Origin of the sequence: Pseudofrankia sp. EUN1h, assembly GCF_001854645.1 — a bacterium.
In the GTDB taxonomy this organism is placed as follows: Bacteria; Actinomycetota; Actinomycetes; order Frankiales; family Frankiaceae; genus Pseudofrankia; species Pseudofrankia saprophytica.
In genome coordinates, this window is record NZ_MBLN01000047.1 from 114,620 (window position 1) to 172,290 (window position 57,671).

Below are 57,671 nucleotides of genomic sequence, written 5' to 3' on the forward strand. Positions count from 1 at the left end.
GCAGGGCGTACGCGTCGATCACCCAGGACAGCTGGGTCTGGTTCGCGTGGGTGTCACGGGCGATCGAGGGAAGCGCCACGTTCAGCGACGCGACGGCGGCGACGACGGTGGCGAGGGCGAGCATGACGACCGGGAGCACGGCGCGATGCACGCCGCCCTGCCGGTCTGCCGGTGGCATGGGAGCCGCCGTGGGGATGGTCATCGTGGACCTCCAGCCGAGGGTGTGAACCCTGGCCAAGGTCACCCGCTCTCCGCATAATTTCAACCATGATGAATAAGGCTGAGGGGGGCACCCGTGGCCGGCGGGCCGGCAGCCCGGACACCCGCGGCCAGATCCTGGACGTCGCGCGCCGGCGCTTTCTGTCGGATGGCTACCGAGCTGTGACACTGCGCTCGATCGCCGCGGAGGCCGAGGTGGACGTCGCCCTGATCAGCTACTTCTTCGGCTCCAAGAAGGGCCTGTTCGGCGCGACGCTCGGCCTGCTCGCCAACCCGCCCGAGCTCCTGTCCGCCGCGCTGCCGGGCGACCGGGCGACGCTGCCGGAGCGGGTGCTGCGCTCCGCGGTCACCACCTGGGACGACTCCGACCGCGGCGACCAGCTCCGGCTCATGATCGCGGCGATCGTGCAGGAGCCCGAGCTGACCCGGCTGTTCCGGGAGGTGCTGGAACGGGAGATGGTGGGCCAGGTGGCCGAGTACGTCGGCGGCGCGGACGCCCCCTACCGTGCCGCGGCGTTCACCGCGCAGGTGGCCGGGACCATCTTCACCCGTTACGTGCTCGAGCTGGAACCCATCGCGAGCATGACGGCTGATGAATTGGTCCGGCACCTCGCCCCGGGCCTGCGCGCCGCCCTCTACGCCCCCACCGCGCGCCGCCGCTGACCGTGCGACCACGGCGTGCCGGTCGACGACGGTGCCCACTCGACGACGGTGCCCACTCGACCCCGCCGGCGCGGCACCGCCCGCGGCGGCGGTTCTGGCTGGCGGAGGGTTCCAGCTAGTTGCTGTAGACCCGGTCGGGCCGGACGAAGACGGCTGTGCGCCGCTGTTCGGCCATGACGCGGTCGTACTCGTCCCAGTCGTCGTGGGTGYCGCCCGCCGAGGTGAACACCTCGCGCAGCATCAGCCGCAGGCGTTCGGCGTCGACGTCCGGACTGGGATCGTCGGGTCCGATCAGCTCCGCGCGTCCCTCGACCGTCGCCCACTGCCAGCCGGACCGGACGGTGGCCGTCAGCTGGGGGCGAGCGCGCAGGTTCGCGAGCTTCACCTTGCCGTAGGTGACGAAACCGAGCACGGTCTCGCCGGTGAGCGGATGCGTCAGTACGCCCACGTTGACGACCGACGACTGGATCGTCTGATCGCCCCGCACGGTCGAGATGACCGCCAGCCCGTTCTCCGCGCGCCCGAGAGCGGCCAGATCGTCGATGGTGGTCATCCGGCCGGCACCCTCTGCCCGAGACTGGTACTACACGGCTACAACAGAGCTGCCGCAGCAGTCTGACTGTCTACCGCGCGGCCCTGGCCGACCCTACCGGTAGAGCGGCGCGCGGCGGTCGTCGTCCGGGAACGCCGGAGTGGTGGGCGCGGACGTAGGCGTAGGCGCGGGCTGCTGAGGAGGGTAATCCGTCCAGCCCTGCCCGGCGGGTGCCGGACGGTCGAAGAAATCGCGCCTGGGCTGGTCGTCGAAGGCGGCTCGCCCCGCCGCCGCGTCGCGGGCATCCACGTCCGGCGCCGCCTGGTGACGGCCGTGCGGGGCCKGGCTGTTCCGGTCGGCACGAGCCGGGGTGGGCGAACCTCGCCCGTTGCGCGGGCCGGCGACCAGCGGGGACCTGCCGGTCTCGGCGAAGCCCCCGAGCGCGGCGAAGATGATGAGCGCGAGCACCGAGAAGGCGATCAGCATGACGGGGAAGCTCAGCACGATCGGGTCGGCGCCACTCGTCTCCGACAGGCGGTCGGTCTCGGCGACCTGGGTGGCCGCCATAGCCGTGTAGTGCATCCCGCTGACCGCGGCGGCCATCACGAGGGACGCGACGACGACGTGCGCGGTGGTGCGCACCCGGAAGGCGAGCCACAGGGCGGCCAGGGCCGCCACCACGGCGATCGCGACGGAGACGCCGGCCAGCTTCTTGTCATAGGTGACGGTGCTGCCGGCCTGCATCGCGGCCATGCCCGTGTAGTGCATCGCCGCGACGCCGAGCCCCGCGATGACCCCGCCGACGATGAGGCGCACGGCGCTTCTCGGGTTGGTCCCGACGATGGCCAGCCCGATCGCCGAAACGGCGATGGCGATCAGCAGGGAAAGTGCGGTCAACGGAAGGTTGTAGGCAAGCTTCCGGTCACCGACGTGATAACCGAGCATTCCCATGAAATGCATCGACCAGATGGCGCCACCGCCGAGGGATACCGCGGACGCGGCGATCCAGCGGCGTCGGGCGCCGCCCTGGGTGCCCGGGATACGCCGCGCGCTTACCAATGCCGCGAACGAGCCGATCACGGCGAGGCCGATGGAGCTGGCGACAAAGATGAGGTCGCTGCTGGCGTGCTCATGCGCCACCTGGGCAGTGATCACATTTCCCCCCGCGGGTGTGAGACGCTGGCCGGGCTCGCGGGTACGGGGCGACCGGGCAATGAGGTCAAGCGTGACGACAAGGCGATCTGAGCAGCGGAGATCGGAACAGCATAGTGATCTATATGACTCATTGGAACGATACAGGCCATAGCGGTGCGGGCGCGAGATGGTGTGACGGCTGAACTGGGTCCGTTGAATGCTGCGGAACGTGGCCGGGCTGTTTGTCGGCGCGACCGATCGTGTCTCCGTTGGACGGTGGTGGTGTCACCGCCGTCGGTAAGCATCCGCCGGTATGCGGACGAGCACTCGAAGTGAGATGGCCGAGCACCTGAGGTGGTCAACCGGGTGTCATCGCAACGGCTGCACCGATGATCGCCCTAAGCGCCGTTTGGCTCACGTCCCGTTAGGCGGGCCCCATTGGTGCTATCGCGGTGGCTCGCGCGTCGTTCCAGCCCATGAGGGACAGGCGTTCCGCGTTGGCGAGCGGCCGCTCAGCGCCCGGGCGACCGCTGAGGCCGGGGGCCCTCAGCCGAGCTTGAGGTAGGTGTCCTTGAGGTAGGTGTCGAGGAAGGAGTTGCGGAGGACCCGGCCCGGGTCGCGGCGGGCCGCCAGCCGGACGAACTCCGCCAGTCGGGGGTACCCGGCCCGGACCCGCTCGGGATCCAGCGCGAAGACCTTCCCCCAGTGCGGCCGGGGGGCGAACGGAGCGAGGGCCCGCTCGACGGCGGCGACCGCGCGGGCGACGGCGGTCTCGTCCGGTAGCCAGGTGAAGTGCAGCGCCAGCGCGTCGCGGTGGTAGGCGGGGCTGAGCCAGAGACCGTCCGCGGCCACCGCGCGCAGTTCGCTGATCTGGAGCGCGCCACGGACGTCGCCGCTGACCTGGTAGACGGCGTCGATCGCCGCGGCGGCGTGTTCACGGGCGACGAAGTACTCGGACTGGAGCTCGTCGCCGGCGCTGGGGGTGAAGCCCAGGCGGAAGTGGGGCAGCCGCTCGAACCAGGGGCCGGGGACGCCGAGCTGCTGGGTGGTGTGCTCAGGGTCGACGCCGGGGATCGGGTGCAACGGGCGAGTGGCCGGCCGGGCGCCGCACACCTCGGCCGGCGCCGCCGTGCTCCCGTCGTCCCCGCCTCCCCCGTCGCCGTCGCCGTCGCCTGCGCCGAGGCGTCGCTTGAGCCACACCTGCGAGCCGGCGTTCGGGTCCCAGGCCGTGAAGACGCTGACGCTGTAGGCCGCGGCGAGGATCTCGTCGATGCCGGCCAGCAGGTCCTCGCGGGTCAGGCCCTCGTAGACGTGCTGGCTGACCTGGAAGGTCGGGACGATCTCGAGGGTCACCGCGACGACGACGCCGAGCGCGCCGAGGGCGACGACGTGGCCGTCGAAGTCCTCGTCGACGCCCCGCCGGACGGTCATGAGCTCACCCGACGGGGTGACCAGGTCGAGCGCGACGACCGAGGTGGCCAGGTTGCCGTTGCGCTCGCCCGAACCGTGCGTCGCCGTCGCGCACGCGCCGGCGACCGAGATGTGCGGCAGCGATCCGAGGTTGCGCAGCGCCCAGCCGGCCGCGTCGAGCTCCCGGCCCAGGTCGCCGTACCGGATGCCGGCGCTCACCGTGACCTCGCGGGCCGCCTGGTCGACGCGGACCAGCCGAGGCAGCCCGGCGGTCGAGATCAGCGTGCCGTCCGTGTCGGCGATCCGGTTGAACGAGTGCCGGGTGCCGAGCGGCCGCGCCCTGCCCCCGGCGGCCACGACGCGCGCGAGCTCGGCGACCGACGTCGGGGCGACGACGCGGGCCGCCGCGAACGTCACGTTCCCGGCCCAGTTCCGCGTGGGCGCGCTCCCGTCGTCCGCCATGCCTCCGTCCGCCATGCCGCCGTCCCTTCCGCGCCGCCGTCCTTCGACGCCGTCCCTTCGGCCCCAACCCGGCGACGAGTCTCGCACCCGGCCGTGCCTGACACCGCCCGGGGACGGGACCGGTCACTCCCGGACGGCGGCCAGGTCGGCAGGGTCGCGGCGCAGCAGCAGGGCCGCCGGGGCGATGCTGGCCACCAGGGCGACCGCGAGGCAGGCCGCGGCGATCGCGCTCAGCGTCGCCCAGGGAACGACGACCGGCACCGACGGCGCGAGCTGTGCCAGGCCGTACCGGGCGCCCCAGGCGGTGATCCCGGTGACCGCCGCGGCCAGCGCCGCGCCGATGGCGGTCACCAGCACGGCCTCCGTGGCGACGACGGCCAGCACCTGCCGGCGGGTCGCCCCGGCGAGGCGGACGGTGGCGAACTCACCCGCCCGGTCCCGGGTGGCCATGACCAGCGTGTTCGCGATCGCGAGCACGGTGTAGACGAGTGCCAGGCCGAGCAGCACCACCGACGCCATCCGGTTGGCCCTGGACTGCTCGGCGTTCGCCGCGGACAGGTACTCGTCGGTGCCGACCAGCTTTCCGGCGCCGGCGGTGGCCGTCGCCACCCCGGCGGCGACGGCGGCCCTGGCGGCCGTCGACCGCGTCGCCTCCGCCGAGAGCCGCAGGTAGACGACGGTGGCGATCGCCGGCTCGTGCCCGGTGCGCAGCGCCGCCGGCAGCAGGAGGGTCTCGTCGAGGTCGAGGCGCTTGCCGAGCACGGCGACCACCCGCGGCCGCACGGGCGTCGAGTCCGCGAGCCACAGCTCGGCGCGTTCGCCCAGCTTCCAGTGGCTGCCGGCCGGCACCGCGACCGTGTCGGTGCCGGTGAGGTCGGCGAGCCGGCCGGCGGTGACCGGGGTGTCGAGGACGGCCGCGAGATCCGCGCCGGTGGCGTACCGGGCGGCCCAGCGCTCGGGGTCGCCGTCGTCCCGGACATAGACGGAGGCGTCGGTCACGGGTACGGCGGCCCGCACGCCTGGGATCTCGCGCAGCGTCTGGACGGCGGCGTCGGGCAGGCCGGCGCCGACGGCCGGCACGACCAGCGCGTCGGCGGCGATCTGATCACGAGCGGCGCTGTCGGTCGCCGCCTCCAGCGTCCCGAAGCCGGTGAGCATCGAGCCGGCGATGCCGAGCGTCACCAGGATCGGCGCCGCCGTCGCCGCGGTGCGCCGCACGGCGCCGCGCGCGTTGTGGCGGGCGAGCAGCCCGACCGCGCCCGGCGAGGCGGCGAGCGGCGCGGTGAGCAGCCACGCCAGCGGCGGGATGACCAGTGGCGCGAACAGCGCGAACCCCATGACCAGCAGCATCCCCGCGACGATGATCAGTGCCACGCCCGCCGCCGACGGGTGCGCCATCAGCACCGCGATGAGCGGCACGCTGCCGGCGAGCGCGAGYAGCCCGAGGACGGTGCGTCCCACGGTCATCGGCCGGTGGTCCACCGCCGCCTCCCGCAGCGCCTCCGCCGGCCGGATCCGCCCGGCGCGCCACGCCGCCGCCCAGGCACCTACCAACGCGACCAGCAGACCCGTGCCGAAGGCGGGAGTCACCGCCCAGAAGACGAAATGAGCGGTGAAGCCGCTGGGTGCGAACCCGGTGCGGACCAGGACGCGCGCGAACGGCGGGGCGAGCAGCACGCCTAGCAGCACGCCCGAGAGCGAGGCCAGCAGGCCGACCGTGAGCGCCTCGCCGAGCACGAGCCGGAACACCTGGCGCGGGGTGGCCCCGGCGGCGCGCAGCAGGCCGAACTCGCGCCGGCGGGCCGCGACGGAGTAGGCGAAGGTACCGGCCACGACGAAGATCGACACGAAGCCGCCGAGGCCGGTGGTGGTGCCGAGCAGGGCGATCGCGACCTCGTGGCGCTCGGCGTCCGGGTCTGGCTCGGCGGACCGGCGGCCGTTGCCGGTGAGCACCCGGACCGAGCCGTCGTCGGCGCTGACCGAGCCGTCGCCCGCGCGCGCGTCGTGGACGACGGCCCGCGCGGCCGCCGCCAGCGCCGCGGCGTCGCGTGGCGGTGCCGGGGCGCCGGCCTGATCGCCGGCGGTGGCCGCGGTCGTGGCTGGCCGGACCGTCAGCGCCACCGCCGTGACCCGGCCGTCCGCGAGCTCGGTGGCGACGGTGTCGGTGGCGTAGAACGCGCCCGGCGCGTCGGTGCGCAGCACCCCGCTCACCGTGAAGGCGCGGGCGCCATGCGTGGTCACCACGGTGACCCGGTCGCCGGGGCGGTGGCCGGTCGGCGCGCTGAGAACGATGTCCCCGGCCGCCCGCGGCGCGCCGCCCGCGACCCAGGAGTAAGGGTGCAGCGCCGCCGCGGACCACGGGTGGACGGTGTCACCCGGCGCGCCGTCGGCCGCCGCGTAGCCGGCGACATCGACCACCACCGCCGCGTCACCGCCGAGGGCGGCCCGCAGGCGGTCGACGAGGCCGGCCGGCAGCGGGCGGGTGAGGATCGTCCTGGCCGTGGAGGTCTCCCGGTCCTCGCCGGAGCCGGTCGTGATGCTGACCGTGCCGGCGCCGGCGACGACGACGTCCGGCGTGGCATACCAGCGCGGGGCGCGGGCGGAGCCGCCGACGGTGCTGACCAGCGTCAGCGTCATCGCCGCCAGCAGCGCGACCCCGAGCGCCAGCGCGAGAAACGTTCCCAGCAGGCCGCCCTTGCGGGCACGGACGGTGTGCCAGACGAGCCCGGCCATGTCAGCTCTCCTCGCGGCCGTGGTCGCGGTCGCGGTCGCGGTCGCCGTGCTTACGGCCGTAGTGGTCGCGGCCGTCGGGCTCCAGGCCCGCGAGCCGGGCGGCGACGGTGGCCGGGTCGGGGTCGGCCAGCTCCCCGGCGGCTCGGCCGTCGACGAGGAACACGACCCGGTCGGCGTAGGAGGCGGCGACCGGGTCGTGGGTGACCATCACGATCGTCTGCCCGTCGACGTCGACCAGCGAGCGCAGCAGGGTCAGCACCTCGCGGCCGGTCCGGGTGTCCAGCGCGCCGGTCGGCTCGTCGGCGAACAGCACCGCCGGGCGGGTGACCAACGCCCGCGCGATGGCGACGCGCTGCTGCTGACCGCCGGAGAGCTCGGCCGGCCGGTGCCGGCCTCGCCCGGCGAGCCCGACGGCGGCGAGCACGTCGCGCACCTCGCGCCGCCGCGGCCGGCGGCCGGCCAGCCGCAGCGGCAGCGCCACGTTCAGTTCGGCGGACAGCGCCGGAACGAGGTTGAACGACTGGAAGACGAAGCCAACCCGCTGCCGGCGCAGCATCGTCAGCTCGTTCTCGCTCAGCCCGCGCAGGTCCACCCCGTCGAGGAACACCTCGCCGGCACTCGGCCGGTCCAGCCCCGCCGCGCACTGCAGCAGCGTCGACTTGCCCGAGCCGGACGGCCCCATCACCGCGACGAACGTGCCCCGGTGGATGTCCAGGGTCACCCCATCCAGGGCGGTCACGGCCGCCGCGCGTCGCCCATAGACCTTCCGGACGTCGCGCAGCGCCACCGCGCTGCTCGCTGCGACGGTGGAGCTCGCTGCGACGCTCGAGTTCTCGGTGACGTTCGGGGCCGTCGAGGCCTTGCCACCTGGGGTTTCTACCGGATGGTCAACGGTGTTCCGGCGCGCCGTCCGCTCGAGCTGTTCCATGAGATCAGCTCACCAGCGCTGCGACCCGCGCACACTGGTGCTGCGCCCCGATCCGGGGTGGGGCTAGCCGGATGCCGCCCGGAGGGGCGCGCCATCGTCGGCAGGCGTCGGCCATCGTCGGCAGGCGTCGGCCGGGCCCGGGGGAGCCCGGCGGGCCGTCAGAGGTGGTAGCCGCCGTCGACGTCGAGCATGACGCCGGTGATGTAGGCGGCCCGCGGGGACGCGAGGAAGCAGACGGCCTCGGCGACGTCGGCCGCCGCGCCGAAGCGGCGCATCGGGATGTTGCGGCGGGCGACGTCGAGCGCGCCGTCCGGGTAGGCGCCGGCGCTGATCAGCCGCTCGGCCATCCCGTCGGTCAGCATGCCGGGGCCGACGCAGTTCAGCCGCACCCCGAAGCGGCCCTCCTCGGCCGCGAGGGCACGCACCACCGACTCGACCGCCCCCTTCGGGCCGGCGGACAGACCGTCGCGGACCGGGTAGCGGCGGGTCGCCGCCGTGGTGACCGCGACGACGCTGCCGCGGGCGGCCCGCAGCGTCGACAGGGCCGGCTGGACGAGGTTGAAGAACGCCACGACCTCGCCCTCCACCTGGCGGCGGAAGACGGCCGGGCTCACCGTCGACAGGTGTTGCTGCGGGACGTGCGGGCCGGACGCGACCACCAGGGTGTGCACCGCGCCGAACCGGGCGGTGACGTCGGCGATGAACGCGGCCGTCTCCGCCTCTTCCTCGAGCCGGAGCTGGCGGGCCTCGCCGTGGCGCCCGGCGGCCTCGACCGCAGCCAGGCTCGCCGCCGCCGCGTCGGCGTTGCGGTGGTAGGTGAGGACGACGTCGCTGCCGCGCTCGGAGAGCAGCCGGCAGACCGCCGCGCCGATCCCGCCGCTGCCGCCGACGACCACCGCCACTCCCGGCAGGTCGGCGAAGTCTCCGCCGAGGCCCGCGGGCCGGCCCGCGTCGCTGTCGCCGCCCATCCGGCTACCGTGCCGCGACCAGCTTCGACAAGCAACGGGTTCTAGTCCGCGGCGACCCGGCGGCCGCGGCGAGAGCGGCCGCGCGGGTCGCCACGAGAGATCGGGTTACTACGAGAGATCGGTCGCTACGAGAGATCGGGTCGCTACGAGAGGTACAGCGCCATCGCCTCGATGAGGCCCGCCCGGGCGAGGCTGATGTCCGTGTAGGTGCCCAGGTCGTTGAGGTCGTGCAGCCCGCGGATCGCGGCGGGCACGAGCGAGCGTGCCTTGGCCAGGCGTTCCCGGGAGACGCTCAGGCCGTCGAAGATGCGATCCCAGGCCTGCGCCCAGCGGGTGTCCCAGGCGGCGAGCGCGGCCGCGGTGCGGGGGAAGTCCTCCTCCAGCACGGCGAGGTCCCGCGGCAGGTACAGGCGCAGGTTGTGCACGGCTCGCACGTTCGGCGAGTCCAGCGAAGTCCAGACCAGGTCGACCACGGCCTCCAGCCGTCTCGCCAACGGCAGCAGCGACGAGAGCTGCTCCGGGTTGGGGTGGAAGTCCGGGCTGGTCGAGACGTGCTCGATGACCGCCGCCCAGACGCCGTCCGCCTCACCGAACTGGTGCTGGATCGTCCCCCAGGTGACGCCGGCCTCCCGGGCGATCAGGTTCGCGCTGACCGCGTCCGGCCCGCCGCCGCTGAGCAGGTCGACCGCGACATCCAGGATGCGCCCCCGGGTGGCCAGCCCGCGCCGGTTGAGGCGGGTTCCCTTGGCGGAGAGCGCCGTCGGCGCGGCGACGGTGGACGTGCCCACCTGAGCCATCGGGCCCCCTACGTTCGAGTGGCCACACGTTACCCGCGTGCCACGCCGGATGACGGGCCTGCCGGCCGTCGCTCGGCTGACGATCCCGGCTCACGTTCGATGGCACTGGCCGCTCGGCCTGACTGGTCAGCGCGGCGGCTTTCGCGCGGGGAACACCGCGAGGATCTCGGTGCCCGCCGCCGACATCACCTTGTCGGTCCTGACCAGCTCGACCGCTTCCAGGAGGAACGAGCCAAAATGGTCCGCCCGGTGCGCGCGAGCGACCTTCCGGGCGGCGGCGACGTCGGTCGACCGAAACCGGACGACATTGCTGAGCGCCAGGACGGTCCTTCTCGGCGRCTGGATCCGGCCGGCTGGATCCAGCCGCCGCAGAATCGACGCGCGCAGCCGCGGAAACGCCCGTGCCGGGCGCGCGTACGCCTGGACGTAGACGGTGCCGCGGGCCACGGACAGCCCCCGCAGGTCGAGGATGACCGGCGGGGCGGCCGCGACGCAGTCCGCCAGCACCTGTTCGACCCGCGCGATCGGGACGTCCGCGTAACGGTCGAGGTTGATGAGCGTCACGTGCAGGTCGGCCGCCGGGTAGAGGTGGTGGCCGCCGGCCGCGGCGGCCGGTCGCGCCGCCTCGCGTACCCGGGCGCCCACGGTCTCGGGCACGCGGACGACGGTGGTCAGGAACGCCCTTGGTCCCTCCTGGCCGTGCCAGGAGACGGCCTGCCCGCGGCGCAGCCGCCACGACTCGGTGGCGCGCAGCGCGCCGAACCGGGCCCGCTGCGATATCTCACGCCCCATCCGGGTTGCCGGCGCTCCGCTCGCTGGCAGCCTGTCCGCCTGCGGCGTGCCCGCCCAGGGCGAAGCCGGAGGGACTCGGGTTGCCCTGGAGCGTCCAGCCGTTGCCGCTGCGGATCCAGCCGGCCGAGGCGGCGGTGCCGCCGTCGACGCTGAGGGTGGTGCCGGTGATGTAGCTGGCCCGGTCGGAGCAGAGGAAGACGGCGGCGTCGGCGACCTCGCTGGCGACGCCCTCCCGGCCGAGCGGGACGTAGCGCTCGATCCCGGGCAGGCGCTCGGGTGGGACGGGCGGCAGCTCGTCCGGGTCGACCGGGCCGCGCATGATGCCGCGCAGCCCGGCGGTCCCGGTCATGTCCGGGGCGATCGCGTTGATCCGGACGCCCTGGTCGGCGAGCTCGACGGCCATCGTCCGGGTGAAATTGATCATTCCGGCCTTGCAGGCGGCGTAGACGGCGTACATGGGCGCGGCGCGCATGCCCTCGATGCTGGTGACGTTGACGATCGAGCCGCCGCCGCGGCCGTTGCCACCGGCGCCGGCCGGGCCGCCCGAGGCGGCGACGGTCCGGGCGATCAGCGGGGCGGCGGTCGACGTCGCCGCCAGCATGCTGACGAGGTTGATGTCGATGTGGCGTCGCCAGCTGCGCTCGCTCTGGTCGAGGAAGCGAGCGCCCTTCACCCCGCCGGCGTTGTTCACGAGGATGTCGAGCCGGCCGAACTCGGCATGCGCGGCGGTGATCGCCTCGGTGAGCGCGTCGGTGTCCATCACGTTCGCCGGCAGGGGCAGCGCGGTCCCGCCGGCCTTCTCGATCAGCTCGGCGGTGGCGGTCGCCCGGGTCGGGTCGATCTCGATCAGCCCGATCCGCACCCCGGCCCTGGCGAGCCCGAGGGCGATCGCCTGCCCGAGGCCCGCCCCGGCGCCCGTGACCACCGCCGCCTTGCCGGCCAGCCCCAGCTCGAACCCGCCCGTCACCGTCACAGCACCACTCCTCAGCTCGCGGCCGTCGCCGTACCGCCCGCCCGCCCGTGATCCGACCGCGCGTCCTGGGCCCGCGTGTTCCGCCCGCGGCCGAGAACGCGGTTCCCACCCAGCGGGAGACTAGCTTCGGTCGGCCATCCGAGGCGCGGCGTTCGCCCGCCGCCGGCGGCTCGACGCCACATCGGTCGCCGTCGCAGTGGCCGGCCGGCGGCCGGAAGGCCTTGACGTCCTCGGCCTCAGCCGGCGTCTGGCGTCCCGTCCGCCGCCCGGCGCAGCTCGGCGATGTCGAGACGGCTCATCTTCAGCATCGCCTGGGTGGCCCGGTACGCGCGCTCCGGGTCCGGGTCGCCCAGCAGCTCGTACAGCGCGGTGGGAACGACCTGCCAGGACACGCCGAAGCGGTCCTTCAGCCAGCCGCACTGGCTTTCCTCGCCGCCCCCCGCGGTCAGCCCGTACCAGTAGTGGTCGACCTCCTCCTGCGACCCGCAGGAGATCATGAACGAGATCGCCTCGGTGAACGGGAACTGCGGCCCGCCGTTGAGGCCGAAGTACTCCTGCCCGTCCAGCGAGAAGGTCACCGTCATCACCGCGCCCTCGGTGCCGGGGGTGTCCGGCCCGTAGCGCGACACGTCGAGGATCTTCGAGTTGGGGAAGAGGGAGAGGTAGAACTCGGCGGCCTGCTCGGCCTGGCCGTCGAACCACAGGCACGGCGTCGTCTTCGGCATGCTGGTGACCTCCCAGGTCGTCGTCGGTGTGCTGACCCCGTCGACGGGCGCCGCCGACTTGCGGCGCCGTCCAAGGAGTGACCGCCGCCGGCCGCCGAACTCATCGCGGTCTTCCGGAACGGACGCCTTCCGGGACGGACCGATCAGCCGGTGGGTCCGGTGACGAGCGGGGGGATCTCCGCGACGCTGCCGAGCAGATGGGTGTGCCGGACCGCGCCGAGTGCTGCCACTCCGACCTGGCCGGTCAGCACGCCGACGACGACCCCGGCGCCCGCGTTCGTCCCGGCCAGCAGATCGCGGACGGTGTCGCCGGCGACCAGCACCCGGGCCACGGCGGTGACACCCGTCAGCTCCATCGCGCGAAAGATCATGTAGGGGGCGGGCCGCCCGGTCGGGACGTCGTCCGCGCACACCACCGCGTCGAGCAGGCCGCCGCCCCAGCCGAGCGAGGCGAGCAGCGGGCCGACGACCGACCGGTCGAAGCCGGTGGTCAGCGCGATCCGGATGCCACGGGCCCGCAGCGTGCCGAACGCCTCCACCACGCCCGGTATCGGCGCGGGCGGCCGGGTCCGGTACGCGGTCTCGAGCCGGTCGCGGAAGTCGAGGAAGACCCGCTCGACCTCCGCCGTGTCGATCTCCGCCGCGTCGACCGCCACGGGGGCCGCGCCGGCGCGGCCCGGAGCGGCGGCGAGCAGCGCGCGGATCGCGGCCCGCTTGTCGGCGCCCATCCAGCGCTCGATGTCGTCGTCCCCCGGGGTGGCGCCGGCGGCCTCGACGGCGTGGCGCAGCGCCTGGTAGACGGCGCCGTGCTCCTCGACGGTGGTGCCGGCGATGTCGAACACCGCCAGGTCGATGCGCGCGCGGTCCGGGGCGCCGCCCGCGACGACGCCTGGGGCGACGCCCGTGGCGGCGCCGAGGCCCGGTGCGGGCGGCACGAGGACGGACACGGTGGAGGCGGTGGAGTCGGACACGGCGGCGTCAGTGGAGGCGGTTGAGTCGGCGGCCACGGGTTCACCTTTCCAGGACGAGGACGGTGGGCGGACGGGTACAACATGAACAGGCAGCCAACTCCTCCTCCCACCGTTGACCAGCGATTTCTGCCACCGAAATGCTCGCCCCATGCGGTTTGCCGAGGAGCGGTTCGACGTGGTGGTGGTGGGCGCGGGGATCATCGGGCTGGCCCACGCCGCCGAGGGGGTGCGCCGGGGGCTGCGGGTCGCGGTCGTCGAGCGGGACGAGTTCGCGCGCGGCGCGTCCGTGCGCAACTTCGGCCACGGCTGTGTGAGTGGCCAGGCGGGCGCCGCGCTGGGCTACGCGAAGGTGGCGCGTGAGCGCTGGCTCGAGCTCGGCCGACTAGCCGGCTTCTTCGCCGAGCCCACCGGCTCGGTGGTCGTCGCCCGCCGCGAGGAGGAGCTCGCCGTGCTGGCCGAGTTCGCCGCGGCCGGGCCAGCCCCGGTCGAGCTTCTCGACGCGGACGGGGTGCKGGCGCGGGTGCGGGTGCCGTTGCGCGCGAAGACGCTGCTCGGCGGTGCCTGGCTGCCCTGGGACGTCCGGGTGAACCCGCGCGAGGCGGTCGGGGCCCTGGCCGACTGGCTCGCCGGCCAGGGCGTGACGTTCTTCTGGCGGACCGCCGCGACCGATGTCGAGGAGGGCCTGGTGCACACCAGCCGCGGTGATCTCGCCGCGTCCGCGATCGTGCTGGCCACCGGCCACGACCTCGACTGGCTGTTCCCGGACCTCGCCGAGGAGGCCGGCGTGCGCCGCTGCGCGCTGCGCGCTGCGGATGCTCCGCGTCACCGTTCCCGGTGGGGCCGGCGAGGCCGGGCATCCCCTGGGCGGCGAGACGGGCGGCGCGGGTGGCGAGGTGGGCAGCGGCGCGGGCGGCGGGCGCTTCGGCCCTGGCGTGCTGACCGGGTTGTCGCTGCTGCGGTACGCCGCCTTCGAGGGCTGTCCGTCGTTGCCGGCGCTGCGGGCCCGTTTCGACGCCGAGCGGCCCGACCTGCTTGCCGTCGACATGAACCTGATGTTCACCCAGCTCCCGGGCGGCGACCTGATCATCGGCGACACCCACGAGCGCGCCGTCACCCGTCACCCGTTCCAGGCCGAATGGATCGACGACCTGGTGCTGGCCGAGACCGCCGACCTGCTCGGCGTGCCGGTGGGCGAGCTCACGGTTCGCGAGCGCTGGCGCGGCTACTACGCGACCGCTCCCGACCGCGAGTTCCTGGTCGCGACCCCGTATCCCGGCGTGCGCGTCGTCGTCGTCACGACCGGCATCGGAATGACGACGTCCCACGGTCTCGCCGCCGAGGTCCTCGCCGACCTCGTTCCGTGAACCGTTACTGAACGTTTCTGCCCGACTCCATTACAGCCGCGCGCGTCGCATTGGCCACTCATTGGGTCGACATGGAGGCCTTACCCGGGTCGTCAGTGTTCGTCGAGTCTGGTTCGGACTCCGGTCACCGACGGCACCGAATAGCTTCCTCGTCTATTCATTGATCGGTACGCGAAGGCCCCTGAACCTTCCTAAGTTCGCCCGTCGCCGGCTTTTTGCTCAACTTCCGTCCACCCGCAGGTAATGCGTGCGCGTCACCGTTGCGCGGACAAGTTCGGCGGGCGGACACGCCGCCGCGCGGGGACAGGCGGTCGGTCTACCAGGCGAAACGCCTGGGGATGCCGCGTCCGTGCGCACGGCGGGAGGGGTGGCCGCCGCGCCGGAAAGGCACAGATCTTGCCCTGGGGGGCTCGTGAGACTAGTAGGAAACCGGTCCGCCGTGCGGCTGGTCGCGGCCGGGACGGTCGTGCTCGGCCTGCTCGCCGCCGCCTGTGGCGGTGGCGACAGTTCCTCACCAGCTCTCCGGCGGCCAGCAGCAGCGGATCGCGCTGGCCCGCGCGCTCGCGATCGAGCCGCGGGTGCTGCTGCTCGACGAGCCGCTGTCCGCGTTGGACGCGCAGGTCCGGGCGCAGCTGCGCGACGAGATCCGCTCGCTGCAGACCCGGTTGGGGATCACGACGCTGTTCGTCACGCATGACCAGGAGGAGGCGCTGTCGATGGCCGACCGGGTCGGCGTGATGCGCTCCGGTCAGCTCGAGCAGATCGCGGCGCCGGAGGTCGTCTACGCCTGGCCGCGGACGCCGTTCGTCGCCGAGTTCGTCGGCACCGTCAACCGACTGCCCGGTCGGCTCGCCACCGCCGGTGCCGACGGCACGGTCGAGGTGATCGGTCAGCGCCTCCCGGTCCTGGAGGTCGGCGAGGCCGGCGCGCCGGCGCGGGGCCTGGGCGCCAGTGTGGACGTGCTGGTGCGACCCGAGGCCGTCGTCGTCAAGGCCGCCACCGGTGCCGCGGAAGGCGCGGCCGGGACGGTGGTGGCGCGCTCGTTCCGCGGCGCGGTCACCCGCGTCCAGGTGGAGCTTCCCGGCATCGCCCGCGCCGTCGTCGGCGGCACCGGCGCCTCCGAGATCGCGGACGGCATGACGGCCAGCGACGCCGGCCTGGTCGTCGCGGACCTGGCCACGTTCGAGGTCGGCGACCTCGCCCCCGGAGCCTCCGTCCGGGTCACCCTCGCCGACCGCCCCGTCCTGGTCACCACTCCCGCCGCCTGACCCCGGTCAGGCGCGCCTGACCGGGGTCAGCCGGCGAGGGTGTCGAGGACCTGCTGGCCGTACTTGGCGAGCTTGTTCTCGCCCACGCCGTTGATGGTGGCCAGCTCCGTGAGGGTGGCGGGAGACCGGCTCGCGATCTCCCGCAGGGTGGCGTCGTGGAAGATGACGTAGGCGGGCACGCCCTGCTCCTTGGCGCTGGCGGCGCGCCAGGCGCGTAGCCGCTCGAAGACGGCGGTGGCCTCGGCCGACAGGTCGACGACCGCGGCGGCGCGCTTGGCCTTGCCCTCGGCCGACCCGCCGCCGCGGGAGCCGCCGGATGTCCTGGCGGGGCGTTCGGGGTCGCGGCGCATCGGGACCTTGCGCGCCCCGCGCAGCACCTCGGCGCTCGCGTCGGTGAGCACCAGGGTGCCGTGCTCGCCCTCGACGGTGAGCAGCCCCTGTGCCAGCAGCTGGCGGACGACGCCGCGCCACTGCGACTCGTTCAGCTCGGTGCCGATCCCGAAGACGGTCAGCGTCTGGTGCTCGTGCTGGGTCACCTTCGGGGTGGTGCGACCGAGCAGGATGTCGATGGCCTGGCCGGCGCCGAACTTCTGCCGGCGCTCCCTGGCCAGGCGCAGCACGGTCGAGAGCAGTTTCTGCGCGGCGACCGTCCCGTCCCAGGTCTCGGGCGGGGACAGGCAGGTGTCGCAGTTGCCGCAGGAGCCGGCGCGTTCCTGCCCGAAGTAGGCGAGCAGGCCGGCGCGGCGGCACTCGACCGCCTCGCACAGCGCCAGCATCGCGTCGAGGTGGGCGCTCTGGCGGCGGCGGTGCGCCACGTCGCCGTCCGACGAGTCGATCATCTTGCGGAGCTGGACGACGTCCTGCAGGCCGTAGGCGAGCCAGGCGGTGGATGGCAGGCCGTCGCGGCCGGCGCGGCCGGTCTCCTGGTAGTAGCCCTCGAGCGACTTCGGCAGGTCGAGGTGGGCGACGAAGCGTACGTCCGGCTTGTCGATGCCCATGCCGAACGCGATGGTGGCGACCATGACCAGGCCGTCCTCGCGCAGGAACCGCGACTGGTTCGTCGCCCGGACCCGCGAGTCCAGGCCCGCGTGGTACGGCAGCGCGGCGATTCCGTTCGTGACGAGGAAGTCGGCGGTCTGCTCGACGGACGACCGCGACAGGCAGTAGACGATGCCCGCGTCGCCGGCGTGCTCCGTGCGCAGCAGGTCGAGCAGCTGCCGCTTCGGCTCCTTCTTCGGCACGATCCGGTAGGAGATGTTCGGCCGGTCGAAGTCGGCGACGAAGTGCCGGGCGTTCTCCAGGCCGAGCCGGTCGGTGATCTCCTGGTGCGTCGCCGGGGTCGCCGTCGCGGTGAGCGCGACCCGCGGGATGTCCGGCCAGCGTTCCCGCAGCGCCGACAGTGCCAGGTAGTCGGGCCGGAAGTCGTGGCCCCACTGCGCGACACAGTGAGCCTCGTCGATCGCGAACAGTGCGATCTTGCCCCGGCCGAGCAGGTCCATCGTCGACGGCAGCCGCAGGCGCTCGGGCGCCAGGTAGAGCAGGTCCAGCTCCCCGGCGAGGAAGAGCGCCTCCACCGTCCTGCGCTGGTCGGGGTCCTGGGTGGAGTTGACGAAGTCGGCCCGCGCGCCGAGCGCCCGCAGCGCGTCGACCTGGTCCTGCATGAGCGCGATCAGCGGCGAGACCACGACCCCGGTGCCGGGCCGGACGAGCGCGGGGATCTGGTAGCAGAGACTCTTCCCACCGCCCGTCGGCATCAGCACGAGCGCGTCGCCTCCGTCGATGACGTGCTCGATGATCTCCTGCTGCCCGTCGCGGAACGACTCGTAGCCGAACACCCGCCGCAGCACCTGCTGGGCCGCGCCCACCGGACTCGCGGCGGCCGCCGAGGCCGGCGGGGGTGAGCTCGGCGCCTGGACGGAGGCGCCCGGGGTCTCGGTCACAGGCAAGGTCACCCGGCCACTGTAGGAGGCCGCTGCGACAAGGTCGCCCGCGCCGTCCCGGCTGTGGACAACCAGAGGGCTCCGGCCGCCGGCCTCGCCACGGCGATCCGAGCGTCAAATTGCAACTTACAAATTTCGGTGCGAAGTACGCTGCCGGTGCCTGGATCGGCCCACGGGGTAGGAAAAGGCTGTGGTGGGGGAGTTGGAGGCTTCGTCATGGCGACGAACGTGGTCGTCGCCCGTCGGCGGCTCGCGCAGGGCGTCCGGCGGTACCGGCAACGGTCTGGGCTGACGATCGAGGAGCTGGCCCGCGGGCTGGAGTGCTCCGCGGCGAAGGTCAGCCGGATGGAGACCGGCATCTCCGGCATTCGTATCCAGGACCTGGCGGCGATCGTGAGTCTGGTCGAGGTCGACGAGGCCGAGCGCCGGGATCTGGAGGAACTGGTCAGACAGGCCCGCGGCCGAGAGTGGTGGCAGGAGTACATGGACCTGTTCCCGGCCGGCTCCGCCACGTTCTTCGGGCTGGAGGACGGCGCCACCAGCATCCGGGTGCACAGCACCTCCGTCGTTCCCGGCCTGTTGCAGACCCCCGACTACGCCAGCGCGCTGTTCGGCGCGGTGAGGGGCGCGAGAGCCGAGGCGTGGGACCGCCGGGTCGCGCTGCGCCTGCGCCGCCAGCGCCTGCTCGACCGTGAGCGGCCGCCCCTGCTGACCGTGCTCCTGGACGAGGCTGTGCTCCACCGGGTGATCGGTGGCCCCGAGGTGATGGCCGGGCAGTGGGACCACATCCTTCGCCGCGTCGAGACGCCAGGCGTGGCGGTGCGGGTCATCCCGTTCACGGCGCCGGCGCACGGCGCCGAAGGCGTCGCCTTCACCGTGTTCGGCTTCGATGACCAGGACCTCGGGCCCGTCGCCTATGCCGAGCGGCTCGGCATGCCGCGGTTCATCGAGGAGCCCACCGAGGTGGAGATCTACGTCGCCGGCCTCGGCGGCGCCGAGCGGGTGGCGGCGGCCCCGGAGGCCTCGCGAGAGCTGATCGCCGCCTTCGCCGCCAGGTCGCGCTCCGCCGGGCCGGCGTGATCCGGGCAGCCCGGCCCCCGAGGGCGTGACCGCGCCGGGCACCAACGGGCAGCCGGGTATTCCAGCGGGCGGAATCGGCGCGCGGCGCTCGGGAACAATAGGGACGTGTCCGATCCGCTGCCCGAACCGCTGTACGTGCCGGCGCTGTGCCTGGTCGTCCTGGTCGGCATCGCCGGCAGCGGGAAGTCGGCCTTCGCGGCCCGGCACTTCCGGCCCGCCCAGGTCGTGTCGTCGGACGCCTGCCGGGCGATGGTCGCCGACGACGAGCGTGACCAGTCGGCGACCCAGGCCGCGTTCGAGGTGGCGCACCTGGTCATCCGGCACCGGCTGGCCAGGGGTCTGCTGACCGTCGTGGACGCCACCAACGTCGAGCCGGCGGCGCGCCGTCCGTTGCTGGAGCTCGCGGCGGAGTACGACGTCCCGGCCGTCGCGGTCGTGCTCGACCTGCCCGAACAGCTGTGCGTCCGCCGCGCGGGGGAGCGGGCCAGCCGGCCCGTCGCCGCCGGGGTGGTCAGGCGCCAGTACGCCCAGCTGCGCGCAGGCGTTCCCACGCTCGCCGGCGACGGGTTCGCGGCCGTCCACGTGCTGCGCTCGGCCGCCGAGGTGGACGCCGCCACTGTCGCCACCCGGCGGTCGGCGGTCGACCGGCGCGACGAGCACGGGCCGTTCGACGTCATCGGCGACGTGCACGGCTGCCGCGAGGAGCTCGAGGAGCTGCTCGACCGGCTCGGCTACGTCCTGCACCGGGACGAGGCGGGCCGGCCGGTCGGCGCGCGCCATCCGGCCGGTCGGCGCGTCGTCTTCGTCGGCGACCTCATCGACCGTGGGCCGGACCCGGCCGGCGTGCTGCGCCTCGCGATGGGCATGGCCGCGACCGGCGACGCGCTCGCCGTCGCGGGCAACCACGAGCACAAGCTGGTCAGGGCGTTGCGGGGAGCCGGTCCGGGCGGCCGGGTGAAGGTCGGCCGGAACCTCGCCCGTACCCTGGAGCTGCTGGTCGCGGAGCCGGAAGGGTTCCTCGCCGAGGCGTTCGCTTTCTGCGCCCGGCTCGCCGGGCACCTGGTGCTGGACGGCGGCGCCCTGGTCGTCGCCCACGCGGGGCTGAAGGAGGCCTACCACGGCCGCGACTCCGGCCGGGTGCTGGCGTTCGCGCTCTTCGGTGACACCACCGGGGAACGCGACGAGTACGGGTTGCCGGTCCGGTTACCGTGGGCGGAGGATTACCGCGGCCGGGCGATGGTGCTTTACGGTCACACCCCGGCGGACGAGCACGAATGGGTGAACAACACCCTGTGCCTGGACACCGGCTGCTGCTTCGGCGGCGCGCTCACCGCCGTGCGCTATCCAGAGCGGGAGCTGGTCAGCGTCCCCGCCAGGCGCGAGTACTTCCCCCCGGTGCGGCCCCTGCGGGACCCGGCGTGGCCGCGTCCCCAGCAGGAACCCTCCCAGCGGGAACCCAGAGCCTCCTGACCGCCTCCTCCCGCGCCTCCGGCCCGGTGGCCAAGCCCTCGGCCCGGTGGCCAAGCCCCAGCCCGGCGGCCGAGCCTCAGGATCGGGGCCCGGCCGCGTGAGCTGGTACTTCGCCTCGCGTCCCTAGCGCCCGCCGAATCGGTCGGATCGGTCGGCGCTGGATTGGTCCGTGCCGGGCCGGTCCGCGCGGGACATCCTCGTGTCGCCCCTGGGCTGGTCGTCCGGATAGAGGTCTGAGGCAGCCCCGTCCGACCGCGCCMGCGCCGTCGACGCGACCGGCTCGCGCCGTGCGTCCGGCCGGTGCGGGCCGCCGACCGGTATCCGGATCAGGTCCTCCAGCGACAGCCGCACACCCTCGAGCCGCGCCGCCTCCTGCGCGAGTCGGTACGCGGACTCCTCCGGCAGCGCCCGGAAGGCCGTCGACGTGCGGACCCGCGGCCCAGGCCGCAACGCCAGATGGATGGCCGCCGCGAGCAGCGCCCCGATGAGCGGCGCGACGATGAACAGCCACAGCTGGCCGAGTGCCCACCCGCCGGCGAACACCGCCGGGCCCAGGCTGCGCGCCGGGTTGATCGACGCGTTGTCGATCGGGATCGCGACCAGGTTGCCGACGGTCAGCACGAAGCCGATCGCGATGCCGGCGAAACCGACCGGGGCCTGGACGTGGGTCGCGCCGAGCACGGTGAACACGAGCAGGCCGGTGAGGACCAGCTCCGCCAGGAACGCCCCGCCGAGGCCGAAGCCGCTGGGCGAGTGCACGCCGTACCCGTTCGCGCCGAGGCCCTGCGCCCCGGCTGAGTAGCCGAACGGCCCGGAGTCGGCGATCAGCCAGACCGTCGCCGCGGCGAGGATCGCGCCCAGGCACTGCGCGACGATGTAGGCGCCGGCGAGCTTGGGCGTGATCTTGCGTGCCGCGCACAGGCCGACCGTCACCGCCGGGTTCACATGGCAGCCGGAGACCGGGCCGATCACATAGACCAGTACGAGCAGGGTCAGGCCGAAGGCGAGCGCGACCCCGAGCGCCCCCATGAAGCCGCCGGCGAGCACGGCCGTGCCGACGCCGCCGAGCACCAGGAAGAACGTGCCGATCCCCTCCGCGACGCAGGGCCTTAACCATGTTCGTGCGGCCTCGTCCGGTTTCGCCTGCCCGGCCGTCGTGGCTCTCGCGGCCGTCCGCGCGATCGCGCTCACATCGGTTCGCCTCCCTCGTCCTTCTGTATCCGGATTGCGACGCTGCGCTACCGGTTTGGATTCCTGGCCGAGGTACCCGGACGTGCGCGGACAACCCGTTCCCGCTGGTCGCCCGGCCCGGGCCGCGGACATCGGTGCCTCGGACAGGCGGACATCTGGAGCAGTCGGGCTGATTGCGCGGCGAGCCTCCGGCTCGGCTGGCCGGCCGCGGGACGCGTTTGACCGGGTGGCCCGGCCGTTGGATATCTATGCTCATAGGTGCCGGGTTGTTTTCCGCCGGTCCGGGAGCAGTGGGTCGGGGCGTTCCCCCGCGGCCGCCTGCCCCGGCGGCCGGCCCGAGCATGGAGTCGACCGTGACCAGCATCCCGCGCGTGCCAGGCAGTCCCGACCTTCCAGGCCCCTCAGGATCTCCATATATGTCTTCTGGTTCCGTGTTCAGCGATGACGCCCCCGGCGCCGGGCCCACCGGCGGCGCCAGCGGCGCCGAGTTCACCTCCCGCGCCGACGTCGCCACCGCCACGCCGGCCCGATACGCCAAACAGCTCGCCTCGCACCTCGGTCACCGCTGTGAGGTGCGCAACGAGAACGGCGGCACCCGGCTCGTGCTCGCGGGCGGCGGCAGCTGCCTGCTGACCAGCGGCGACGACGTGCTCACGCTGGCCGCCGAGGCGCCGACCAAGCCCGCCCTGGGCGAGGTCGAGTACGTCGTCGGGCGCCATCTGGAGCGGTTCGGCACCCGGGCCGAGCTCGCCGTGCGCTGGCACCGGGCACCCGGCTCGGAGGACTCGGCCGCAACCCGCGCCGTGGCCGCCGGGCACGCGATCCTCGGCCGGGCCCGCTCGGCCGCGACCACCGGCCTTGGCCGCCTGCGCCAGGGGGACCGAGCGTGACCGAGACCGTGACCACCGCCATGGCCACCGCTCCGGCGCCGGCCGGCGCGAGCCGGCCGGCGATCCTGACCGTCGACGACGACCCGAGCGTCTCCCGCGCGGTCGCCCGCGACCTGCGCCGCCGCTACGGCGAACAGTGCCGGATCGTGCGGGCGGAGTCGGGCCCGCAGGCACTCGACACCCTGCGCGAGATGAAGCTGCGCGGYGGCCACGTCGCCGTGCTGGTCGCCGACTACCGGATGCCCCAGCTCGACGGCATCCAGTTCCTCGAGCAGGCGATGGACCTGTACCCGGACGCGAAGCGGGTGCTGCTGACCGCCTACGCGGACACCAACGCGGCCATCGAGGCCATCAACGTCGTCGATCTCGACTACTACCTGCTCAAGCCGTGGAACCCGCCGGAGGAGAAGCTCTACCCGGTCATCGACGCGCTGCTGGACGCCTGGAACCGATCGGAGCGCCGGCCGGTGCTGGAGACCCGGGTCGTCGGCGACCGGTGGTCCTCCCGGTCGTACGAGGTCCGCGAGTTCCTCGCCCGCAACCAGGTGCCCTACCGGTGGTATCTCGCGGACGAGCCGGAGGGCCGCCGCCTGCTCGCCGCCGCCACCGCGGACACCCCCATCCCCGTGGCCGCCGACACCTACGCCTCCGCGGACACCGCCGCCCTCGCGGACACCGACCTGCCCGCGGTCGGGGGCGGGAGCCCGAACGGTGCGGCGGCGAACGGCCACACCGTCGCGCTGCCGGTGGTCGTGACGCCGGGTGGGACCGCGCTCGTCAACCCGACCGACGCCCAGATCGCCGCCGAGGTCGGGCTGAGCACCACCCCGTGCGAGGACTTCTACGACGTCATCATCATCGGCGGCGGGCCGGCCGGCCTCGGCTCGGCGGTGTACGCGGCGTCCGAGGGCCTCAAGACCGTGCTCATCGAACGCACGGCCACCGGCGGCCAGGCCGGGCAGAGCTCCCGGATCGAGAACTACCTGGGCTTCCCCGACGGTGTGTCCGGCGCGCAGCTCACCGACCGGGCGCGCCGCCAGGCCGTCAAGTTCCAGGCGGAGGTGATCACCGCCCGCGAGGTCGTCGGGCTGCGGACGGCGGGCAACACCCGCATGGTCCGCTTCGCCGACGGCGGGGAGCTCGGCGCGCACACCGTCGTCCTGGCCACCGGCGTCGCCTACCGCCAGCTGCCGGCGTCCGGGCTCGACCGGCTGACCGGCCGCGGGGTGTTCTACGGCTCCGCGCTCACCGAGGCCGCCGGCTGCGCCGGCGAGGACGTCTACGTCGTCGGCGCGGCCAACTCGGCCGGCCAGGCGGCGGTCTACCTCGCCCGGCACGCTCGGTCGGTGACGATGCTGGTGCGCGGCCGGTCGCTGCAGGCCTCGATGTCGCACTACCTGATCGAGCAGATCGCCAGGATCGCGAACATCACCGTGCGGACCTGTACGGAGGTGATCGGAGGCGAGGGTGACGAGCATCTGGGCACCCTCACCCTTCGCGACAGCTCGACGGGCGCGACCGAGACGGTCCCGGCCAGCCGGCTGTTCGTCTTCATCGGCGCCGAGCCGCGTACCGACTGGCTCGATGGCACCGTCGAGCGCGACGCGCACGGCTTCGTCATCACCGGTCCGGATCTGGTCGTCGACGGGCGGCGCCCGCGCGGCTGGACGCTCGACCGGGACCCATATCACCTGGAAACCAGCCTGCCGGGGGTGTTCGTGGCCGGAGACGCACGGTCGGAGTCAGTGAAACGAGTCGCCTCGGCGGTCGGCGAGGGCGCGATGGCCATCGCGCTCGTGCACAGGTACCTCGCATGAGCGCGGACCAGGCGTCCCAGGGCGCCACGGCCCAGACCGCGTCGCCTGCGGTCGGCGGGCTGCCGTGCAGCGTTGACGAGCTGCGGACGCTGTTCCTGTTCGAGAAGCTCACCGACGACCAACTCGCCTGGCTGTGCGAGCGGGGCCGGGTCATCGAGGCCGAGTCGGGAATGGTGATCGTCGAAGGCGAGCCGGCGGAGCTGTTCGTGATCCTGCTCGAGGGCGAGGTCTCCGTCATCAAGCGGGTCCAGGGCGTGGACGTCGAGATCAGCCGGACCGACCACCGGGGCGTCTACGGCGGTGCCTGGAACGCGTACCTGGGCGACCGGGTCCCGCAGACCTACCCGCAGTCGCTACGGGCGGTCCGGCCGGCGCGGTTCTTCGTGCTCGACGCCGACCAGTTCTCGTTCCTCATGCGTGACTGGTTCCCGATGGCCGTGCACCTGCTGGAGGGCCTGTTCTTCGGGCTGCGCAATCTCCAGGAGACCGTCGGGCAGCGTGAACGGCTGCTCGCCCTCGGCGCGCTGTCGGCGGGCCTGACGCACGAGCTCAACAACCCGGCGGCCGCCGCCGTACGGGCGACGGCGGGCCTGCGCGAGCGGGTCGCCGKCATGCGGCACAAGCTCAGCCTCATCGCCGACGGCCTGTACGACAAGGCGGTGCTGAGCACGCTCATCCGCCTGCAGGAGGAGGCGGCGGAACGGGTCGCCAAGGCGCCGACGCTCTCGCCGCTGGAGGCGAGTGACCGTGAGGACGAGCTGGGCGACTGGTTCGACGAGCACAGCATCGACTTCGGCTGGGACGTCGCGCCGGTGTTCGTGCAGGCGGGCCTCGACATCGGCTGGCTTGACCAGGTCGCCGAGCTGGTGGGCGGCGAGCACCTGTCGAGCGCGGTCCGCTGGCTGGGCTACACCGTCGAGACCGAGCTGCTCATGAACGAGATCGAGGACTCGACGACCCGGGTGTCCACGCTCGTGGGCGCGGCCAAGCAGTACTCCCAGCTCGACCGTGCCCCGTTCCAGACCGTTGACATCCACGACCTGCTCAAGAGCACGCTGGTCATGCTCGGGCGCAAGATCGGCGACGGCATCCAGGTCGTGAAGGACTTCGACCGCACCCTGGCGCCGATCGCGGTCTACGCCGCCGAGCTGAACCAGGTCTGGACGAACCTGATCGACAACGCCGTCTCGGCGATGGGCGGCACCGGCACGCTGACGCTGCGTACCTGGGGCGACGACGAGTCCATCACGGTCGAGATCGGCGACACCGGCCCCGGCATCCCGGCCGACGTTGTCGGCCGCATCTTCGAGCCCTTCTTCACCACCAAGCCCGTCGGCGAGGGCACCGGTCTTGGGCTGGACATCTCCTGGCGGATCGTCGTCAACAAGCACCACGGCGATCTGCGCGTCGTCAGCTCCGTGCCCGGCGACACCCGCTTCCAGGTCAGCCTCCCGCGCGCCCAGCCGACACCGCTCGGCCCGCCGGTCTGAGGGGGATGGCTGGGCGGGGTTGCCGCCCGAGACGGAGCGGGCAGATACCTGGACGTCGCCGGTGACGCCTGCCCGGCCGATCTCCACGCCATCTCCGGGAGGAAGATCATGCCCTTCATCACGACCAGCGACGGTGCCGAGATCTTCTACAAGGACTGGGGCGCGCCCTCGGCGCGGCCGGTGGTGTTCAGCCACGGCTGGCCGCTGAACGCGGACGCCTGGGACTCCCAGCTGAAGGCCGTCGCCGACGCCGGGTTCCGGGCGATCGCGCATGACCGGCGCGGGCACGGCCGGTCCACCCAGACCTGGACCGGCAACGACATGGACACCTACGCCGACGACCTGGCGCAGCTGGTGACGACGCTGGACCTGCACGACGCCGTCCACGTCGGCCACTCCACCGGCGGTGGCGAGGTCGCCCGCTACCTCGGCCGGCACGGGACCTTCCGGGTGGCGAAGGCGGTCCTGCTCGGGGCCGTCCCGCCGCTGATGCTGAAGACCGAGGCCAACCCGGAGGGCCTGCCCATCGACGCCTTCGACGGCATCCGGGCCGGCGTGCTCGCGGACCGGTCCCAGTTCTACCGAGACCTCGCCACGCCCTTCTACGGCTTCAACCGGCCGGGCGCGGCCGTGTCCCAGGGCGTCATCGACGCGTTCTGGTTGATGAGCATGCAGGCGGGTCTCAAGCCCGCCTACGACTGCGTCAAGCAGTTCTCCGAGACCGACTTCACCGACGACCTGGCGAAGTTCGACGTCCCGACCCTGGTCGCGCACGGCGACGACGACCAGATCGTCCCGATCGTCGCCTCGGCGTACCGGACCGCGAAGCTCGTCAAGGACGCGACGCTCAAGGTCTACCCGGGCGCGCCGCACGGCCTGTGCGGCGACCACAGCGCCGAGTTCTCCGAGGACCTGATCGCCTTCATCAAGGGGTGAGGCGTGGCTGGGGCCGTGATGCCGGGATGATTCCCGGTTCACGGCCCCAAGCCCTCTACCCCCAAGCCCTCTACCGCCTCGTCTCAGGGATCGCTGCCGCGCGCTCGGTTCAGGAGGCGCGGGTGAGGATGACGACCGGAATGTCCCGGTCGGTGCGCGTCTGGTAGTCGGCGTACGGCGGCCAGACCTCGACCATCGTCGGCCAGAGGCGGGCCTTCTCCTGCGGCGTCGCGGTGCGGGCGGTCGCCTTGAACGTGTCCGCCTTCACCTGCAGCTCGACCTCGGGGTTGTCGACCAGGTTTCGGTACCAGAGCGGATGCTCCTGCGCTCCGCCCTTCGACGCGACGACCAGGTAGTCGTCGCCGTCCTGCCCGTAGATCAGCGCGGTGCGCCGGGGCTGGCCGGAACGCCGGCCGATCGTCGTCAGCAGCAGCGTCGGCACGCCCTCGGCGAGGTCACCGTTCGGGCCGTACCAGAGGTGCCCCTCCTCGCCACCGCTTTCCAGATATGTGCGGGTGTGATCGGCAACCCACTTGTTCGGGCTGTCCGTCGGTGTCGTCGACTCGCTCATGGTCCCCATCCTCCACCGGTGCCGTCCGGGCGACGACGGCTCATCGCGCCGCGGTGAGGACGGCTCCTCGCGCCGCGGTGAGGACGGCTCGGCGTCAGCCGTGGGCGGCCTCGGCCAGCAGGGTGGCCACGGCGTCGATGTCGTCGTCGGGGATGAGGCCCACGGTGACGCGCAGGTGGGCGGCGCCGAGGGGAGCGGCCTCGAAGGGGGTACCGGGGGCGGCGCCGATGCCGCGGGAGGCGAGCGACACCAGCGCGACCTGCTCGTCCGCCACCTCCATCCACAGGTTGATGCCGTCGCCGGCCTGGGCGCGCACGCCGCGGCCGGCGAGCGCGGCCGTCATCCGCTCGCGGCGGTTCGCGTAGACCTCGCGGGCGTGGGCCAGCGTCTGTTCGGTGTCGTCGTCGTCGAGGAGCTCGGCGAGCACGGCCTGCAGCAGGCGGCTCGACCAGCCGGGCCCGAGCATCCGGCGGCTGACGACGCCGTTCACGACCGACTCGACCCCGCCGACCGCGGCCAGCCGCAGGTCGGGGCCGTGGCTCTTGGAGAAGCTGCGGATGTGGATGGTCGCCTCGGGCAGGTGGGTTCCGAGGCTGAGGGGCGCCGCGGCGGCGACGTCGCCGATGTGATCGTCCTCGATGACCGTCACCCCGTGCCCCTCGAGCAGCGCCGCGAGCGCCTCGGCGCGCCGGGGTGTCATGCTCACGCCGGCCGGGTTGTGCGCGCGCGGCTGCAGGTAGAGCGCCACCGGCTCGGCGCCGGCGGCCGCGGACAGGGCCGCGCGCAGCGCGCCGGGCTGGATGCCCTCCTCGTCGAGCGGCAGCGCCACCACCTCGGCGCCCACGGCCTCCAGCAGGTCGAGCAGCGGCGGGAAGCACGGGTTCTCGACCAGTACCCGGCTGCCGAAGCCGACCAGCACGCCGGTCACCCGGTCCAGCGCGTCGAGCGCGCCGTCGACGACGGTCAGCGCGGCGGGTGGGAACGGCCAGCGGACGCGCAGCGCCTTCTCGAGCGCGGGCAGCACCGGGTCGTCCAGGTAGCTGGCGGTCAGGTTGCCGCCGCTGGCCACCCGGGCGAGCATCGGCGCGAGGTCGGGCAGCAGCGCCACGTCCGGGGTGCCGGTGGAGTAGTCGTGCGGGAGCCGGCCGGGGCTGCGGGTGATCCGGCGGTAACGGCGCGGGTCGGCGCTCGCCGGGGGGCCGGCCAGCACGAACGTCCCCGCGCGGCCGCGCGGCGAGATGACGCCGGCGCGGGCGAGGGTGCGCCAGGCCTGGCTCACCGTGGTGGGGCTGATGCCGAGCTCGGTGGCGAGCTCGCGGACGGTGGGCAGCCGGGTACCGGCCGGCAGGGTGCCCGACATGACCAGCCGGCTGACGGTGCCCGCGATGCCGCGCGCGGAGCGGTCGTCGATCGCCGAGGTGATCGCGCCGATCATGCTGTCGCCCCTTGCTGGTAGCTGACCCTTGCTGGTAGCAGACCCCTGCCGGTAACAGCGCCTGTAACAATAAGAAACAAAGCGAGAATTGTCCGGACCAGAGTGTGACAGTAGTCTGCGGGCACCACAAACGCCCAGTGGTCGGTGGACTGGCGCGATGGCGAGTTCGGTGGTCCTGTCGGACGGGGCCGCGGCGCCCGTCGTGGCGGCGCCGGGACGACCGTCCGGCGGGCGGCGGGGCGCGGTGCGGGAGGGAGAGCGAAGGCGATGAGCAGGGTCATCCGTGCGGCGCTCGTCCAGGCGAAATGGACGGGCGACAAGGAATCCATGATCAAGGCGCACGAGGAGTACGCCCGGTCGGCGGCCGAGCAGGGCGCCAAGGTCATGTGCTTCCAGGAGCTGTTCTACGGCCCGTACTTCTGCCAGGTGCAGGACCCGGAGTACTACGCGTACGCGGAGTCGGTGCCCGGCCCGACCGTCGAGCGCTTCGCGGCACTGGCCGCCGAGCTCGGCATGGTGCTGGTGCTGCCGGTCTACGAGCAGGAGCAGCCGGGCGTCCTCTACAACACGGCCGCGGTGATCGACGCCGATGGGAAGTACCTCGGCAAGTACCGCAAGACCCACATTCCGCACGTGCAGGGCTTCTGGGAGAAGTTCTACTTCCGGCCGGGAAACCTGGGCTACCCGGTGTTCGACACCGCGGTCGGCCGGGTCGGCGTCTACATCTGCTACGACCGGCACTTCCCGGAGGGCTGGCGGGCGCTCGGGCTGAACGGCGCCGAGCTGGTGTTCAACCCGTCGGCGACCTCGCGAGGCCTGTCGAACTACCTGTGGAAGCTGGAGCAGCCGGCGGCCGCCGTCGCGAACGAGTACTTCATCGGCGCGATCAACCGGGTCGGCGTCGAGGACCTCGGCGACGACGACTTCTACGGCACGTCCTACTTCGTCGACCCGGAGGGCAAGTTCGTCGACGGGACGGGCGACTCGCACGAGCCGGAGCTGATGGTCCGTGACCTGGACATGGACCTGCTGACCGAGGTGCGCAACCGGTGGGCGTTCTACCGCGACCGCCGCCCTGACCAGTACGGCGACCTCACCGCCCCCTGACAACTCGTTCCCCGTCCCCGAGCGAAGCGATGTCACCAGGCCAGCCCGGACCCCGGCTTGGTGACGCTCCCGCGCAAGGTGACCGTGCTGGGCGCGGAGGCGCGCCTCTGCGGAGGCCCGGCCCCGAGCGACGGGGTCCCTGCGGAATCGGCGAAGCCGATTTCGGAGGTCGTGAAGTGGCCCTGCGGAGATGCAGCTTCGGTTTGGTGACGTTCAGCGGAACGCCACCGTGCGGCCCGGAGGCGTGCCTCCGCGGAGGCGTGCCCACGAGCGAAGCGAGGTGGGCGCGCCGCAGCGGAGGTCGCCGGAAGGCACGTGAGCGGAGGAGGACGCCGCGCGGAGGTCCCTTGGGAGCGAAGCGAGCAAGGGGCCGGAGCGCGGCGCCCGGACGGAGCGAACCAGCAAAGGAGCCTCGATGAAGACGCTGATCACCGGTGGGACCGTCGTCGGACCGCTCGGCGCCAGCCCGACCGACGTGCTGGTCGACGGCGAGACGATCGCCGCGCTCTACGCCCCGGGCATCGCCACGGCGAGCGGAGTCGCCGCGGACAAGGTCGTCGACGCCACCGGGAAGTACGTCGTCCCGGGCGGGGTGGACGTCCACACGCACATGAAGCTGCCCTTCGGCGGCACGTTCGCCTCGGACGACTTCGAATCGGGGACGAAGGCCGCCGCCTGGGGCGGCACCACCACGATCATCGACTTCGCCGTGCAGCGCACCGGGGAGGTCGTGCAGGACGGGCTCGCCGCCTGGCACGCGCTGGCGGACGGCAACTGCGCGATCGACTACGGCTTCCACATGATCATGGGTGGGGTCGACGACGAGGCGCTCAAGGCGATGGACTACCTCGTCGAACACGAGGGGATCACCAGCTTCAAGCTGTTCATGGCCTACCCGGGTGTCTTTTACAGCGACGACGGCCAGATCCTGCGGGCGATGCAGAAGGCGTCCGACAACGGCGCGCTGATCATGATGCACGCGGAGAACGGCATCGCGATCGACGTGCTGGCCGCCCAGGCCGTCGCCCGCGGCGATACCGACCCCGTGTTCCACGGCCTGACCCGGCCGTCGGCGCTGGAGGGCGAGGCCACCCACCGGGCGACCGTGCTCGCCCAGGTCGCCGGCAACACCCCGCTGTACTTCGTGCACCTGTCGGCATCCGAGGCGCTGGCGCACGTGTCGGCCGCCCGGACGGCCGGGCGCAACGTGTTCGCGGAGACCTGCCCGCAGTACCTCTACCTGACCCTGGAGGACCAGCTCGGCGCCCCCGGCTTCGAGGGGGCCAAGTGGGTCGCCTCCCCGCCGCTGCGCCCGCGGGACGAGCCGCACCGCGACGACCTGTGGCGCGGGCTGCGCACCGACGACCTCGCGATCGTCTCCACCGACCACTGCCCCTTCTGCTTCAAGGACCAGAAGGAGCTCGGCCGCGGCGACTTCACGAAGATCCCGAACGGGATCGGCACCGTGGAGCACCGGATGGACCTCGTCTACCAGGGCGTGGCCACCGGCAGGCTGTCGCTGGAGCGCTGGGTGGAGACCTGCTCGACGACGCCGGCCCGGATGTTCGGCCTCTACCCGAAGAAGGGCGTGATCGCGCCGGGATCGGACGCGGACATCGTCATCTACGACCCGAGCGCGACGACCACGATCGGCGTCGCGACCCACCACATGAACCTGGACCACTCGGCCTGGGAGGGTTTCGAGATCGCCGGCAAGGTCGACACCGTGTTCTCTCGGGGGACCACGGTCGTCGCGGGCGGTGCCTTCCATGGCCGCGCCGGCCACGGCCAGTACCTGCGCCGCGGCCTGACCCAGTACCTGCGTTGACCCGGCCCGCTCACCCATACTAAGTGAGCACTCAGTTCAACGGCCCGTGCGTGGCAGGCTGGGCGGGTCGAGACGGATGGACCGGAGAGGGACGCGATGCGGGAAATCGGGCACTGGATCGACGGCAAGGCGGTAGCGGGCACCTCGGGCCGGTTCGGGCCGGTGTGGAACCCGGCGACCGGCGAGCAGGCGGCGCAGGTCGCCCTGGCCAACCTGGACGAGATCAACGCGGCCGTCGCGAGCGCGAGGGCGGCGTTCCCCGCCTGGCGCCGGACCGGTCTCGGCCGGCGCGCGGAGGTGATGTTCCGCTTCCGCGAGCTGCTGTACACGAACCGCACGGAGCTCGCGAAGCTCATCACCGCCGAGCACGGCAAGACCGTCGACGACGCCCTGGGTGAGCTCGCCCGTGGCCTGGAGAACGTCGAGTTCGCCTGCGGCGCGCCGAGCCTGCTGCGCGGCGGCTTCTCCGAGCAGGTGTCGACGGGTGTCGACGTCCACGAGATCCGCCAGCCGCTGGGGGTCGTCGCGGGCATCACGCCGTTCAACTTCCCGGCGATGGTCCCGCTGTGGATGCTCTCCAACGCCCTGGTCTGCGGCAACGCGTTCATCCTCAAGCCCAGCGAGCGCGACCCGTCGACCTCGCTGCTGCTGGCCGACCTGCTGGCCCAGGCCGGCGTGCCCGAGGGCGTGTTCACCGTTCTGCAGGGCGACAAGCTCGCCGTCGACACCCTGCTCACCCACCCGGACGTCGAGGCCGTCAGCTTCGTCGGTTCGACGCCGATCGCGCGTTACGTCTACGAGACGGGTACGGCGGCCGGCAAGCGGGTGCAGGCGCTCGGCGGCGCGAAGAACCACATGATCGTGCTGCCGGACGCGGACATCGCCGCGGCGGCCGACGCGGCCGTCTCGGCGGGCTACGGGTCGGCCGGCGAGCGCTGCATGGCGGTCTCGGTCGTCGCCGCCGTCGGCGACGCGGCCGACCCGCTGGTCGAGGCGATCGCCGAGCGGGTACGCAAGATCAAGGTCGGCCCGGGCGCCGACCCGGACAGCGAGATGGGCCCGGTCATCACCCGGGAGGCCCGCGACAAGATCGCCGGCTACCTGGACACGGCCAAGGTCGACGGCGCGACCCTCGTGGTCGACGGTCGCGAGGACCCGGTGTACTCCGGCCCCGGCTTCTTCCTCGCCCCGAGCCTGGTCGACAACGTGTCGCCGACCAGCAAGGTCTACACCGACGAGATCTTCGGCCCGGTGCTCGCGGTCGTCCGGTGCGAGACCTACACCGAGGCGGTGAAGCTCGTCGAGGACAACCCGTACGGCAACGGCGTGGCGATCTTCACCCGGGACGGCGGCGCCGCCCGCCGCTTCACGTTCGATGTCCAGGCCGGCATGGTCGGCGTCAACGTGCCGATCCCGGTGCCGGTCGCCTACTACAGCTTCGGCGGCTGGAAGGCGTCGCTGTTCGGTGACCTGCACATGTACGGCCCGGACGGCATTCGCTTCTACACGAAGACCAAGGTCGTCACGACCCGTTGGCCGGATCCGGCGACCAGCTCGGTGGAGCTCGGCTTCCCGCGCACGCGGTAAGCCCGGTAGCACCAACCGTCCCGGCCGCCGCGCCCGACCAGCGCGGCGGCCGTGGGCGGGCGACGTACTCAGGCAACGATCGGGAGGCGAGCTCATGGATATCGGCGTCGTGCTGCAGACGAACCCGCCGGCCTCCCGGGTGGTGGAACTGGCCCGCCAGGCCGAGACGCTCGGCTTCTCGCACGTGTGGACGTTCGACTCCCACCTCCTGTGGGAGGAGCCGTTCGTCATCTACAGCCAGATCCTGGCCGCCACCCGCAAGGTGGTGGTCGGCCCGATGGTCACGAACCCGGCGACCAGGGACTGGACGGTCACCGCCTCGCTGTTCGCGACCCTCAACGAGATGTACGGCAACCGGACGATCTGCGGCATCGGCCGCGGCGACTCCGCCGTCCGCGTCCTGAACGGCAAGCCGACCACACTCGCGACCCTGCGCGACTGCATCGGGGTGGTCCGCGAGCTCGCGAACGGCCGCGAGGCMGAGGTGGGCGGCACCAGACTGCGCTTCCCCTGGGGCACGGAGAGCCGGCTCGACATCTGGGTCGCCGGCTACGGCCCGAAGGCGCTGGCGCTGGCGGGCGAGGTCGGCGACGGCTTCATCCTGCAGCTCGCCGACCCGGACATCACCGCCTGGACGATCGACGCCGTGCGTACCGCGGCGGCGGCCGCCGGCCGTGACCCGGCGTCGGTGAAGATCTGCGTGGCCGCCCCCGCCTACGTCGGCCCGGGTGACGACGCCTCGATGGCCCACCAGCGCGACCAGTGCCGCTGGTTCGGCGGCATGGTCGGCAACCACGTCGCGGACCTGGTCGCCCGCTACGGGGCCGGGTCTCCGGGCGGCGGTTCCGCCGTCCCGGCCGCGCTGACCGACTACATCAAGGGCCGCACCGACTACGACTACAACGAGCACGGCCGGGCGGGGAACACCCACACCACGTTCGTCCCGGACGAGATCGTCGACCGGTTCTGCCTGCTCGGCCCCGCCGAGGCGCACGTGCGCCGGCTGACGGAGCTCGCCGCGCTCGGCGTCGACCAGTTCGCGGTCTACCTCCAGCACGACGCCAAGATGGCGACGCTGGAGGCCTACGGCGAGCGGGTGATACCGGCGATCGCCGAGACGGTCCGCGCCAAGGAGCCGGCCGAGAGCACGTCGGGTGAGAGCACGTCGGGCGAGGCGCCGTGACCGTGACCACCGTCGACCAGTCGGCGTTCGAACGGCCAGCCCCGGCTGGCGGCGACGACGTCGGTTCCGCCGCCGGGCCAGGACCCGCGCCGGCCGGCGGCTGGGGGGACCGGCTGCGGCGGGTGGCGCTCGCCATAGCCGCCGTGGTGCTGGTCTGCGCGGTGTGGGAGCTCTACAAGCTGGTCGGCTCGCCGCACGGCGGCCGGCTGTTCGGGGTGCCGGTGCTGCCCCGCAACGACGACACCTCGATGCCGCACGTCTGGTCGGTGCTCGCCCAGCTCGGGCACAAGGAGGTCAACACCGCCGACAGCCAGACGGTCGGCGTCGCGGTGCTCAAGGGGATCTGGTTCACCCTGCGGGTGGCGCTCGTGGGCCTCGTCGCCGGCGTCGTCGTCGGGGTGCTGCTCGCCGTCGCGATGGCACGGGTAAAGATCGTCGAGCGCGGCCTGCTGCCGTACATCATCGCCAGCCAGACCGTGCCGCTGATCGCGCTGGCGCCGCTCGTCGCCGGCTGGAGCGGCAAGCTGAAGCTCGGCACGCTCGAATGGCAAGGCTGGATGACGGTCTCGCTGATCGCCGCCTACCTCGCGTTCTTCCCGGTCTCGGTCGGCATGCTGCGCGGCCTGCAGTCGCCGGGCGCGAACGCCGTCGAACTCATGCGCAGCTACGCCGCCTCCTGGTGGCAGACGCTGCTGCGGCTGCGGCTGCCCGCCGCCATCCCGTTCCTGCTGCCGGCGCTGCGGCTCGCCGGAGCCTCGGCGGTGATCGGCGCGATCGTCGCGGAGATCTCCACCGGCACGGCCGGCGGGGTCGGCCGCCTGATCATCGCCTACTCGCAGTCCGCCACCAGCGACGCGACGAAGCTTTACGACGCGGTGCTCGGCGCCGCCGTCACCGGCCTGCTCGTCGCCGGGCTGATCTCACTCGCCGAGCTGGCGCTGAGCACGCGCCGGGGCCGTCCCGCACAGCCAGGTGTGGGCCCAGGCGTGGGCCAGGGCACCTCGAAGACCCAGAAGACGCAGAAGACCCAGAAGGTGCGCACATGACCTCGACGCCGCCGCAGACCCCGGCCGCCGGCGCCGCCGCGCCGAACGTGCCGGACGTGCCGGACGCGCCGGACGCGCCCGCGGTACCGGCCGCGTCGGCCGCGTCGGCCGCGTCGGCCGCATCCACGGAACCGGCCCCCTTCGGGAAGTCGGCAGGCGGCTCCGCGTCGACGCCGGCCGTGGAGGTCGTCGGCGTCGACAAGGTGTTCCCCGTCGCCGGCGGCGGGGCGACCATCGCGCTCACCGGCATCGACCTGACCGTGGCGCCGGGTGAGTTCGTCTCGCTGATCGGCCCGTCCGGCTGCGGCAAGTCGACGCTGCTGCGCCTCATCGGCGACCTGGTCGAGGCGACCCGCGGGGAGGTACGGGTCTTCGGGGAGTCGGCCCGGGCCGCCCGCCAGTCCCAGCGTTACGGCATCGCGTTCCAGCAGGCCGGGCTGCTCGAGTGGCGCACCGTCGCCGGCAACATCGAGCTGCCGCTGCAGGTACACGGCGTCAAGAAGAAGGAGCGCCGCGAACGCGCTCGTGAGCTGCTCGAACTCGTCGGCCTCGGCGACTTCGCCGGTCACTGGCCGGCCCAGCTCTCCGGCGGCATGCAGCAGCGGGTCGCGATCGCCCGGGCACTGGCCGAGCGCCCGCCACTGCTGCTGCTCGACGAGCCGTTCGGCGCCCTCGACGAGATGACCCGGGAGCGGATGCAGGCGGAGCTCGCCCGGATCCGCCTGGAGACGTCGACGACCGTCATCCTGGTCACCCACTCGATCCCCGAGGCGGTGTTCCTCTCCGACCGGGTCGCCGTCATGTCGCCCCGGCCCGGCCGGATCACCCGGATCATCGACATCGACGTTCCCGGCCGAGTCCCCGCGCCGGGGGAGAGCGGAGGCGCGCCCGCACTGGAGGACGCCGTCGCGGAGGCCGAGGACGTCCGTGAGCAGGCGGCGTTCTTCCAGGCCGTCACGGCCGTGCGCGAGGCGCTGCGAGCCGGAGGCGACTCGTGACGGGCGGGCCGGGCCCAGGCCCGCGACCAGCCGGAAATGCCAACAGCACCAACAGCACCAGAGGCGCCGGCGGCGTCCGGGCGCGGGCGCGGCTGGCCGTCGTCCTCCCGCCGATCGTCGTCGGTGTCGTCGTCGTCGCGCTGTGGGAGGCCTACGTCCAGGCCTACGACATCAAGCCGTACCTGCTGCCCGCGCCGTCGGAGATCTGGGCGCAGTTCCGGCACAGCTTCCGCGTCATCGTCGACACGTCCAGGGCGACCGGCTCGAACGCGCTGGTCGGGCTGGTCGTCGGCCTGGTGACCGGCCTGGTCGCCGCGCTCGTCGCCGCCAGCTCGAGGATCGTCGACGGGCTGCTCGCGCCGATCGCGGCGGCGATGAACGCCATCCCGATCATCGCGCTCGCGCCGTTGTTCAACTCGATGTTCTCGACGACGTCGTCGGTGCCGCGGCGCCTCGTCGTCGCCATCGTGGTCTTCTTCCCGGTGTACGTGAACACGGTGCGCGGGCTGCGGCAGGTGCCCGAGGTGCAGCGGGAGCTGATGCGCTCGCTCGCCGTCGGCCGGTGGCGGTTCGCCCGCACGGTGCAGCTGCCGGGCGCGATCCCGTACATCTTCACCGGCTTCCGGGTGGCGTCGTCGCTGGCGGTGATCGCCGCCGTCGTCGCCGAGTACTTCGGCGGGCGGCAGAACGGGCTCGGCTCGCGGATCACCTCGGCCGCGGCGAACACGGCCTACCCGCGCGCGTGGGCGTTCGTCCTCGCCGCGTGCGTGCTCGGGATCGCGGTCTACCTCATCGCCGGCCTGCTCGAATGGCTCGCCACCCCGTGGCGGCGCGGGTCGGGGTCGACAGCCGGGACGTAAGCCAACCAACGCACGGGCCAACCAAAGTAGGTAGGCCAACCAACACATAGGCCAACCAGTACTGAGGCTAACCAGTACTGAGGCCTTACCAATACGTAGGCGGCAGGTGAGCGGCGAACCGGGCCGCCAGGCGGGCGGCGCGGCCCGTGGACATCCGGTTCGTCGGCGGGCGGCGTGGCCCGGTGGATCCGAGGCGAGGCGCGGGCGGTGCGGCCCGCTGACGAACATCACGGACTCCGGAGTCCGGACGACCAGACGAGAGGGGCCTGGGCGTCGTTCCCGGTTCCGCGACGGCCCAAGCAGGTGGAGGGGACATGAAACGACGTTTGGCCGGAGGGCTGGCGGCGGCACTCGCTGTCACGCTGGCACTGGCGGCGTGTAGCTCGAGTGACGACGATTCGACCACGCCGAGCGATGGCAGCAGCAGCGCCGCCGGGCTCACGCCGGTGAAGCTGCAGCTGCAGTGGTTCACCCAGGCGCAGTTCGCCGGCTACATCGCGGCGAAGGAGAAGGGCTACTTCAAGGACGCCGGCCTCGACGTCACCATTCTCGAGGGCGGCACCGACATCGTCCCGCAGACGGTGCTCGCCCAGGGCAAGGCCGACTTCGCGATCGCCTGGGTGCCGAAGGCGCTGGCGTCGCGCGAGCAGGGCGCGGCGATCACCGACATCGCGCAGATCTTCCAGCGGTCCGGCACGCTGCAGGTCAGCTTCAAGGACAAGAACATCACCACCCCGGCCGATCTCAAGGGCAAGAAGGTCGGCGACTGGGGCTTCGGCAACGAGTACGAGCTGTTCGCCGGGATGACCAAGGCCAATGTCGACCCGTCCAAGGACATCACGCTGGTCCAGCAGCAGTTCGACATGAAGGGTCTGCTGTCCGGCGACATCGACGCCGCCCAGGCGATGAGCTACAACGAGTACGCCCAGGTACTCGAGGCGACGAACCCGGCGACCGGCAAGCTCTACCAGCCGAGTGACTTCAACACCATGAACTGGAACGACGTCGGCACCGCGATGCTGCAGGATGCCATCTGGGCGAACACCGACAAACTGCAGAGCGACAAGGCCTACCAGGACACGTCGACGAAGTTCGTCGAGGCGTCGATCAAGGGCTGGATCTACTGCCGCGACAACCCGGAGGACTGCCGCGACCTGGTCGTCGCCGCCGGCTCGAAGCTCGGCAAGAGCCACCAGCTCTGGCAGGTCAACGAGATCAACAAGCTGATCTGGCCGTCGCCGAACGGCATCGGCCTCATCGACAAGGCGAAGTGGGACCAGACCGTCACCATCGCCAAGGGCACCAAGAACGCCGACGGTGACACCGTCCTGAAGGGCGACCCCGAGGGACTCGCCTACACGAACGACTACGTCACCAAGGCACTCGCCGACCTTAAGGGCGAGGGCGTCGACGTCACCGGCAGCGGCTTCAAGCCGGCGACCGTCACGCTGGAAGCCGGCGGCGTCTGAGACCGAGCAGCCAACCAGATCGACTAGCCAACTAGATCGACTAGCCGACCGAGTCGAGTAACCAGCCAACTAGGTCGAGTAACCAACTGATCCACCGGCTCGTCCCGCGGCGCGTACCCCACCCGCGCCGCGGGCGAGCCGGCCTGGTGTTTGCTCGCGTCCAGGCACCGCCTCGGTGTTTCCTGAGGAGCAGCCGGTCGGGAGCCGGCCGCGCGGGGGCGCGTGGCGGCGCGGACGGCGCGGGCGGCACGGCGGCGCGTGGCGGCACGGACGGCGGCGCGCGGAGGCACGGCGGCACGGCCGGCCGGGCTTGCCCGGCGGCGCGGGCGACACGGCGGCGCAGCAGCGCGGCAGCGTAGTGACAAGCCCTGGCGGCGAGGAGGCAGCGGGTTCCATGGGGACGAACAGCAAGACGTATGAGGACGACCGCAAGCACGTCTTTCACTCGTGGTCGGCACAGGCGGCCCTCACCCCACTGGTGGTCAACCGCGCCGAGGGCAGTTCGTTCTGGGACGAGTCCGGCAAGCGTTACCTGGACTTCTCCTCCCAGCTGGTGAACGCCAACATCGGCCACCAACACCCCAAGGTCATCGCGGCCATCGTCGAGCAGGCCCAGAAACTGACGACCATCGCCCCGTTCCACGCGAACGAGGCCCGCTCCGAGGCGGCCCGGCTCATCGCGTCGCATGCGCCCGGCGACCTTGACAAGGTCTTCTTCACCAACGGCGGCGCCGAGGCGACCGAGAACGCCGTCCGCATGGCCCGCCTCGTGACCGGCCGGCACAAGATCCTGACGACCTACCGGTCCTACCATGGCGCCACCGGCGGTTCGATCGTGCTGACCGGCGAACCACGCCGCTGGGCCAGCGAGCCGGGCATCCCCGGCGTCGTCCACTTCTTCGGCCCCTACCCGTACCGGTCGCCGTTCTACGCCGAGAGCGTCGAGCAGGAAGGCGAACGCGCCCTCGCGCACCTCGCGGACGTGATCGCCATGGAAGGCCCGTCGACGATCGCCGCCGTGCTGCTGGAGACGGTCGTCGGCACCAACGGCATCCTCGTCCCGCCGGACGGCTATCTGGCCGGCGTGCGCGAGCTGTGCGACCAGCACGGCATCTTGCTGATTCTCGACGAGGTCATGTCCGGCTTCGGCCGTTGCGGTGAATGGTTCGCCGTCGACCACTGGGGCGTCGTCCCCGACCTGATCTGTTTCGCCAAGGGTGTCAACTCCGGCTATATCCCGCTGGGCGGTGTGATCATGGGTCCGCGCGTCGCCGACGCGTTCGCGACCCGTTCCTACCCCGGCGGCCTCACCTACTCCGGCCACCCGCTGGCCTGCGCCGCCGCCGTCGGCTCGATCCGGGCGTTCGAGGAGGAAGACATCCTCGAGCACGCCCGGACGCTCGGAACGGACATCATCGGCCCGGAGCTCGCGAAACTCGCCGCGAACCATCCGAGCATCGGCGAGGTCCGGGGTCTCGGCGTCTTCTGGGCTATAGAGCTCGTCCGCGACCGGGAGACCCGGGAACCGCTCGTCCCGTTCAACGCCGCCGGCCCCGACGCCGCCCCCATGGGCGCCATCGCCGCGGCCTGCAAGGAACGCGGCCTCTGGCCGTTCACCCACTTCAACCGCGTCCATGTCGTCCCACCGTGCACGATCACGGTGGACGAGCTTCGTGAGGGCTTGGCGATCCTCGACGAGGCCCTGACCATCGCCGACGGTTACGTCACCGGCACCTGAACCGCGGCGCCGGCTGATTCCGCTAGCAGCCGTTGGTTCCTGCCCGTGGTTGCAGGCCTCGCTGGTGATCAGCGTTCCCGTATGACCCGCGGACACCCGGGATCGCCGGCCCATGGTCCGGTCGGGTCGCGTTGCAGGTGTAGCGGTGGGCTATGGAGCGCCGGCGAGATAAAGCCGACTTGGGTGTTCTTTCTGCCGGCTGCCGGGCTTTCTGTATGTGCTGACCTGCTATTTTGATCACATTCTTCTAGAGTCGAGCTGTCTCTAAATTGCATTGATCCGAGATCCTCCCGCTGTTGTCCTCTGCAATTTCCTGATGGCGGTCGTTGTTCTCGGCCATGTTTGACGAAATCGGCACCTCGGTTTATCGTCGAACCCGTGTTCGATACGTATGGTGACCAGATTCAGGACGACACTGTCCCGTCGTCCCAGGCCGCGCCGCCCGATGTGGCTGATGCTGGGCGGTCTCGTTCCGGTGCCCGGGCGCCGGCTTGTCTGGACACATCCGGCGACTCGGTCGTGGCCGGTGGCCCGGTCGCGGCGGCCGGTTCGGCGGCCGCCCTGGGTGGTGTCGACTCCGGCGGTCGAGGGGTGGCCGCTCGGGACGACCAGGTGAGCGGCGGGGCCGTCACGAAGCTGGTGGCGCGGTTCGCTGCCGTCGACGCGGTGTTCGACGAGACGTTGGCGGAGTTGGCGACCTGTTCGAAGGAGGAGGCGCTCGAGCTGGTCGTGTTGTTGATGGGGCGGCAGGCGGCGCGGTTGGCGGGGTTGACGGTGCGGGCGCAGGTCCGGTTGGCGCAGTTGCATCCGTCGGCTCCGACGGTCAACGACGTCGATGAGCCGGGTGATCCTTATTCGGAGTTTCTGGCGGATCGGGTCGCTCCGGAGTTGGCGGAGTCGCCCCGGGYTGTCTCCAACCGGCTCGCGCGGGCGTGGGATCTGGTCGAGAAGCTGCCCGCCGCGGTGGATGCGCTGGTGGTGGGGGAGTTGGACTGGCGGCGGTTGCTCGCGCTGTTCGAGGTGACCGAGTACCTGACCGAGGAGCGGCGTGCTGTGGCTGAGGCGCGGATGCTCGCGGGGCGGAGACTTGGCTCGCCGGCGTTGTGGCGGCGTAAGGCGCGGCGGCTCATGTTGCGGCTTGACCCGGCGGGGGCGGGGCGGCGGTGGCGGGAGGCGCACGCGGAGCGGGACGTGACGGTGGAGCCGTTGGAGGACGGGATGGCGCGGCTGTCGGCGACGCTGGCGGCCGAGGACGTCCGGGCGATCTGTGATCGGATCGATCGGCTCGCGAGGAGCGCCCGCGCCGGCGGTGATGGTCGGCCCGTCGCGGCTGTTCGTGCTGACGTGCTCGCGGCGTTGCTGCTGGGTAACCGGCGTGAGTATGTGACGACCGAGATCCAGGTGATCGCTTCGGTCGGCACGCTGGCGGGTCTGGATGATGATCCGGCGGAGTTGGTCGGTTATGGGCCGATCCCGGCCGGTGTCGGGCGGGCGCTGGCTGCGGATGCCCGCTGGCGCCGCGTGCTCACCGACCCGGTTACCGGCACTGTCCTGGACCTTGGGCATCGCCGGGTTCCGGCCCCGGACCTGGCTCGGCTCATTCGGTATCGCGATCAGCGCTGCACGTTCCCGGGCTGTGCGGTTCCCGCGGTGAGCGCCGACCTTGATCACACCGTGCCCTGGGCTCACGGCGGCCGCACCGCCTTCGACAACCTCGGCGCCGCGTGCCGCCATCATCACCGACTCAAGGGCGAAGGCGGGTGGAAGCTCGACCAGCCCCGACCGGGAGTGTTCGTCTGGACCAGTCCCGACGCCCGCGCCTATCGCAACGACACCAACACCAACGACGGCGAGGGTGTCCCCTCGGGCGAGGACCGGGACACTGGGTCCACAGTCACAATCCAAGCCGCAGCCATGGTCGGCGCCGAACCCGATCCCGAGTTGATGAGCCCGAGGCGCCACACCCCGGCCCATGAGCCTTGCCCCTTCTGACGTCCTGTCCAGACGATCATGATGGTCCGCCGGTGGCAGGGTGAGTGGCAGGCGAATGCCAGGTGGGCGGCAGGCTGGCCAACTGGCCATGACGGCGTCGCGCACCGGGACGCCTCTTGGGGGGCCGTCACGTCGCGGAAACCTCCGACCTGTTTCGCCTCGCGCCCGCTCGACCGACCACTTCGATCGCCCTGCCCACCTCTGTGAGCACCACCTGATCGCCGGTTACCGCCCGATCACCGAGTACCACCTGATCACCGAGTACCGCCCCGTCAGGTAGGGCCGACTCCGTCAGAAAAGGGCACCGCCTGCCCCAGACCGTGCTGGGGCAGGCGGTGTCGGTGGTCGTCGGGCCGGTAGTAGTTGCGCCGATGATCGTCGCTGGTCGCTGGTCGCTGGTCGCCGGTGCCGGTGCCGGTGTCGACCTCGACGCCGGCGGCCGGTTGACGGCGGCGGTTACCAGTGGCGACGGGTCAGTGCCGGCCAGAGGACTTGTCGAAGGAGGCTCGCGGGCCCGTCGACTGGCCGGGGATCGTGGAGTTGTTGGCCTGAGCCGTGGCCGCTTCCGGCACGATTCCTTCCAGCTCGTCGGCGGTGGGCTCGACGGACAGGTGGGGGAGTCGCCGGTCGAGGGCGCGGGGCAGCCACCAGTTGGCCTTGCCGAAGATGTGCATCAGGGCGGGGACCAGCACGGTGCGGATCACGAAGGCGTCGATGAGGACCGCCATCGCCAGGCCCAGGCCGAACAGCTTCAGGACGCGCTCGTCGCCGAGGACGAAGGACGCGAACACCAGGGTCATGATCGCGCCGGCGGCGGAGATGACGCGGCCGGTCTCGGCCTGGCCGAGGGAGACGGCGAGCCGGTTGTCGCGCCGTGCGCTCCACTCCTCGTGCATGCGGCTGACCAGGAACACCTCGTAGTCCATGGACAGGCCGAACAGCACTGCGAACAGGATCACCGGGATGAACGCCTCGACCGGGCCTCCGCTGATCCCGATCAGGCTTCCGAACCAGCCCCACTGGAAGATCGAGACGATCACGCCGAACGCGGCGCCGACCGCGAACAGGTTCATCACCGAGGCGGTCAGCGGGATCAGCAGGCTGCGGAACACCGCCACCAGCAGCAGGAACGCGAGTATCACGACGATCCCGATGAACAGCGGCAGCTTGCTCTGCAGAACGGTGGAGAAGTCGTCGCCGGTCGCCGTGGAGCCGCCGATGTAGACCTGGGTGTCCGAACCGGCGACGACCTTCGGTACGACGTCGTCGCGCAGCCGGTCGAGAAGCTTCGACGTCTCGGCGGCCTGCGGGCTGGTCGTCGGGAACAGGGTGATCGTCGCGGCGCTCCCGGTGGGGCTGTACTGCGGCTCGCTGACGGACGCGACGCCAGGAGTGTCAGCCAGGGTGTCGACGAGCCGCGCCACCGTCGTCTTGTCGGCCTCGCTTCCGGTGCGCGCCGCGATCAGGAACGGGCCGTTGAAACCGGGACCGAAGCCCTCGGCGAGCAGGTCGTAGCCACGCTTGGAGGTCTTCGTGTCCGCGCCGTTGCCCTGGTCGGACGAGCCGAGGCGCAGCGAGAAGAACGGGATCGCGATCACGACGATCAGCGCGGCGGCGAGGACGGCGAGCCTCCTCGGCTTCGCCTCGACGATCTTCGACCAGCGCCACCAGAAGCCGCTCGGCCGCTCCGGCTCCGGGCCGTGCTCGGCGATCCGGCGCCGTTCCCTGCGGCTGAGCACCTTCTGCCCGTAGAAGCCGAGCAGCGCGGGCAGCAACGTGACCGAGGTCGCCATGGTGAAGGCCACGCCGAGGGCTGCGGCGATCGCCACGCCGTACAGGAAGGTGACGCCGAGGGCGAACATGCCGAGCAGGGCGATGCACACCGTCACTCCGGCGAACAGGACCGCGCGGCCTGAGGTGTTGACCGCGTTGATCGCGGCCTCCTCGGGGCTCTTACCCGCCCGCAGCGCGATCCGGTGCCGGTTGACGATGAACAGTGCGTAGTCGATGCCGACCCCGAGCCCGATCAGCGTGGTCAGCGTCAGGCTGACCTCCGAGAAGGTCGAGACATGCGACAGCAGCGGGATGATGCTGCTGGCGATACCGAGCGCGACCAGCGCCGTGATCAACGGCAGCGTCATCGCCAGGAGTGAGCCGAACGCGAGGAACAGAATGATCGCCGCGGCGACGACGCCGACCAGCTCGCTGTAGCTCTGTCCGGGCTGTTCGGCGACCGAGACGATGTTGCCGGTCGCCTCCACCTGCAACGAGCCCTCGTCGGCGCCACGCGCCGTGTCGACGATCTTCTTGATGTCCGCGGCGGTCAGGTCCGTGACCTGGCCATCGACCGTGAGGGTCGCGAAGGCCGTTCGGCCGTCGGCGCTGAGCTGTGACGCGCCCTTGGGGTCGTAAGGACTGGTGACGCTGGCGACGTGCGGCAGTTTCGCCAGGGAGGCGAGCATCGACGTCGCGGGCGTACGCAGCGCCGGGTCGGTGAGCGTGCCCGACCGCGCGTGCAGCACGATCGACGCGGTCTCGCCGGATGCCGCCGGGAACTCGCTGGCCAGCAGGTCATAGGCGGCCTGGGAGTCGGTGCCTGGCAGGGAGAAGGCGTCCTTGTAGTCGTCGCCGACGGCGCGCGCGGCGCCGCCGAGACCGATGAAGGCCACGAGCCAGGCGATCAGGACGATCCAGCGGTGCCGGAAGCACCAGCGGGCGAGCGCTGCCACGGTTCTCCTCGAATCGACAGGTATCGCTGTGGATGCCGCTGGGTAATCGCCCATGTGCGTCCTGAGCGAGTTCACCAGTGCGCGGGCCCGCTTGGCGGGACCTTACCGATCGGTCGGTTACGCAGTAGCTTACCGGTCGTTCGGTAGGTCGCCGGGAGGCTAACATCACTATTTCGAGCAGGCGGGGAGGCGCCGAGGCGCGTGTGCCAGCGCGTCTCGGGCAACCCACACACGGGAGGGCGGACCTGTGTCTGGTGAAGGCCTCCGGGCGTGCGGAGCTTCGCCGTCCGGAGTTCCTGCTGGTTCCGGGGTTCCCGCCCGATCGGCGGAGCCGATCGGGAAGGTCGGGGAGGTCAGGGAGCCGATCCAGGGGGTCCGGAGCGCTCTCCGGCCGGTGCTGACCGGCCGCACCGCCCCTACGGACCGGGCTGACCCGACGGACCGCACCGCCCCCACGGATCGGCCTGCCTCGGCAGACCGGGCCGCCTCGATGGACCGGGCCGCGCCTACCAGCCCCGCGGACCGGCCGCCCGACGTCGCCAGCGGGCGAGCGACCGACACCCGAGGCAGGATTCTCGACGCCGCCGTCTCCCTGTTCGGTGAGCGTGGCTACGCCGGTACCTCCGTGCGGGACATCGCCGAACGCCTCGGACTCACCAAAGCCGCGCTGTACTACCACTTCCCGTCTAAAGAGACGATTCTCGATGCTCTACTCGATCCCTTCGTGACGGAACTCACCCGAATCGTGGAACTGATCAGGGGAGCGTCTCCGCCACAACCTGAGACGATCATCGAGCTGATGGCTGGCCTGCTCGCCGGTCCGGGCAGTGTTCTCTGCGCGTTCGTCAACGATCCGTCGGTGCTTCATCGCAAGATCGGTGAAGAGGACGTCTTCTCCTGTTCCGAAGAAGTTGTCCGTGCCTTGGCCGGACCGAACCCGACCCCTACCGCGTTGCTGCGCGCGCGCTGCGCGCTCGGCGCTGTGCAGAGCGGCATTCTGGGCGCCGCCTTCAGCCGGCTGCGCGCCACCGCCGGGGGGGTGGCCGGCACGGGAGCCGCCCGCGGCGCCGGGGTGCCAGKGGCTTCAACGATGCCAGGGGCTTTAGCGATGCCCGGGACGCCCGGGCTCCAGACCGAGGACGCGCTCGAGGCGTCGGTGGGCTGGCCGCCGCATTCGATCATCGCGGACGACGTACGGTCCGTGATCGTGGACGCCGCGCTGGCCGCGCTGGGTGGTGGCGGGCATCCCGCGGGCCCACCCGGCGCCGGCGCGACAGGGGCGGTCCGGGCGGGTCTCGGCGGTCCGGGTGACCCACCCGGCCACGGTCCGCGGTAGGCGTGGCAGGCGCCGCCCCGGCCCCGCCCCCTGCCCGCACCCGGCCTCGCGTCCCGGCCCAGCGTCCTGCCTACGTCCACGCGATGCGTCCTACCCGCGTCCACGCGATGCGTCCTACCCGCGTCCCAGCGACGCGCCCGCCCACGTCCCGCGCCGCCCCGGCCCCGCGCCCAGCGACGCGTCGGCTTTCGCTGGACTGTCAGGCGTCTCCGTGTCTGGACGGATCTTGGGTGTGATCGTCGGTCCGGCTGTCGGAGATCGTGGACGATCCACATTGACCGCGCACGGACACCCCTTTAGATCATGTTTGTCCGAGACGGTAGGGTTGAGTCTGTGTGGGAGATGGTTCCGTGCCTGGGCGGTGACATAGAGTCGTGTCCGCTCCGCGGCGCGAAAGGTCTCTATGTGCCGACCGTGAAGGTGTCCGCGAGCGCCTTCGCGATCGTTCGCGCAGGTGGCCTGGTGACCATCGGTCGAGTGTGACGGCCCGGCTGGCGGCAGGCAATGTCGCAACTGGTGGGCAACGCGTGTCACAACGGCGTCACGGCCGTGTTCCGCCAGATGTCCCCATCATGTCTACCGCATGTCGCCGGTGTGTCATTCCAACCTGATTCACAGACGTAAATCGAATGAATAGTTGGCCGGGCGCCGGCAAGATGCGCTCTGGGTAATCGTTCCGTACCCTTCGGTGTGACGAGTATCGGTCGCGCCGACGGGGCTGGGTACGTGATGTCATCCATCTGACCATGGACGGGATCGCCGGGGGGCGGTGAAATGATGGGGCTGCCCTTGGCGGGCTCGGCATCAACGCGGGCGCACAACCATGCCGCCGGAGGACCAGGCGCGTACAGCTCGGTTGATGGCTGTCGGGACGTTGCTGGGCAGTTGGGATGTGGAGGATATGAAGCCGCCTCCGCATGCTCATCTAGTCTGCTACCCGACGGGTCCGGACCGGCACGCTGGGCTGGTTCATCGTGTTCGCTGTCATTTGGCAGGTTCCCGGTGGTCTGGCACATGATGTCCGCCCCTCCGGGGGTGACCACCCCTGCCATGGCCGGCGCCGTGCCGGCCGCGGCAGCTGACGCGACCGGAGGTGTGTGAGGCGTGAGCACCCGCTCCCGTCCCGCTGTCCAGGACCGGGCTTCCCGGCCGGTGATCAGCAGGGCCCGGGCGGCCACGTCCGCGCCCTGGCCGCCACGCACCGCGCTCGTCACGGGTGCGTCCAGTGGAATCGGCCGGGTCACCGCCCTGCGGCTCGCCGACCAGGACACCAGGATGCTGCTGGTCGGGCGTAACGGTGTCGCCCTCGACGAGGTGGCAGCCGCCACCGGTGGGCACCGGTTCGCCACCGACCTGGCCGTCGTCGGGTCGGAGAACGCCGTCGCGTCCCGCGCGACCGAGATCCTCGGTGACGTGGACCTGCTGATCTGCTCGGCCGGCGTGGGCGCGGCCGGGCCGTTCGAGGCGATGTCGTCGACCGCCCTGCGCAACCTGGTCGCCGTCAACGTGCTGTCGCCGATGATGCTGGTCCGGGCCGTGCTGCCCGCGATGCTGGCACGCGGCGAGGGCCGCATCCTGCTGGTCGGCAGCGTCGCCGGCGCGCTCGGGGTGCGCGGAGAGGTCGCGTACTCGGCGAGCAAGGCGGCGCTGGTCGGCTTCGCGGACGCGCTGCGCTCCGAGGTCGCTGGGCGCGGCATCACGGTGACGCTGGCCTTACCAGGTGCGGTGGACACGCCCTTCTTCCGCCGCAGAGGCGCTCCCTACGTGCGTCGCTGGCCCAAGCCACTGCCCCCTGGCCTGGTCGCTGACCGGATGCTGGCGGCCTCCGCGCGCGGTGATGCCGAGGTCTGGGTGCCAGGGTGGATGTCCCTGGCGGCGCGAGTGCACGGTTTCGCGCCACCGATCTACCGACGGCTGGCCAACGTGTTCGGATAGCGAACACCGGCCGACCTCGAGCCCGAAGCCCGAGTTCCAAGCCCCGGCATGGAAGCTCAGGCAGCGGAGCGCGAGCCGAGCGGCCGAGCACAGCAGCCCGAGCTGAGCGGTCTGGCCGCCGCGAGCCACGAGACTCCAGGAGAACGCCGCTCCAGATGCGAACCGACAGCCTGATCGCGTCTTCAGCGGCCAGTGTGGTCCCGAGCCCGACCAGCTTCGCCAGCGCCGCGTGCGCAGATCGCCCCCGAAGGAGAGGCGCATGACCACCACCGACATCCGGTCACAGGGCGGTAGTGGCTCCCCCGGCGACCCGCTGGCGCGGTCCGCCGAGGAGACCGGCGACGCCGCGCGCCCGGGGGCCGCGCAACCGGCCCAGGGCGGCCGGCCACGGCGGGCCGAGCCGGCCGGGGTCACCGACCTGGCCGCGACGACCGACGAGGTGCTGCGCGCCGCCTACGGGGAGAACTTCCCGGTGTCGCCCATGGTGCTGCCGGCCGGCATCCGCGACCACTTCAAGGCGCTGTACGGGTTCGCCCGGCTCGTCGACGACATCGGTGACGAGGCGCCCGGCGACCGGCTCGCCCTGCTGGATCGGCTCGGCGCCGACCTGGAGCTGATCTGGACCGGCGAGCCGAGCCTGCCCGTCCACCAGCGGCTCGCCGGCACCGTCCGGTCCTGCGACCTGYCCGCCGAGCCGTTCCTGCGGCTGGTCGAGGCCAACCGCATGGACCAGCGGGTCACCCGGTACGACACGTTCGACGACCTGCTGCGCTACTGCACGCTCTCGGCCGACCCGATCGGGCGGATGGTGCTGGGCGTGCTCGGCCAGGCGACGCCGGACCGGCTGATCCTCTCCGACCGGGTGTGCACGGCGCTGCAGATCGCCGAGCACCTGCAGGACGTCGCCGAGGACTACGCCGCCGGCCGGATCTACCTGCCGCTGGAGGAYATGGACACCTTCGGCGTCACCGAGCAGGACCTCGCGGCCCCGACCGCCTCGCCCGCACTGCGCAACCTGATGGCCTTCCAGGTCGCCAGGGCGACCACCATCCTCGAGCAGGGGGCGCCGCTGGCGAGCCTGCTGCGGGGCCGGATGCGGCTGGCGATCGCGGGCTTCGTCGGCGGTGGCCGAGCGGCGCTGCACGCCGTCCGGCAGTCCGGCTACGACGTGCTCGGCGGTGCGCCGAAGGCGAGCAAGCAGCGAGTGGTCGCGGCCTCCCTGTGGGTGACGGCCCGGTCCTACGCCCCGTCCGCCCGCGCCGCCGCGGCGGGCGCGGACAGCCTCTCGCCGCTGTGCGAGCCCCCGCCGCCGTCGGCCCTCTCGGCGCCGACCCCGACGACCGACCCGGCTGACCCGGCTTCGGGCTCGACCGCGGCGGTCGCCGCCACCTCGGTGGGGGCGCCGGACGTGGCCCCGGCCACGTCGGCGGCCCCGGCTGCGGCCTCGACCCCGAGCCTGGCCGAGACGCTCGCGACGGACGAGGGGGRGGCCCGATGACCGCCGCCGCGCCCGGCCCGACCGTCGCCGAGGCCTACGCCGCCTGCGAGGAGATCACCAAGCAGGCGGCGCGGAACTTCTCCTGGGGCATCCGGCTGCTGCCGGCCGATCGACGGGGCGCGCTGTCCGCCGTCTACGCCTTCTCCCGCCGGCTCGACGACATCGGCGACGGCGACCTGCCGGACGAGCAGAAGAGCGAGGGCCTCGCGAAGGCGCGCGCGGACATCCGCGGCCTGGACCCGAACAGCTCCGACCCGGTGATCGTCGCGCTCGCCGACGCGGCCAGGCGCTTCCCGATCCCGCTCGAGGCGTTCATCGAGCTGGCGGACGGCGTCGAGAGCGACATCGAGCCCAGCACGTACGAGACGTTCGACGACATGGTCGGGTACTGCCGGCTGGTGGCGGGCACGATCGGCCGGCTCTCGCTCGGGATCTTCGGGACGACCGAGGCCGCGGCGCGCGGCGACGCGCCCGCGATCGCCGACGCCCTCGGCGTCGCCCTGCAGCAGACCAACATCCTGCGCGACGTGCGCGAGGACCTGCTGAACGGGCGGGTCTACCTGCCGCAGGCCGAGCTCGCCGCCGCCGGCGTGAAGCTGGCCGTCGACGCGAACGGCCGGCTGGGCGAGCCCGAGGACGCCCTGGTCGACTACCTGCGCGCGAGCGCGGCGCGGGCCGACGAGTGGTACGACCGGGGCCTGGCTCTGCTCGGCATGCTCGACCGGCGCAGCGCCGCGTGCTGTGGCGCCATGGCGGGCATCTACCTGCGCCTGAACCGACGTATCCGGACCGACCCGACGGCCGTGCTGACGCGCCGACTGTCGCTGCCGGGCCGGGAGAAGGCCGCGGTCGCGGCGCGCAACCTGGTCGGCCGCCCCGAAGGAGTCCGACGCGAGCCGCCGGGCACGCCCGGCAAAGCCGCTGGTTCGGAGGATGTGTCGCGATGACGGGTGAGGGGGGCAGGGCCCGGCCGCGCGTCGCGGTCGTCGGCGGCGGGCTCGCCGGGCTCTCGGCGGCGTTGTTGGCGGCCGACGGCGGGGCCGACGTGGTGCTGCTGGAGGCCAGGCCGCGCCTCGGCGGCGCGACGGCGTCGTTCGACCGCAAGGGCCTGTGGGTGGACACCGGTCAGCACGTGTTCATGCGCTGCTGCACCGCCTATCGCGGTTTCCTGGGGCGACTCGGCGTGGAGCACCTGACCACGCTGCAGCCCCGGCTCGACGTCGAGGTGCTGCTGGGCGATCGCCCGGGCGAGCGTGCCCGGCTGCGCCGGACGAAGACCCGGCTGCCGGCGCCGCTGCACCTCGCGCCCGCCCTGCTTGGCTACAAGGCGCTGCCGGTGGGCCAGCGGGTCTCGGCGGCGCTCGCCGCGTTCCAGATCGGCCGGCTCGACCAGCGCTCGCCGAAGGTCGACGGCGCCTCGTTCGGCGGCTGGCTCGCCGCGCACCGCCAGGGCGCCGTCGCCACCGAGGCGCTGTGGGAGCTGCTCACCGTCGCCACGCTGAACGCGCCGGCCGCCGAGGCGTCGCTGGCGCTGGCCGCCAAGGTCGTCCGCTCCGGTCTGCTCGAGCGGGCCGACGCGGCCGACATCGGCTGGGCGGACGTGCCGCTGCAGCAGCTGCACGGCGAGGCCGCCGCCAAGGCGCTCGCCGACCTCGGCGCGGACGTGCGGACGAACGTGAAGGTTCGCGAGATCACCAGGACCGACGCGGGCTACGAGCTCGCGATCACCGGCCGTAGCCCACGCAAGAATGGCGGAGCCGCGTGGGCGGAGGCCGCGGGCGACGCGGCTGGTGGGACGGGGCGTGGTGACTCGGAGGTGCTGACGGCTGACGCCGTCGTGCTCGCCGTACCGCCGCCGGCCGCGGCCGCTCTGCTGCCGCCGGGTGCCCACCCCGACCCGGCGAGCCTGGAGGGCCTCGGCGCCTCCCCGATCGTCAACGTCCACATGATCTTCGATCGTCAGGTGATGGACCGCCCGTTCCTCGCGGCCACCGGTTCGCCAGTCCAGTGGATCTTCGACCGGACGGGCCCGTCCGGCCTCGCCGGCTCCGGCACCGCGCCGCCCGGGTCGCAGTACCTGGCGCTTTCCCAGTCGGCCGCCGAGTCCTGGGTGGACCGGCCGGCGGCGGAGCTCGGGGCCGAGTTCGTCGCCGAGACGCGCCGCATCCTTCCGGCGGCCCGTGACGCTGAGCTGGTCGAGGTCTTCGTAACCAGGGAGCGCACCGCGACCTTCCGCCAGGCGCCTGGATCGCTCGCGCTGCGTGCCGGGGCGAGGACCGGTCTGCCCGGGTTCGCCCTGGCTGGTGCGTGGACCGACACCGGGTGGCCGGCGACCATGGAGGGAGCTGTGCGTAGCGGGCTCACTGCTGCCCGTGAGACGCTGGCCAGCGTGGGGGTGCACGTAGGGGAGCTGGAGACAGCTTCCGGTGACATGGCGTGGCCGCGGCTGGATGCCGCGCGAGCCAGGCCACGCGTCCCGACCGTGAGCCTGGCAGTCCCGGCGCAGTCAGATCCAGCCGATCCAGCCGATCCGGCCGCGGCCGGCCCGATCGCACCGACCACACCGACAGGGAGTAGCCCGGCATGACGATGACGGTTCCGGAAGCCATCGAGCGTGGCCGGACGCTGACGATCCCCGCCCTGCGCGAGACGGTCACGAGACTGCACCCGCGGCTACGCCACGTCGTGGAGTACCACCGCGGCTGGGTCGACGCCGACGGCAACCCGGTCGCGGGCGGTGGCGGCAAGCTCGTCCGCCCGGCGCTGGCGCTGCTGTCGGCCGAGGCGGCCGGCGCGCCGGCCGAGGTGGGCCTGCCGGCGGCGGTGGCCGTCGAGCTGGTGCACGACTTCTCGCTGCTGCACGACGACGTGATGGACGGCGACACCGAGCGCCGCCACCGGCCGACCGCCTGGACGGTCTTCGGCATCGACGGCGCCATCCTCGCCGGCGACGCCCTGCTGAGCCTGGCCACGCAGGTCCTGCTGGAGGTCGAGGGCGAGCCGGGCAGGAAGGCCGCGACGATCCTCGGCGCCGGCGTGCACGACCTGGTCCGCGGCCAGGCCGAGGACCTGCTGTTCGAGGACCGGTCGGACGTCACCGTCGCCGAGACGCTGTCCATGGAGGACGGCAAGACCGGCGCGCTGCTGGCCTGCTCGGCCTCGCTCGGTGCCGTGCTCGCCGGCGCGCCCCAGAAGGTCGTCGACGGGCTCGCCGAGTTCGGCTCCCGTCTCGGCACGGCGTTCCAGCTGATCGACGACCTGCTCGGCATCTGGGGTGACCCCGCGGTCACCGGCAAGCCGGTGCTGTCCGACCTGCAGTCGCGCAAGAAGTCCGTCCCGGTCGTCGTCGCCCTGGAAGCCGGTGGCGCGGACGCGGACGACCTGCGGGCGTTCCTGGTCAGCGAGGGCGACCGCCCCACGGAGGAGCTGGAGCGCGTCGCAGCCCTGATCGAGCGGGCCGGCGGGCGCGACTGGACCACCGCTGAGGCGGACCGGCAGCTCAAGACAGCAGGAGCGGTGCTCCGTTCGCTGTCGCTGCCCCCGCTGGCCGAGGCCGAACTGTTGGCCCTCGCACGATTCGTGACCGAACGCGACTGCTGAGAAGGGTGAGGCGAGCGCACGCCTGGGCCTCGCCGAGGCCCTCGACGCATGGCTCCCCCATCCGGACCCGGAGGAGATTCGGCTATGAGCCTGACCTCGGACCCGTCCCCGGCGACGCCGACGACGCAGCCGACGTCCGCGCGGCCGGGATTCCTCCCGGATCGGCGAAGCCGATCCGGGAGGTCCGCCGTCGCCGGGCCTCTGCTGGTGACCACCCGACCCGGTGCGCGCACCGGCGGGCCAGCCCCCGACCTCGCGCCGCCAGCGGCCGAGCCGGCMACGAGTGAGATGAGCACGTCCGCGTTGGCCGCGATGCTGACACTGCCCCCCGTTGGGGTGGCCGAGCGGGCCGCGGACGCGATGACGCAGGCCCGGGACTATCTCCTCTCCCTGCAGTCCGACGAGGGCTGGTGGAAGGGCGAGCTAGAGACCAACGTCACCATGGACGCCGAGGATCTCATGCTCCGCCAGTTCCTCGGCATCCTGACACCCCAGCTCGCGGCCGAGACGGGCCGCTGGATCCGGTCGCGTCAGCTGCCCGGCGGCGGCTGGGCGACGTTCCACGGCGGCCCGGCCGACCTGTCGACCACGCTGGAGGCCTACGTCGGCCTGCGGCTGGCCGGCGACGCGCCGGACGCGCCGCACATGCTCGCCGCGGCGTCGTTCGTGCGGGCCCATGGCGGCCTCGCGGCGACGCGGGTGTTCACCAGGATCTGGATGGCGCTGTTCGGCGAGTGGCCGTGGGACGAGGTCCCGGTGCTGCCGCCCGAGATGGTGCTGCTGCCGAGCTGGGTCCCGCTCAACGTCTATGACTTCGGCTGCTGGGCCCGCCAGACGGTGGTCGCGCTGACCATCGTCGGGCACTTCCGGCCGGTCCGGTCGCTCGGCTTCACCATCGACGAGCTCAAGGTCGTCGGCTCGCGGCCCGCGCGGGCGCCGCTGGTCAGCTGGGAGGGCGCCTTCCAGCGGATGGACGCCGCCCTGCGCCACTACCAGCGCCATCCGGTCAAGACGCTGCGCAACCTGGCGCTGCGCCGCGCCACCGAGTGGGTCGTCGCCCGGCAGGAGGCCGACGGTGGCTGGGGCGGGATCCAGCCGCCCTGGGTCTACTCGATCATGGCCCTGCACCTGATGGGCTATCCGATGAACCACCCGGTGCTGGTCGCGGCGATCGAGGGGCTGGAGACGTTCACCACCCGGGAGGAGACTCCCGACGGCGTGGTGCGCCGGCTGGAGGCCTGCCAGTCGCCGGTCTGGGACACCGCGCTCGCCGTCGTCGCGCTCGCCGACGCCGGCCTCACCGGCAGCCATCCGGCGATGCGCAAGGCCGGGGAGTGGCTGGTCCGCGAGGAGGTCACCATCCCCGGCGACTGGCGGGTGCGCCGGCCGAACCTGGAGCCGGGCGGCTGGGCCTTCGAGTTCGCGAACGACGTCTACCCGGACGTGGACGACACCGCCGAGGTGGTGCTCGCGCTGCAGCGGCTGCTGCACACGGGACTGGACGACGACGACCCGTCGCTGGCCACGCAGGTGCGCGGCGCGGTCGAGCGGGCGGTCAACTGGTCGGTCGGGATGCGCTCGTCGAACGGCGCCTGGGGCGCCTTCGACGCGGACAACGTCCAGAAGCTGGCGATGAAGATCCCGTTCTGCGACTTCGGCGAGGTGATCGACCCACCGAGCGCGGACGTCACGGCGCACATGGTCGAGATGCTCGCCGACCTGGGCAGGGCCGACCACCCGGTCACCCAGCGAGCGGTCCGCTGGCTGCTGGACAACCAGGAGCCGGGCGGCTCGTGGTTCGGGCGCTGGGGCGTCAACCACATCTACGGCACCGGCGCGGTCGTACCGGCGCTGATCACCGCCGGGGTGGCCGCCGATCACCCGGCGATCCGGGCGGCGGTGCGCTGGCTCGTCGCTCACCAGCGGCCCGACGGCGGCTGGGGCGAGGACCTGCGGTCCTACCGGGACGAGGCGTGGATCGGCCGCGGCGAGCCGACCCCATCGCAGACCGCGTGGGCGCTGCTCGCCCTGCTCGCCGCCGACCCGACCAACGAGGCGGTCGACCGGGGCGTGCGCTGGTTGTGCGCGACCCAGCGGCCCGATGGCGGCTGGGACGAGCCGTACTACACCGGTACGGGCTTCCCCTGGGACTTCTCCATCAATTACCACTTGTACCGGCTGGTCTTCCCATTGGCGGCTCTCGGCCGGTACGTGACCCTCACCGGGCGGTCCGCGGCATGAGCAGCATCTCAGCATCCGAGAACACCGGCGATCGTCATTCTGGCGGCGCGCGGGCGGCCGGCGGCGAGCCAGCGCCGCCGGCGCGCGGGAACGCGGCGTCCTCCGCGCCGGCCGGGCCGGCGGCCGCGGCGCGGCCCGGGTCCTCGCCGCCCATCCCGCTGATCCCGACGCAGGCGGTCGGCACCGGCCCGAGCTGGAAGCCCGGCCGCCCGCCGCGCCGGGCCCGGCTCGTGGTCGCCGCGCCGATGCGCGTGGAGGCGATGGCCGCCAGCCGGTCGGGCCTGCCGGCGGACACCGTCGTCGTCCGTACCGGGATGGGCCCCGAGCGCGCCAGCCGCGCCAACCAGGCCGTGCGCGCGGCGAAGCCCGACGCGGTCGCCGTGGTGGGCGTGGCCGGCGGCCTCGCGCCCCGGGTCAGGCCAGGGGACGTCATCGTCGCGAGCGAGGTGCGTACGGGCGACGGGACGGTCACCGGCCGTTGCCCGTCCGCGCCGCTGCTGGCCGGCGAGCTGCGCCGCGCCGGGCTCACCGTGCACGTCGGGCCGGTCGTGTCGGTGCCGCGGCTCGCGGTCGGCACCGCGCGGGCCGAGCTCGCCGCCACGGGCGCGGTCGCCGTGGACATGGAGTCGGCCTACCTGTCGCCGAGCGCCACCGGCCGGCCGTTCGCCGTGATCCGGGTGATCGTCGACACCGCCGCCGAGCCGCTCGGTCGGCTCGACCTCGCCCGCCGGGGTCTCGCCGGCCTGCGCACGCTGCGCCGGCTCGGCGAGCCGTTGGGCGCCTGGGCGGCCGCGGTCGGGCAGCGCCGGGTGCTGCTCGCCGAGCCGCGGGCGTTCTGCGCCGGCGTCGAGCGGGCCATCGAGGTGGTCGAGCGGGCGCTGGAGATCCACGGCGCGCCGGTCTACGTCCGCAAGCAGATCGTGCACAACACCCACGTCGTCAACGACCTGGCCAGCCGTGGCGCGGTCTTCGTCGACGAGCTGGACGAGGTGCCGCCGGGGGCGACCGTCGTCTTCTCCGCCCATGGCGTCGCCCCCTCGGTGCGCACGCACGCGAACGACCGGCAGCTGTCGGTCATCGACGCGACCTGCCCCCTGGTCGAGAAGGTGCACGCCGAGGCGCGCCGGTTCACCGCGCGTGGTGACACGGTCCTGCTCATCGGCCACTCCGGGCACGAGGAGGTCGACGGCACGCTCGGTGAGGCGCCAGAGCGGATCACCCTGGTCGAGTCGGCCGAAGCCGTCGGCTCGATCGAGGTCGAGGACCCGGAGCGCGTCACCTACCTCATGCAGACGACCCTCGCGGTCGACGAGGCCGAGGAGGTCGTCGACGCGCTGAAGGACCGGTTCCCGGCGATCGTCGGGCCCGGTTCGGCCGACATCTGCTACGCGACGTCCAACCGGCAGAACGCGGTGCGCCGGGTCGCCGCCGAGGCCGACCTGGTGCTCGTCGTCGGGTCGGAGAACAGCGCCAACTCGCGCCGGCTCGCCGAGGTGTCGCGGCGCGACGGCACCGCGTCGCACCTGGTCGAGAGCGTCGACGAGGTCCGGCTGGAATGGCTCGTCGGTGCCGACACGATCGGCATCTCGGCCGGCGCCTCGGCGCCGCCGAACCTGGTCGCGGCGCTGTCCGACGCGTTGGCCGGGCTCGGCGCCACCTCGGTGTCGACGAGGTCGATCGGTACCGAGTCGATCGCGTTCACCCTGCCGAAGGAGGTCCGCCGCCCCCAGGGCGGCTGACCCCCCCGGGGGGCTCAGCGCAGTAG

42 protein-coding genes and 3 pseudogenes (2 of these 45 running past the window's edge) are annotated in these 57,671 nt (G+C 72.6%); 27 read left to right on the plus strand and 18 right to left on the minus strand.

Features of this window, described 5'->3' with window-relative positions:
- Window positions 1–202 carry the beginning of an MFS transporter gene (locus tag BCD49_RS13570; protein ID WP_083401435.1) on the minus strand. 1,427 nt of this gene lie to the left of the window's left edge, so 202 of the gene's 1,629 nt are visible here — the first part of the coding sequence; it begins with the start codon at window positions 200–202; the stop codon falls past the left edge of the window.
- A 65-nt stretch (window positions 203–267) separates the two neighbouring features.
- Between BCD49_RS13570 and BCD49_RS13575 the strand changes: the two genes are divergently transcribed.
- The gene (locus BCD49_RS13575; protein ID WP_007512897.1) at window positions 268–882 is read left to right on the plus strand and encodes a TetR/AcrR family transcriptional regulator; all 615 of its coding nucleotides are present in this window, start codon (window positions 268–270) and stop codon (window positions 880–882) included.
- Window positions 883–997: 115 nt separating this feature from the next.
- Here BCD49_RS13575 and BCD49_RS13580 read toward each other — a convergent pair whose 3' ends face one another.
- From BCD49_RS13580 to BCD49_RS13630, 11 genes are all read right to left on the minus strand, one after another.
- On the minus strand, window positions 998–1,435 hold the full coding sequence (locus tag BCD49_RS13580) for a TIGR03618 family F420-dependent PPOX class oxidoreductase (RefSeq protein ID WP_071041537.1): 438 nt from the start codon (window positions 1,433–1,435) through the stop codon (window positions 998–1,000).
- 93 nt (window positions 1,436–1,528) lie between these two features.
- Window positions 1,529–2,569 (minus strand): MHYT domain-containing protein, encoded by a 1,041-nt coding sequence (locus tag BCD49_RS13585; protein ID WP_083401436.1) that lies wholly within the window; start codon window positions 2,567–2,569, stop codon window positions 1,529–1,531.
- A 525-nt stretch (window positions 2,570–3,094) separates the two neighbouring features.
- On the minus strand, window positions 3,095–4,435 hold the full coding sequence (locus BCD49_RS13590) for an FAD-binding protein (protein ID WP_232793864.1): 1,341 nt from the start codon (window positions 4,433–4,435) through the stop codon (window positions 3,095–3,097).
- A 108-nt stretch (window positions 4,436–4,543) separates the two neighbouring features.
- Entirely contained in the window at window positions 4,544–7,153 is a 2,610-nt protein-coding gene (locus BCD49_RS13595) for an ABC transporter permease (RefSeq protein WP_007512906.1), read from the minus strand.
- A gap of 1 nt (window position 7,154) precedes the next feature.
- Window positions 7,155–8,081, minus strand: coding sequence for an ABC transporter ATP-binding protein (locus BCD49_RS13600; protein WP_007512908.1), 927 nt, complete (start codon window positions 8,079–8,081; stop codon window positions 7,155–7,157).
- 158 nt (window positions 8,082–8,239) lie between these two features.
- Window positions 8,240–9,049 carry an SDR family NAD(P)-dependent oxidoreductase gene (locus BCD49_RS13605; protein WP_007512916.1) on the minus strand — a complete coding sequence of 270 codons (810 nt, stop codon included), beginning with the start codon at window positions 9,047–9,049 and terminating at the stop codon, window positions 8,240–8,242.
- Between the two features lie 143 nt (window positions 9,050–9,192).
- A complete protein-coding gene (locus BCD49_RS13610) occupies window positions 9,193–9,846 on the minus strand; it encodes a TetR/AcrR family transcriptional regulator (RefSeq protein WP_007512918.1) in 654 nt (217 codons plus the stop codon).
- Window positions 9,847–9,972: 126 nt separating this feature from the next.
- Complete coding sequence (locus BCD49_RS13615) at window positions 9,973–10,638, minus strand: 2'-5' RNA ligase family protein (protein WP_071041539.1); 666 nt, start codon at window positions 10,636–10,638, stop codon at window positions 9,973–9,975.
- Window positions 10,628–11,611: an SDR family NAD(P)-dependent oxidoreductase gene (locus tag BCD49_RS13620; RefSeq protein WP_007512924.1), complete on the minus strand. Its 984-nt coding sequence runs from the start codon at window positions 11,609–11,611 to the stop codon at window positions 10,628–10,630. Before BCD49_RS13620 ends, BCD49_RS13615 begins: the two co-directional genes overlap by 11 nt.
- Window positions 11,612–11,847: 236 nt before the next feature.
- Window positions 11,848–12,336 carry a VOC family protein gene (locus BCD49_RS13625; protein WP_007512926.1) on the minus strand — a complete coding sequence of 163 codons (489 nt, stop codon included), beginning with the start codon at window positions 12,334–12,336 and terminating at the stop codon, window positions 11,848–11,850.
- Window positions 12,337–12,479: 143 nt separating this feature from the next.
- Window positions 12,480–13,343 (minus strand): phosphonatase-like hydrolase, encoded by an 864-nt coding sequence (locus tag BCD49_RS13630; RefSeq protein ID WP_007512927.1) that lies wholly within the window; start codon window positions 13,341–13,343, stop codon window positions 12,480–12,482.
- A 112-nt stretch (window positions 13,344–13,455) separates the two neighbouring features.
- Between BCD49_RS13630 and BCD49_RS46135 the strand changes: the two genes are divergently transcribed.
- Window positions 13,456–14,682 (plus strand): FAD-dependent oxidoreductase, encoded by a 1,227-nt coding sequence (locus BCD49_RS46135; protein ID WP_335341690.1) that lies wholly within the window; start codon window positions 13,456–13,458, stop codon window positions 14,680–14,682.
- Between the two features lie 498 nt (window positions 14,683–15,180).
- Window positions 15,181–15,939, plus strand: a pseudogene (locus tag BCD49_RS13645) (ABC transporter ATP-binding protein); the annotation flags it as partial.
- Window positions 15,940–15,965: 26 nt separating this feature from the next.
- Here BCD49_RS13645 and recQ read toward each other — a convergent pair.
- Complete coding sequence (gene recQ, locus BCD49_RS13650) at window positions 15,966–17,891, minus strand: DNA helicase RecQ (RefSeq protein ID WP_007512935.1); 1,926 nt, start codon at window positions 17,889–17,891, stop codon at window positions 15,966–15,968.
- A 204-nt stretch (window positions 17,892–18,095) separates the two neighbouring features.
- Here recQ and BCD49_RS13655 point away from each other — a divergent pair, with 204 nt between their 5' ends.
- Entirely contained in the window at window positions 18,096–18,959 is an 864-nt protein-coding gene (locus BCD49_RS13655; protein WP_007512940.1) for a helix-turn-helix domain-containing protein, read from the plus strand.
- A gap of 117 nt (window positions 18,960–19,076) precedes the next feature.
- Window positions 19,077–20,402: pseudogene (locus BCD49_RS13660) on the plus strand (AAA family ATPase); the annotation flags it as partial.
- A gap of 390 nt (window positions 20,403–20,792) precedes the next feature.
- Here the strand turns inward: BCD49_RS13660 and BCD49_RS13665 are convergent.
- Window positions 20,793–21,620, minus strand: a pseudogene (locus BCD49_RS13665) (aquaporin); the annotation flags it as partial.
- 416 nt (window positions 21,621–22,036) lie between these two features.
- Here BCD49_RS13665 and BCD49_RS13670 point away from each other — a divergent pair.
- The 4 genes from BCD49_RS13670 (at window position 22,037) to BCD49_RS13685 (ending at window position 26,753) form a co-directional block, all read left to right on the plus strand.
- Window positions 22,037–22,510, plus strand: coding sequence for a DUF2218 domain-containing protein (locus BCD49_RS13670; RefSeq protein ID WP_007512944.1), 474 nt, complete (start codon window positions 22,037–22,039; stop codon window positions 22,508–22,510).
- A gap of 20 nt (window positions 22,511–22,530) precedes the next feature.
- Window positions 22,531–24,327, plus strand: a complete 1,797-nt coding sequence (locus BCD49_RS13675) for an FAD-dependent oxidoreductase (RefSeq protein WP_027140104.1) — start codon at window positions 22,531–22,533, stop codon at window positions 24,325–24,327.
- Window positions 24,324–25,817: an ATP-binding protein gene (locus BCD49_RS13680; protein ID WP_116439393.1), complete on the plus strand. Its 1,494-nt coding sequence runs from the start codon at window positions 24,324–24,326 to the stop codon at window positions 25,815–25,817. Before BCD49_RS13675 ends, BCD49_RS13680 begins: the two co-directional genes overlap by 4 nt.
- 108 nt (window positions 25,818–25,925) lie before the next feature.
- The gene (locus tag BCD49_RS13685) at window positions 25,926–26,753 is read left to right on the plus strand and encodes an alpha/beta fold hydrolase (protein ID WP_007512947.1); all 828 of its coding nucleotides are present in this window, start codon (window positions 25,926–25,928) and stop codon (window positions 26,751–26,753) included.
- A 109-nt stretch (window positions 26,754–26,862) separates the two neighbouring features.
- On the opposite strand, the gene BCD49_RS13690 is transcribed toward BCD49_RS13685, so the two are convergent.
- Together BCD49_RS13690 and BCD49_RS13695 are read right to left on the minus strand one after the other, a co-directional pair.
- Entirely contained in the window at window positions 26,863–27,324 is a 462-nt protein-coding gene (locus tag BCD49_RS13690; protein WP_007512954.1) for a nitroreductase family deazaflavin-dependent oxidoreductase, read from the minus strand.
- Between the two features lie 94 nt (window positions 27,325–27,418).
- Complete coding sequence (locus BCD49_RS13695; protein ID WP_007512955.1) at window positions 27,419–28,759, minus strand: aminotransferase-like domain-containing protein; 1,341 nt, start codon at window positions 28,757–28,759, stop codon at window positions 27,419–27,421.
- 267 nt (window positions 28,760–29,026) lie between these two features.
- On the opposite strand from BCD49_RS13695, the gene BCD49_RS13700 reads away from it, so the two are divergent.
- The 10 genes from BCD49_RS13700 (at window position 29,027) to BCD49_RS13745 (ending at window position 42,567) form a co-directional block, all read left to right on the plus strand.
- Window positions 29,027–29,866: a nitrilase-related carbon-nitrogen hydrolase gene (locus BCD49_RS13700; protein WP_007512956.1), complete on the plus strand. Its 840-nt coding sequence runs from the start codon at window positions 29,027–29,029 to the stop codon at window positions 29,864–29,866.
- A gap of 415 nt (window positions 29,867–30,281) precedes the next feature.
- The gene (hydA, locus tag BCD49_RS13705; protein WP_007512957.1) at window positions 30,282–31,694 is read left to right on the plus strand and encodes a dihydropyrimidinase; all 1,413 of its coding nucleotides are present in this window, start codon (window positions 30,282–30,284) and stop codon (window positions 31,692–31,694) included.
- A gap of 96 nt (window positions 31,695–31,790) precedes the next feature.
- Window positions 31,791–33,281: a CoA-acylating methylmalonate-semialdehyde dehydrogenase gene (locus BCD49_RS13710; RefSeq protein ID WP_007512958.1), complete on the plus strand. Its 1,491-nt coding sequence runs from the start codon at window positions 31,791–31,793 to the stop codon at window positions 33,279–33,281.
- A gap of 94 nt (window positions 33,282–33,375) precedes the next feature.
- On the plus strand, window positions 33,376–34,464 hold the full coding sequence (locus BCD49_RS13715) for a TIGR03842 family LLM class F420-dependent oxidoreductase (RefSeq protein ID WP_007512959.1): 1,089 nt from the start codon (window positions 33,376–33,378) through the stop codon (window positions 34,462–34,464).
- Window positions 34,465–34,466: 2 nt separating this feature from the next.
- Window positions 34,467–35,510 (plus strand): ABC transporter permease subunit, encoded by a 1,044-nt coding sequence (locus tag BCD49_RS13720; RefSeq protein WP_007512960.1) that lies wholly within the window; start codon window positions 34,467–34,469, stop codon window positions 35,508–35,510.
- Entirely contained in the window at window positions 35,507–36,508 is a 1,002-nt protein-coding gene (locus BCD49_RS13725; protein ID WP_007512961.1) for an ABC transporter ATP-binding protein, read from the plus strand. Before BCD49_RS13720 ends, BCD49_RS13725 begins: the two co-directional genes overlap by 4 nt.
- Window positions 36,505–37,368: an ABC transporter permease gene (locus tag BCD49_RS13730; RefSeq protein ID WP_007512962.1), complete on the plus strand. Its 864-nt coding sequence runs from the start codon at window positions 36,505–36,507 to the stop codon at window positions 37,366–37,368. The genes BCD49_RS13725 and BCD49_RS13730 overlap by 4 nt, the downstream gene beginning before the upstream one ends.
- Window positions 37,369–37,682: 314 nt before the next feature.
- Complete coding sequence (locus BCD49_RS13735) at window positions 37,683–38,837, plus strand: ABC transporter substrate-binding protein (protein WP_007512964.1); 1,155 nt, start codon at window positions 37,683–37,685, stop codon at window positions 38,835–38,837.
- 394 nt (window positions 38,838–39,231) lie between these two features.
- Complete coding sequence (locus BCD49_RS13740; protein ID WP_007519258.1) at window positions 39,232–40,575, plus strand: aspartate aminotransferase family protein; 1,344 nt, start codon at window positions 39,232–39,234, stop codon at window positions 40,573–40,575.
- A 612-nt stretch (window positions 40,576–41,187) separates the two neighbouring features.
- A complete protein-coding gene (locus tag BCD49_RS13745) occupies window positions 41,188–42,567 on the plus strand; it encodes an HNH endonuclease signature motif containing protein (protein ID WP_241832323.1) in 1,380 nt (459 codons plus the stop codon).
- A 473-nt stretch (window positions 42,568–43,040) separates the two neighbouring features.
- On the opposite strand, the gene BCD49_RS13750 is transcribed toward BCD49_RS13745, so the two are convergent.
- A complete protein-coding gene (locus BCD49_RS13750; protein ID WP_007519254.1) occupies window positions 43,041–45,296 on the minus strand; it encodes an MMPL family transporter in 2,256 nt (751 codons plus the stop codon).
- A 490-nt stretch (window positions 45,297–45,786) separates the two neighbouring features.
- Here BCD49_RS13750 and BCD49_RS13755 point away from each other — a divergent pair, with 490 nt between their 5' ends.
- The 8 genes from BCD49_RS13755 (at window position 45,787) to ispH (ending at window position 57,645) form a co-directional block, all read left to right on the plus strand.
- Entirely contained in the window at window positions 45,787–46,632 is an 846-nt protein-coding gene (locus BCD49_RS13755) for a TetR/AcrR family transcriptional regulator (protein WP_071041543.1), read from the plus strand.
- A gap of 1,104 nt (window positions 46,633–47,736) precedes the next feature.
- Complete coding sequence (locus BCD49_RS13760; RefSeq protein WP_007519250.1) at window positions 47,737–48,567, plus strand: SDR family NAD(P)-dependent oxidoreductase; 831 nt, start codon at window positions 47,737–47,739, stop codon at window positions 48,565–48,567.
- Window positions 48,568–48,826: 259 nt separating this feature from the next.
- On the plus strand, window positions 48,827–50,065 hold the full coding sequence (gene hpnC, locus BCD49_RS13765) for a squalene synthase HpnC (RefSeq protein WP_083401437.1): 1,239 nt from the start codon (window positions 48,827–48,829) through the stop codon (window positions 50,063–50,065).
- Window positions 50,062–51,012, plus strand: a complete 951-nt coding sequence (gene hpnD / locus BCD49_RS13770) for a presqualene diphosphate synthase HpnD (RefSeq protein WP_007519246.1) — start codon at window positions 50,062–50,064, stop codon at window positions 51,010–51,012. The genes hpnC and hpnD overlap by 4 nt, the downstream gene beginning before the upstream one ends.
- Complete coding sequence (gene hpnE / locus BCD49_RS13775) at window positions 51,009–52,652, plus strand: hydroxysqualene dehydroxylase HpnE (protein ID WP_007519244.1); 1,644 nt, start codon at window positions 51,009–51,011, stop codon at window positions 52,650–52,652. The genes hpnD and hpnE overlap by 4 nt, the downstream gene beginning before the upstream one ends.
- Window positions 52,649–53,665 carry a polyprenyl synthetase family protein gene (locus tag BCD49_RS13780; RefSeq protein ID WP_007519241.1) on the plus strand — a complete coding sequence of 339 codons (1,017 nt, stop codon included), beginning with the start codon at window positions 52,649–52,651 and terminating at the stop codon, window positions 53,663–53,665. The genes hpnE and BCD49_RS13780 overlap by 4 nt, the downstream gene beginning before the upstream one ends.
- A gap of 84 nt (window positions 53,666–53,749) precedes the next feature.
- Window positions 53,750–55,906, plus strand: a complete 2,157-nt coding sequence (gene shc, locus BCD49_RS13785; RefSeq protein ID WP_007519240.1) for a squalene--hopene cyclase — start codon at window positions 53,750–53,752, stop codon at window positions 55,904–55,906.
- A complete protein-coding gene (gene ispH, locus BCD49_RS13795; protein WP_027140101.1) occupies window positions 55,903–57,645 on the plus strand; it encodes a 4-hydroxy-3-methylbut-2-enyl diphosphate reductase in 1,743 nt (580 codons plus the stop codon). The genes shc and ispH overlap by 4 nt, the downstream gene beginning before the upstream one ends.
- A 14-nt stretch (window positions 57,646–57,659) precedes the next feature.
- On the opposite strand, the gene BCD49_RS13800 is transcribed toward ispH, so the two are convergent.
- Window positions 57,660–57,671 carry the end of a protein kinase domain-containing protein gene (locus tag BCD49_RS13800; protein WP_071041544.1) on the minus strand. Its footprint extends 2,523 nt past the window's final position, so 12 of the gene's 2,535 nt are visible here — the last part of the coding sequence; its start codon lies off the right edge, out of view; it ends in the stop codon at window positions 57,660–57,662.

What these genes read in the sequence shown, in the direction of transcription:
- BCD49_RS13575 (WP_007512897.1), top strand. Translation starts at nt 268, where the DNA reads ATGATGAATAAGGCTGAGGGGGGCACCCGTGGCCGGCGGGCCGGCAGC.
- BCD49_RS13590 (WP_232793864.1), bottom strand. Translation starts at nt 4,435, where the DNA reads ATGGCGGACGGAGGCATGGCGGACGACGGGAGCGCGCCCACGCGGAAC.
- BCD49_RS13600 (WP_007512908.1), bottom strand. Translation starts at nt 8,081, where the DNA reads ATGGAACAGCTCGAGCGGACGGCGCGCCGGAACACCGTTGACCATCCG.
- BCD49_RS13605 (WP_007512916.1), bottom strand. Translation starts at nt 9,049, where the DNA reads ATGGGCGGCGACAGCGACGCGGGCCGGCCCGCGGGCCTCGGCGGAGAC.
- BCD49_RS13610 (WP_007512918.1), bottom strand. Translation starts at nt 9,846, where the DNA reads ATGGCTCAGGTGGGCACGTCCACCGTCGCCGCGCCGACGGCGCTCTCC.
- BCD49_RS13625 (WP_007512926.1), bottom strand. Translation starts at nt 12,336, where the DNA reads ATGCCGAAGACGACGCCGTGCCTGTGGTTCGACGGCCAGGCCGAGCAG.
- BCD49_RS13655 (WP_007512940.1), top strand. Translation starts at nt 18,096, where the DNA reads ATGGCGACGAACGTGGTCGTCGCCCGTCGGCGGCTCGCGCAGGGCGTC.
- BCD49_RS13670 (WP_007512944.1), top strand. Translation starts at nt 22,037, where the DNA reads ATGTCTTCTGGTTCCGTGTTCAGCGATGACGCCCCCGGCGCCGGGCCC.
- BCD49_RS13685 (WP_007512947.1), top strand. Translation starts at nt 25,926, where the DNA reads ATGCCCTTCATCACGACCAGCGACGGTGCCGAGATCTTCTACAAGGAC.
- BCD49_RS13690 (WP_007512954.1), bottom strand. Translation starts at nt 27,324, where the DNA reads ATGAGCGAGTCGACGACACCGACGGACAGCCCGAACAAGTGGGTTGCC.
- BCD49_RS13695 (WP_007512955.1), bottom strand. Translation starts at nt 28,759, where the DNA reads ATGATCGGCGCGATCACCTCGGCGATCGACGACCGCTCCGCGCGCGGC.
- BCD49_RS13700 (WP_007512956.1), top strand. Translation starts at nt 29,027, where the DNA reads ATGAGCAGGGTCATCCGTGCGGCGCTCGTCCAGGCGAAATGGACGGGC.
- hydA (WP_007512957.1), top strand. Translation starts at nt 30,282, where the DNA reads ATGAAGACGCTGATCACCGGTGGGACCGTCGTCGGACCGCTCGGCGCC.
- BCD49_RS13710 (WP_007512958.1), top strand. Translation starts at nt 31,791, where the DNA reads ATGCGGGAAATCGGGCACTGGATCGACGGCAAGGCGGTAGCGGGCACC.
- BCD49_RS13725 (WP_007512961.1), top strand. Translation starts at nt 35,507, where the DNA reads ATGACCTCGACGCCGCCGCAGACCCCGGCCGCCGGCGCCGCCGCGCCG.
- BCD49_RS13735 (WP_007512964.1), top strand. Translation starts at nt 37,683, where the DNA reads ATGAAACGACGTTTGGCCGGAGGGCTGGCGGCGGCACTCGCTGTCACG.
- BCD49_RS13740 (WP_007519258.1), top strand. Translation starts at nt 39,232, where the DNA reads ATGGGGACGAACAGCAAGACGTATGAGGACGACCGCAAGCACGTCTTT.
- hpnD (WP_007519246.1), top strand. Translation starts at nt 50,062, where the DNA reads ATGACCGCCGCCGCGCCCGGCCCGACCGTCGCCGAGGCCTACGCCGCC.
- hpnE (WP_007519244.1), top strand. Translation starts at nt 51,009, where the DNA reads ATGACGGGTGAGGGGGGCAGGGCCCGGCCGCGCGTCGCGGTCGTCGGC.
- BCD49_RS13780 (WP_007519241.1), top strand. Translation starts at nt 52,649, where the DNA reads ATGACGATGACGGTTCCGGAAGCCATCGAGCGTGGCCGGACGCTGACG.
- ispH (WP_027140101.1), top strand. Translation starts at nt 55,903, where the DNA reads ATGAGCAGCATCTCAGCATCCGAGAACACCGGCGATCGTCATTCTGGC.